The 56,275-nt window shown below is 70.6% G+C and carries 54 protein-coding genes and 1 pseudogene (2 of these 55 only partly in view); 29 read left to right on the top strand and 26 right to left on the bottom strand.

The genetic code is table 11. The features are described 5' to 3' along the window. Both AC07AG_RS27135 and AC07AG_RS27130 read right to left on the bottom strand, forming a co-directional pair. Positions 1 to 1,447: the 5' portion of a SulP family inorganic anion transporter gene (locus AC07AG_RS27135; RefSeq protein WP_478758447.1), read on the bottom strand. 254 nt of this gene lie to the left of the window's left edge; 1,447 of the gene's 1,701 nt are visible here — the first part of the coding sequence; it begins with the start codon at positions 1,445 to 1,447; the stop codon falls past the left edge of the window. Between the two features lie 61 nt (positions 1,448 to 1,508). Continuing rightward, on the bottom strand, positions 1,509 to 1,928 hold the full coding sequence (locus AC07AG_RS27130) for a DUF7144 family membrane protein (protein WP_478758445.1): 420 nt from the start codon (positions 1,926 to 1,928) through the stop codon (positions 1,509 to 1,511). 159 nt (positions 1,929 to 2,087) lie between these two features. Between AC07AG_RS27130 and AC07AG_RS27125 the strand changes: the two genes are divergently transcribed. Continuing rightward, positions 2,088 to 3,500, top strand: coding sequence for an MFS transporter (locus tag AC07AG_RS27125; protein WP_478758443.1), 1,413 nt, complete (start codon positions 2,088 to 2,090; stop codon positions 3,498 to 3,500). Between the two features lie 30 nt (positions 3,501 to 3,530). Here AC07AG_RS27125 and AC07AG_RS27120 read toward each other — a convergent pair whose 3' ends face one another. From AC07AG_RS27120 to AC07AG_RS27105, 4 genes are all read right to left on the bottom strand, one after another. After that, positions 3,531 to 3,980 (bottom strand): RDD family protein, encoded by a 450-nt coding sequence (locus AC07AG_RS27120; RefSeq protein ID WP_478758441.1) that lies wholly within the window; start codon positions 3,978 to 3,980, stop codon positions 3,531 to 3,533. Next, positions 3,977 to 4,513, bottom strand: a complete 537-nt coding sequence (locus AC07AG_RS27115) for a hypothetical protein (protein WP_478758440.1) — start codon at positions 4,511 to 4,513, stop codon at positions 3,977 to 3,979. Before AC07AG_RS27115 ends, AC07AG_RS27120 begins: the two co-directional genes overlap by 4 nt. Positions 4,514 to 4,587: 74 nt before the next feature. Further along, positions 4,588 to 5,439: a universal stress protein gene (locus AC07AG_RS27110; RefSeq protein ID WP_478758438.1), complete on the bottom strand. Its 852-nt coding sequence runs from the start codon at positions 5,437 to 5,439 to the stop codon at positions 4,588 to 4,590. A gap of 412 nt (positions 5,440 to 5,851) precedes the next feature. Next, complete coding sequence (locus tag AC07AG_RS27105; RefSeq protein ID WP_478758436.1) at positions 5,852 to 6,715, bottom strand: universal stress protein; 864 nt, start codon at positions 6,713 to 6,715, stop codon at positions 5,852 to 5,854. 669 nt (positions 6,716 to 7,384) lie between these two features. Here AC07AG_RS27105 and AC07AG_RS27100 point away from each other — a divergent pair. From AC07AG_RS27100 to AC07AG_RS27065, 8 genes are all read left to right on the top strand, one after another. Next, a complete protein-coding gene (locus AC07AG_RS27100) occupies positions 7,385 to 8,815 on the top strand; it encodes an extracellular catalytic domain type 1 short-chain-length polyhydroxyalkanoate depolymerase (protein ID WP_478758434.1) in 1,431 nt (476 codons plus the stop codon). A gap of 90 nt (positions 8,816 to 8,905) precedes the next feature. Continuing rightward, entirely contained in the window at positions 8,906 to 10,351 is a 1,446-nt protein-coding gene (locus AC07AG_RS27095; protein WP_478758432.1) for a 3-hydroxybutyrate oligomer hydrolase family protein, read from the top strand. 182 nt (positions 10,352 to 10,533) lie between these two features. Further along, positions 10,534 to 12,156, top strand: a complete 1,623-nt coding sequence (locus tag AC07AG_RS27090) for an ATP-binding protein (RefSeq protein WP_478758431.1) — start codon at positions 10,534 to 10,536, stop codon at positions 12,154 to 12,156. Further along, positions 12,153 to 12,599, top strand: coding sequence for a roadblock/LC7 domain-containing protein (locus AC07AG_RS27085; protein ID WP_249592272.1), 447 nt, complete (start codon positions 12,153 to 12,155; stop codon positions 12,597 to 12,599). Before AC07AG_RS27090 ends, AC07AG_RS27085 begins: the two co-directional genes overlap by 4 nt. Further along, positions 12,596 to 12,958, top strand: coding sequence for a DUF742 domain-containing protein (locus tag AC07AG_RS27080; RefSeq protein WP_478758430.1), 363 nt, complete (start codon positions 12,596 to 12,598; stop codon positions 12,956 to 12,958). Before AC07AG_RS27085 ends, AC07AG_RS27080 begins: the two co-directional genes overlap by 4 nt. Beyond that, positions 12,936 to 13,592, top strand: coding sequence for a GTP-binding protein (locus AC07AG_RS27075; RefSeq protein ID WP_478758428.1), 657 nt, complete (start codon positions 12,936 to 12,938; stop codon positions 13,590 to 13,592). Before AC07AG_RS27080 ends, AC07AG_RS27075 begins: the two co-directional genes overlap by 23 nt. After that, entirely contained in the window at positions 13,589 to 14,893 is a 1,305-nt protein-coding gene (locus tag AC07AG_RS27070) for a cytochrome P450 (RefSeq protein ID WP_478758427.1), read from the top strand. The genes AC07AG_RS27075 and AC07AG_RS27070 overlap by 4 nt, the downstream gene beginning before the upstream one ends. Positions 14,894 to 14,973: 80 nt before the next feature. After that, complete coding sequence (locus AC07AG_RS27065) at positions 14,974 to 16,236, top strand: cytochrome P450 family protein (protein WP_478758426.1); 1,263 nt, start codon at positions 14,974 to 14,976, stop codon at positions 16,234 to 16,236. 4 nt (positions 16,237 to 16,240) lie between these two features. On the opposite strand, the gene AC07AG_RS27060 is transcribed toward AC07AG_RS27065, so the two are convergent. The 3 genes from AC07AG_RS27060 to AC07AG_RS27050 are packed head-to-tail and all read right to left on the bottom strand — an operon-like array spanning position 16,241 to position 18,205. Then, positions 16,241 to 17,104, bottom strand: a complete 864-nt coding sequence (locus AC07AG_RS27060) for a LysR family transcriptional regulator (protein ID WP_478758425.1) — start codon at positions 17,102 to 17,104, stop codon at positions 16,241 to 16,243. Between the two features lie 37 nt (positions 17,105 to 17,141). Beyond that, positions 17,142 to 17,540: an SHOCT domain-containing protein gene (locus AC07AG_RS27055; RefSeq protein WP_478758423.1), complete on the bottom strand. Its 399-nt coding sequence runs from the start codon at positions 17,538 to 17,540 to the stop codon at positions 17,142 to 17,144. A 53-nt stretch (positions 17,541 to 17,593) separates the two neighbouring features. Next, entirely contained in the window at positions 17,594 to 18,205 is a 612-nt protein-coding gene (locus tag AC07AG_RS27050) for a 2'-5' RNA ligase family protein (protein WP_478758421.1), read from the bottom strand. 80 nt (positions 18,206 to 18,285) lie between these two features. On the opposite strand from AC07AG_RS27050, the gene AC07AG_RS27045 reads away from it, so the two are divergent. Next, on the top strand, positions 18,286 to 18,690 hold the full coding sequence (locus tag AC07AG_RS27045) for a RidA family protein (RefSeq protein ID WP_478758420.1): 405 nt from the start codon (positions 18,286 to 18,288) through the stop codon (positions 18,688 to 18,690). Between the two features lie 17 nt (positions 18,691 to 18,707). Then, a complete protein-coding gene (locus AC07AG_RS27040) occupies positions 18,708 to 19,271 on the top strand; it encodes a cysteine hydrolase family protein (protein ID WP_478758779.1) in 564 nt (187 codons plus the stop codon). 10 nt (positions 19,272 to 19,281) lie between these two features. Here AC07AG_RS27040 and AC07AG_RS27035 read toward each other — a convergent pair whose 3' ends face one another. Beyond that, positions 19,282 to 19,602, bottom strand: a complete 321-nt coding sequence (locus tag AC07AG_RS27035) for a cupin domain-containing protein (RefSeq protein ID WP_478758419.1) — start codon at positions 19,600 to 19,602, stop codon at positions 19,282 to 19,284. 233 nt (positions 19,603 to 19,835) lie between these two features. Between AC07AG_RS27035 and AC07AG_RS27030 the strand changes: the two genes are divergently transcribed. The 7 genes from AC07AG_RS27030 (at position 19,836) to AC07AG_RS27000 (ending at position 26,983) form a co-directional block, all read left to right on the top strand. Then, a complete protein-coding gene (locus AC07AG_RS27030) occupies positions 19,836 to 20,795 on the top strand; it encodes an endonuclease/exonuclease/phosphatase family protein (protein WP_478758777.1) in 960 nt (319 codons plus the stop codon). 128 nt (positions 20,796 to 20,923) lie between these two features. Continuing rightward, entirely contained in the window at positions 20,924 to 21,592 is a 669-nt protein-coding gene (locus AC07AG_RS27025) for a response regulator transcription factor (RefSeq protein ID WP_478758417.1), read from the top strand. After that, a complete protein-coding gene (locus tag AC07AG_RS27020; RefSeq protein WP_478758416.1) occupies positions 21,585 to 22,697 on the top strand; it encodes a sensor histidine kinase in 1,113 nt (370 codons plus the stop codon). The genes AC07AG_RS27025 and AC07AG_RS27020 overlap by 8 nt, the downstream gene beginning before the upstream one ends. 77 nt (positions 22,698 to 22,774) lie before the next feature. Beyond that, complete coding sequence (locus tag AC07AG_RS27015; protein WP_478758415.1) at positions 22,775 to 23,788, top strand: D-isomer specific 2-hydroxyacid dehydrogenase family protein; 1,014 nt, start codon at positions 22,775 to 22,777, stop codon at positions 23,786 to 23,788. Then, positions 23,781 to 24,848 carry a D-alanine--(R)-lactate ligase gene (vanA, locus tag AC07AG_RS27010; protein ID WP_478758414.1) on the top strand — a complete coding sequence of 356 codons (1,068 nt, stop codon included), beginning with the start codon at positions 23,781 to 23,783 and terminating at the stop codon, positions 24,846 to 24,848. Before AC07AG_RS27015 ends, vanA begins: the two co-directional genes overlap by 8 nt. Continuing rightward, on the top strand, positions 24,841 to 25,464 hold the full coding sequence (gene vanX / locus AC07AG_RS27005) for a D-Ala-D-Ala dipeptidase VanX (RefSeq protein WP_478758412.1): 624 nt from the start codon (positions 24,841 to 24,843) through the stop codon (positions 25,462 to 25,464). The genes vanA and vanX overlap by 8 nt, the downstream gene beginning before the upstream one ends. A gap of 151 nt (positions 25,465 to 25,615) precedes the next feature. Beyond that, the gene (locus AC07AG_RS27000; protein WP_478758410.1) at positions 25,616 to 26,983 is read left to right on the top strand and encodes a UDP-N-acetylmuramoyl-tripeptide--D-alanyl-D-alanine ligase; all 1,368 of its coding nucleotides are present in this window, start codon (positions 25,616 to 25,618) and stop codon (positions 26,981 to 26,983) included. A gap of 15 nt (positions 26,984 to 26,998) precedes the next feature. Here the strand turns inward: AC07AG_RS27000 and AC07AG_RS26995 are convergent, their stop codons facing one another. The 5 genes from AC07AG_RS26995 to AC07AG_RS26975 all read right to left on the bottom strand — a co-directional run bounded on the left by AC07AG_RS26995 (position 26,999) and on the right by AC07AG_RS26975 (position 34,043). Then, positions 26,999 to 28,153, bottom strand: a complete 1,155-nt coding sequence (locus AC07AG_RS26995; protein ID WP_478758408.1) for a lipid II:glycine glycyltransferase FemX — start codon at positions 28,151 to 28,153, stop codon at positions 26,999 to 27,001. An 83-nt stretch (positions 28,154 to 28,236) separates the two neighbouring features. Further along, positions 28,237 to 29,589, bottom strand: a complete 1,353-nt coding sequence (locus tag AC07AG_RS26990) for an ABC transporter substrate-binding protein (protein WP_478758406.1) — start codon at positions 29,587 to 29,589, stop codon at positions 28,237 to 28,239. Positions 29,590 to 29,838: 249 nt separating this feature from the next. Further along, a complete protein-coding gene (gene amaB, locus AC07AG_RS26985; protein WP_478758404.1) occupies positions 29,839 to 31,371 on the bottom strand; it encodes an L-piperidine-6-carboxylate dehydrogenase in 1,533 nt (510 codons plus the stop codon). Positions 31,372 to 31,410: 39 nt separating this feature from the next. Then, the gene (gene hglS / locus AC07AG_RS26980) at positions 31,411 to 32,814 is read right to left on the bottom strand and encodes a 2-oxoadipate dioxygenase/decarboxylase (RefSeq protein WP_478758403.1); all 1,404 of its coding nucleotides are present in this window, start codon (positions 32,812 to 32,814) and stop codon (positions 31,411 to 31,413) included. Between the two features lie 101 nt (positions 32,815 to 32,915). Continuing rightward, entirely contained in the window at positions 32,916 to 34,043 is a 1,128-nt protein-coding gene (locus AC07AG_RS26975; protein ID WP_478758775.1) for an NAD(P)/FAD-dependent oxidoreductase, read from the bottom strand. 334 nt (positions 34,044 to 34,377) lie between these two features. Between AC07AG_RS26975 and AC07AG_RS26970 the strand changes: the two genes are divergently transcribed. After that, the gene (locus AC07AG_RS26970) at positions 34,378 to 35,292 is read left to right on the top strand and encodes a LysR family transcriptional regulator (RefSeq protein ID WP_478758401.1); all 915 of its coding nucleotides are present in this window, start codon (positions 34,378 to 34,380) and stop codon (positions 35,290 to 35,292) included. A 143-nt stretch (positions 35,293 to 35,435) separates the two neighbouring features. Here the strand turns inward: AC07AG_RS26970 and AC07AG_RS26965 are convergent, their stop codons facing one another. Then, positions 35,436 to 36,620, bottom strand: coding sequence for an alanine--tRNA ligase-related protein (locus tag AC07AG_RS26965; protein ID WP_478758399.1), 1,185 nt, complete (start codon positions 36,618 to 36,620; stop codon positions 35,436 to 35,438). A 420-nt stretch (positions 36,621 to 37,040) separates the two neighbouring features. On the opposite strand from AC07AG_RS26965, the gene AC07AG_RS26960 reads away from it, so the two are divergent. Next, positions 37,041 to 38,003, top strand: a complete 963-nt coding sequence (locus AC07AG_RS26960; RefSeq protein WP_478758397.1) for an SDR family NAD(P)-dependent oxidoreductase — start codon at positions 37,041 to 37,043, stop codon at positions 38,001 to 38,003. A 503-nt stretch (positions 38,004 to 38,506) separates the two neighbouring features. Further along, a complete protein-coding gene (locus AC07AG_RS26955) occupies positions 38,507 to 38,719 on the top strand; it encodes a hypothetical protein (RefSeq protein WP_478758395.1) in 213 nt (70 codons plus the stop codon). A gap of 88 nt (positions 38,720 to 38,807) precedes the next feature. Here the strand turns inward: AC07AG_RS26955 and AC07AG_RS26950 are convergent, their stop codons facing one another. Together AC07AG_RS26950 and AC07AG_RS26945 are read right to left on the bottom strand one after the other, a co-directional pair. Beyond that, positions 38,808 to 39,623 carry a methyltransferase domain-containing protein gene (locus AC07AG_RS26950; protein WP_478758393.1) on the bottom strand — a complete coding sequence of 272 codons (816 nt, stop codon included), beginning with the start codon at positions 39,621 to 39,623 and terminating at the stop codon, positions 38,808 to 38,810. Positions 39,624 to 39,716: 93 nt separating this feature from the next. Then, positions 39,717 to 40,238 (bottom strand): hypothetical protein, encoded by a 522-nt coding sequence (locus AC07AG_RS26945; protein ID WP_478758392.1) that lies wholly within the window; start codon positions 40,236 to 40,238, stop codon positions 39,717 to 39,719. Positions 40,239 to 40,400: 162 nt separating this feature from the next. On the opposite strand from AC07AG_RS26945, the gene AC07AG_RS26940 reads away from it, so the two are divergent. Both AC07AG_RS26940 and AC07AG_RS26935 read left to right on the top strand, forming a co-directional pair. Continuing rightward, entirely contained in the window at positions 40,401 to 41,324 is a 924-nt protein-coding gene (locus AC07AG_RS26940) for a metalloregulator ArsR/SmtB family transcription factor (RefSeq protein ID WP_478758390.1), read from the top strand. Positions 41,325 to 41,332: 8 nt separating this feature from the next. Next, a pseudogene (locus AC07AG_RS26935) lies at positions 41,333 to 41,941 on the top strand (dihydrofolate reductase family protein). Positions 41,942 to 42,026: 85 nt separating this feature from the next. Here AC07AG_RS26935 and AC07AG_RS26930 read toward each other — a convergent pair. Together AC07AG_RS26930 and sigJ are read right to left on the bottom strand one after the other, a co-directional pair. Next, on the bottom strand, positions 42,027 to 42,938 hold the full coding sequence (locus tag AC07AG_RS26930) for a calcium-binding protein (protein ID WP_478758388.1): 912 nt from the start codon (positions 42,936 to 42,938) through the stop codon (positions 42,027 to 42,029). Positions 42,939 to 43,251: 313 nt separating this feature from the next. Beyond that, a complete protein-coding gene (sigJ, locus tag AC07AG_RS26925; RefSeq protein ID WP_478758386.1) occupies positions 43,252 to 44,169 on the bottom strand; it encodes an RNA polymerase sigma factor SigJ in 918 nt (305 codons plus the stop codon). A gap of 100 nt (positions 44,170 to 44,269) precedes the next feature. On the opposite strand from sigJ, the gene AC07AG_RS26920 reads away from it, so the two are divergent. Continuing rightward, positions 44,270 to 44,665, top strand: a complete 396-nt coding sequence (locus tag AC07AG_RS26920) for a hypothetical protein (RefSeq protein WP_478758384.1) — start codon at positions 44,270 to 44,272, stop codon at positions 44,663 to 44,665. Here AC07AG_RS26920 and AC07AG_RS26915 read toward each other — a convergent pair. From AC07AG_RS26915 to AC07AG_RS26895, 5 genes are all read right to left on the bottom strand, one after another. Further along, a complete protein-coding gene (locus tag AC07AG_RS26915) occupies positions 44,659 to 45,723 on the bottom strand; it encodes a lytic polysaccharide monooxygenase auxiliary activity family 9 protein (RefSeq protein WP_478758382.1) in 1,065 nt (354 codons plus the stop codon). The genes AC07AG_RS26920 and AC07AG_RS26915 overlap by 7 nt on opposite strands. Before the next feature lie 127 nt (positions 45,724 to 45,850). Next, positions 45,851 to 46,705 carry a helix-turn-helix transcriptional regulator gene (locus AC07AG_RS26910; RefSeq protein ID WP_478758380.1) on the bottom strand — a complete coding sequence of 285 codons (855 nt, stop codon included), beginning with the start codon at positions 46,703 to 46,705 and terminating at the stop codon, positions 45,851 to 45,853. 73 nt (positions 46,706 to 46,778) lie between these two features. Continuing rightward, positions 46,779 to 47,171, bottom strand: coding sequence for a VOC family protein (locus AC07AG_RS26905; protein WP_478758378.1), 393 nt, complete (start codon positions 47,169 to 47,171; stop codon positions 46,779 to 46,781). Next, positions 47,168 to 47,470, bottom strand: coding sequence for an ArsR/SmtB family transcription factor (locus AC07AG_RS26900; protein WP_478758376.1), 303 nt, complete (start codon positions 47,468 to 47,470; stop codon positions 47,168 to 47,170). The genes AC07AG_RS26905 and AC07AG_RS26900 overlap by 4 nt, the downstream gene beginning before the upstream one ends. A gap of 66 nt (positions 47,471 to 47,536) precedes the next feature. Further along, positions 47,537 to 48,604, bottom strand: a complete 1,068-nt coding sequence (locus AC07AG_RS26895) for an NAD(P)-dependent alcohol dehydrogenase (RefSeq protein WP_478758374.1) — start codon at positions 48,602 to 48,604, stop codon at positions 47,537 to 47,539. A gap of 102 nt (positions 48,605 to 48,706) precedes the next feature. Between AC07AG_RS26895 and AC07AG_RS26890 the strand changes: the two genes are divergently transcribed. Together AC07AG_RS26890 and AC07AG_RS26885 are read left to right on the top strand one after the other, a co-directional pair. After that, the gene (locus tag AC07AG_RS26890; RefSeq protein WP_478758373.1) at positions 48,707 to 49,294 is read left to right on the top strand and encodes a TetR/AcrR family transcriptional regulator; all 588 of its coding nucleotides are present in this window, start codon (positions 48,707 to 48,709) and stop codon (positions 49,292 to 49,294) included. A 104-nt stretch (positions 49,295 to 49,398) separates the two neighbouring features. Continuing rightward, the gene (locus AC07AG_RS26885) at positions 49,399 to 50,538 is read left to right on the top strand and encodes an FAD-dependent oxidoreductase (RefSeq protein WP_478758371.1); all 1,140 of its coding nucleotides are present in this window, start codon (positions 49,399 to 49,401) and stop codon (positions 50,536 to 50,538) included. Positions 50,539 to 50,545: 7 nt separating this feature from the next. Here the strand turns inward: AC07AG_RS26885 and AC07AG_RS26880 are convergent, their stop codons facing one another. Then, positions 50,546 to 52,669: an alpha-galactosidase gene (locus AC07AG_RS26880; protein ID WP_478758369.1), complete on the bottom strand. Its 2,124-nt coding sequence runs from the start codon at positions 52,667 to 52,669 to the stop codon at positions 50,546 to 50,548. A gap of 179 nt (positions 52,670 to 52,848) precedes the next feature. On the opposite strand from AC07AG_RS26880, the gene AC07AG_RS26875 reads away from it, so the two are divergent. The 3 genes in view from AC07AG_RS26875 to AC07AG_RS26865 are tightly spaced (at most 41 nt apart) and all read left to right on the top strand, a layout consistent with a single transcriptional unit that may run on beyond the window. Next, positions 52,849 to 54,027, top strand: a complete 1,179-nt coding sequence (locus tag AC07AG_RS26875; protein ID WP_478758367.1) for an ROK family protein — start codon at positions 52,849 to 52,851, stop codon at positions 54,025 to 54,027. Between the two features lie 8 nt (positions 54,028 to 54,035). After that, positions 54,036 to 55,358, top strand: coding sequence for an ABC transporter substrate-binding protein (locus AC07AG_RS26870; RefSeq protein ID WP_478758366.1), 1,323 nt, complete (start codon positions 54,036 to 54,038; stop codon positions 55,356 to 55,358). Positions 55,359 to 55,399: 41 nt separating this feature from the next. Then, positions 55,400 to 56,275: the 5' portion of a carbohydrate ABC transporter permease gene (locus AC07AG_RS26865; RefSeq protein WP_478758365.1), read on the top strand. Its footprint extends 69 nt past the window's final position; 876 of the gene's 945 nt are visible here — the first part of the coding sequence; it begins with the start codon at positions 55,400 to 55,402; its stop codon lies off the right edge, out of view.

The raw sequence follows: 56,275 nt of genomic DNA, 5'->3' as shown, positions 1-56,275 counted from the left end.
ACCGCGTCGCCGGTTCGGCGTGCGTGTACCGCAGGACCTCCTCGCGGAACGCCTTGGCGTTGGCGAAGAACAGCGGTGCGTCGAAGCGGAAGATCACAAGGCCGGGCAGGAGCTGGGCGCCCTCGTACGACCGCACGTCGTGGTAGCCCTCCAGGCCCGGCACACGCCCGAGCACGGTGCTGTAGGGCCACCAGGCGCGCCGGAAGACGTTCAGGATGGACAGGCCCACCGCGACCGCGATGCCCGGCAGCACACCCAGCAGCGCCACCCCGAGAAAGGCCGCGACGGACAGCCAGAACTCCGCCTTGCGCTGCCGCCAAAGGCGCCTGGTGCCCGCGAGGTCGGCCAGCGAGAGGGAGGCCGTGATGACCACGGCGGCGAGCGCGGGCTGCGGCAGATCGCTGAAGAGCCCCGGCAGCAGGACGAGCATGAGGACGATGAGCGCCGCGCCGACGACCCCGGTGAGCTGCGTCTTGGCCCCGGCCCGCTCGGCCACTGCCGTGCGTGATCCGCTGGTGCTCACGGGGAAGCCCTGGAAGAGACCGGCGGCCATGTTCGCGGTGCCGATCGCGATCATCTCGTCGTTGCCGCGGACCTGCTGCCCGGTGCGGGCCGCGAAGGCCGATGCGTTGGAGATGGTGTCGGCGAGGGACACCAGGGCGATGCCGAGCGCGCCGACGAACAGCGGTCCCAGGTCGTCCCAGCCGATGTGCGGGACCGTGAACGGCGGCAGCCCCTCGGGGAGCCGGCCGACGGTCTTCACCCCGTGCTCGTCCAGATCGAGGAGAACGGACGCGGTGATGGCCATGACCACCATGATGAGGACGGCCGGGATCTTCGGCAGCAGGCGCTGCAGGAGCAGGATCAGGAGGATGCAGCCGCCGCCCACCGCGACGGCCGCCGCCACCGTCCGCCCGTCCGCAACTCCCCGGACGAAGGCGTCCAGTTCACCGATCAGCCCGTCGGCATCGGTCGAGAAGCCGAACAGCTTCGGCAACTGCCCGATGAGGATGGTCAGGGCCAGGCCGTTCATGTAGCCGATCATGGTGGGCTTGGAGATGAGATCGGCGACGAAACCGAGCCGTGCCACCCCCGCCAGGAGCGTGATCGCGCCGACCATCAGGGCAAGCATCGAGGCGAGCGCGATCGCGCGCCCGCTGTCCCCGTCGGCGGCGAGCAGCGGCAGGACCGTCGCGGCGATCATCGGGCCGAGCGAGGAATCCGGACCGAGCACCAGGACGCGGGAGGGCCCGGCCACGGCGTACGCGAGCAGACAGAGCACGGAGGTGTACAGACCCGTGATCGGCGGCAGACCTGCCAGTTCGGCGTAGGCCATGCCCTGCGGCACCAGGAGTGTGCTCAGTACGACGCCTGCGACCACGTCCTTGAGCAGCCACTCCCGGCGGTAGTTCCGCAGCGTCCTTACCCCGGGCGGCGTCCCGTGCACCGGCGTCTCACCTCTGCCCGGCGCCCGTGGGCGCTCGTCCGTCCCTCATGGGCCACCTCTGCTAGTAGACGGTTTCCTTCTTCACCACGCACAGGGCCCAGATGATGAATCCGTTCATCGCGATCAGGGTGATGGACCAGACGGGGTGGTAGGGGAGGGACAGGAAGTTGGCGATGATCATCAGGCTGGCGATGATCACGCCCAGGATCCTGGCCCACTTCGCGGCGACGAGCAGGCCGAAGCTGATGATGACGGCCACCGTGCCGATGAGGATGTGGATCCAGCCCCACGCCGTCAGGTCGAACTCGAAAGCGTACCCGGGCGTGGCGAGGAAGATGTCGTCCTCGAGAACGGCCATGAGACCACGGCAGAAGTCCATGGATCCGGAGAGGAACAACAGAACCCCCGCGAAGATGGTCAGCCCGCCGGCCGCAATCTGCGCGGTGCCGGGGCGATGGTGCTGTGTGGTCGAGGTGGCCATGCCTGGACCTCCGAATTCGAGGAGGGTGCCGGTTGCACCGCTGTGCCCCGAGTGTTGCCCCCGGCAGGTACCCCCGGTCGTCACCCTCCGGGGGTGACGCCGCAAGGCGGGCCTCCCACGAGGCTGGCCGTCGTCCGGCCAGCGAAAGGAGGCGAGGCGATGACCGTGCCGTCCACACCAGACGGAGCAGGCGCCCGGCAGGAGAAGCGCCCCTGGCCGCGTCAGGTGCTTCTGCCGCTCGCCCTCGCCCAGTTCATCTGCAGCTTCGCGGGATCGAACATGAACGTCATGATCCAGGACATCAGCGAGGACCTGGACACCACGGTGCAGGGCGTGCAGACCGCGATCACGGTCTTCCTCCTCGTCATGGCGGCCCTGATGATCCCGGGCGGCATCCTGACCGACAAGTACGGCCGCAAGCGCTGCCTCGTCATCGGCCTCGCCGTGTACGGGGTCGGCGCGCTGCTCAGCGCGGTGGCGCCCGGCCTGGGCATCCTCATCCTGGGCAACTCCATCTTGGAGGGCGTCGGCACGGCCCTGCTCATCCCGCCCGTCTACATCCTCACCACCCTCCTGTTCACGAACGTGGCCGACCGCGCCCGTGCCTTCGGGGCGATCATGGCGATGGGCGGCATCGGTGCCGCCGCGGGGCCGCTGATCGGCGGCCTCATCACCTCGGCGATCAGCTGGCGGGCCGCCTTCGTCTTCCAGGCCCTGGTGGTCGCGGTGATCATCGTGCTGACCCGCCGCATCGACGATCCGCTCCCGCCGAACCCCGACCGCGACTTCGACACCGGTGGCGCGGTGCTCTCCGCGACCGGTCTGGTCCTGGTCGTCATGGGAATCCTCGCCGCCGACGACAATGTCTGGCTGATGAGCGGTCTGCTGCTGGTCGGCGCCCTGCTGTTGGCGGGCTTCTTCCGCTGGGTGCGGGCGAAGGAGCGCGCCGGGGCCCAACCGCTGCTGCGGACCGAGCTGTTCCGCAACCGCACGTCCAACCTCGGTCTGATCACCCAGCACACCCAGTGGCTGATGCTCATGGGCGTGTCCTTCGTGGTGGCCGCCTACCTCCAGGTCGTCCGGGGGTACAACGCGATCGACACCGGCGTGATCTTCAGCGCATCCACCCTCGGCCTCCTGGTGTCCTCGCTGGGCGCCGCGCGCTTCGCCAAGAAGCACGAGCAACGCACCCTCGTGATGGCCGGGTTCGCCGTGACGGTCTGCGGCATCGGTGTGCTGCTCGCCATGGCGCACGGTGAACCGAAGGCCTGGACGTCCGTCCCCGGTCTGCTGCTCATCGGCATCGGGATGGGGGTGATGCTGACGCCCTCGGTCAACGTGGTGCAGTCCAGCTTCCGCGAGGACCAACAGGGCGAGATATCCGGCCTGTCGCGCAGTGTGTCGAACCTCGGATCCTCGGTGGGCACCGCGATCGCGGGCACCATCCTGGTCGCGGACCCGGCCGTGGGGCCGTACGCCGTGGCGCTCGTGGTGCTCGCCGTCATCGGGCTCGGAGGGTTCGCCGCCGCCGCCAAGCTGCCCCGGGCCCCGGCTCCCACCCGGCAGGGGTGAAGCCGCGCGGACCACACCGGCGGGACGGCATCAACGCCCGTCGTAGCGGACGGTACTGGCGACCATCAGGTCCTGGAGCGACGCGCGGCGTCTGCTGAACGGGATCAAGCACAGCCCCAGCGGGAACGTCACGCACAGCGCGGCACGCACCAGGGCGCGCGGCAGCCCGAGAAGCCGGCCGACGCGGGTGGTGACGCGCAGTCCCATCAGCATGTCTCCCGCCGTGCGCCCGATCGCGGCCCAGGAACAGCCGAGATACAGGACGGCGAGAGTCCACCCCGCGGCGCCGGAGAGCCAGCCGGGGAGTTCGGGGAACCGGAACGGGGGCCCTGCGACGAGGAGTTGCACGCACCCGGCGCCCGCCTGGACCGCGAAGCCCAGCGTGGCAACGACCAGCGCGTCGAGCACCGCGGCGACGCCGCGCGACACGATCCCGGCCGGTTCGGCCCGGGGCTCGGACCCGAGCCCCGGAACGGTCACCGCGCACGCCCTGGCGGCGGACCGTCCCCATTGCCCTGCGGCGGCCCCGCACGCCCGAGGAGCCGGTCGCCGAACCGGTTGAAGCCCCGGTCGCCGCGCTTCCCGAGCAGCCGGATCGCGTCGGCGGTCTCCGCCGCCATCCCGCCCCCGGTGTCCCGGACGATCCGCCCGAGATCGATCTCGGCCAGCACGCCGCGGGTGAGTCCCACCAGATCGATACGGACGATCACCGCGTCGACGTCGACCCGGTCGGCGACGCGATTGACGTCGACGCGGTCGGCGATACCGTTCACGTCGACCCGGTCGGCGATACCCTCCACGTCCACCCGCTCGGCGATCCGCTCCACGTCCACCCGCTCGGCGATCCGGTTCACGTCGACGCGCGACACGAGGTCGTCCAGGTCGATGCGGTCGAGCACCGCGCCGGCCACCGCACGGATCACCGTGGTCGCCGCCTCGTCCATGATTCCCAGCACACTCCGCGCCCGCCGGGCGACGAAGTCCAGCGGGCCACCCGCGTTGTCTTCAGCCATCCGGTGATCGCAGCGCCGACCGGGATCCCTGACATCCTCCGCCGCGGGTGAGTCGGCCCCGCGGGGCTGATCCTTCAGTAGTGCGGGACGACGACGACCGGGCACCTGGCATGGTGGATCGCCGCGTGCGCGGTCCGTCCCAGGTGCGGCCCTGCGGGGATGCGGCGGCCGACGACCAGCAGACCGGCGGTCGAGGCCGCCTTGACCAAGTGGTGGCCCGGCAGACCGTGCAGGAGCCGCTCGGTGAGCTGTGTGCGGGGGAACTTGTGCCGCCAGGGGGTGAGTACGGCCGCCAGAAGGCGCGACTTCTCCTCCACGGGGTCGACGGCGTCCGCGGAGGGGATCAGGGGCGCGGTCCAGATGTGCACGGCGTGGAGCGGCGCTCGGCGCGACGCCGCCGCGTCGAAGGCGTACTCAAGGAGTTCGTCGTCGGGGCGGTCGAGGTCGAGGCCGAGCACGACCGGGCGGCGCGGACCGTCCGCACCCCGGTGTTCGTCGTCGGGGTGGTCTCCCGCCCGGACCAGAGCGACGGGGCAGGCGGCACGCGCGGCGACGGCCAGCGCGACAGAGCCGACCAGGACCCCGGTGAGCGCGCCGAAGCCGCGTGAGCCGAGGACGAGCAGAGCCGATGATCTGGCCGCCGCCGACAGCGCCTGCACCGGTGCTCCTGTGACCTGCTCGTCCAGGATCCCCAGGCCGGGGTGTGCGCGGGAGAGCTGCAGGACGGCGCGGTCGAGCGCGCCGTCCTCGCGGTGGAACGGGACGTCGATCTCCGGCGGCCGGCCGCCTTCCGCCGGTGGGTCGCAGGCGTGGACGAGGTGGAGGGGCAGGCCACGGCGCAGGGCTTCGCGGGCTGCCCAGCCGGCGGCGTCCAGGCTCTCGGGTGAGCCGTCGATGCCGGCGGTGATGGTCTGCTGCGTAGTCATGGTGCGCACCTCCGGGGTGCGATGGGGGCGTCGGCCGGTCCGGACCCGGGCGGCGGCGTCGGGGAGGCCGGTGCCGTGGGCGCGGATCCGGGCGAGGTGACGGGGGCGGGTGTCGGCCATGGTCCGGCGGACGGGAGGCGCGGACGGCGGGACGGCCGAACGGCGTGGTGGTGTCCGCCGCCGGTGGTGGGCAAGTGCCTCGTCCCCGGCAAGCGGGCATGGCTTGATGTGCTCGGTCCGCGGCGGTTCGGACAGCACGCGGACAGCACAGGAACGCTCATCCGGTGGATCCGGTGGATCCGGTGGACGGTCGGACGGTTCGCCGCGCGCCGGCAGGCGTCGAGGGCTGTCGTTCCGACGAGTGGCACGGCTGCCTCCTGCATGCGGGTGTTGAGGCCGTGCGCCTGGGCGGTCAGGCGTGCGGGACGACGGCCACCGGGCAGGCCGCGTGGTGGAGCAGGGCGTGGTTGACCGGGCCGAGCTGCATGCCGACGTGCCCCCTGCGGCGACGGGCGCCGATCACCAGGAGATCGGCGCCCCGGGAGGCGGCGAGGAGGGCGGTGCGCGCGTGGCCCTCGACGGTCTTGCGGCGGACCGTGATCTCGGGGTGGGCGGCCCTCGCGTCCCGTACCGCCTCCTCGACCAGCTCTGTGGCCCGGCGCTGGTGGTCGTCAGGGGCCGTGGAAGGGGAGTCGGGGATCTCCCGGGCGGGGCGGCGCCAGGCGTGCACGACGGCCACGGTGGCATTGCGCGCCGCTGCCTCGCGGAAGGCGAACTCCACCGCGCCGTCAGCCTCTTGAGGGGCATCGACGCCGACGACGACGGTGCGGAACCCGCCCCGCAGACTCTTCTCGCCGCCGCGTACGACGAACACGGGCGACGTGGCGTGCGCGGCCACCGACAGGCTGATCGAACCGAGCAGCAGCTCGGCGAGCTCGCCGCGTCCCCGGCTGCCGACCACCAGGGCACAGGCCTCCGGGCTGATCAGGGCGAGCGCGACGGCCGGGTCCTCGGGCAGCACCTCGCTCGTCACCTTCACGACGCTGGTGCGGTGCAGAGCGCGCTCGACCGCCGAAGCCGCGATGTGGTCCGAAAGGGCCTGCACCGACGTCCGGTTGATGTCGAAGGACGGTTCGTGCCCCTCGTACCACTCCCACCTCGACGCATGCACGACATGCAGCGGCACCCCGCGCGTCGCGGCCTCGTCCACGGCCCAGTCCAAGGCTCGCAGGCTCGGATCCGAGCCGTCGACTCCGACGATCAGGGGCTTGTCCACGCTGCCACCGCCTTCCGGCACGCCCCGGCAGGGGCCCTGCTTCGGACGGTTCCACCGTGCGGGCCGACCGGGGAGGGGCGAACCGGCCTCGGTAGGGGGACGGGTGACCGCTGCCCGCCGCCTTCCCGTACACAGCGCGTCGGCTTCTGGTCGCGGCGCGTGGCCGCCGTGGCCGACAGACACCTGCCCGATGTCGGTGTCCCCATGGAATCCCCGTGCGTCTCCCGGCAAAGGCCGTTCCTCGGACCCGTGTCCACGTCACGGCCGTCGTGCCGTTGGCGGCGGAGGTACTGGCCGGATCCGTCTGCCGCGACCACGTCCCGTGGCGGCGGCACCTGGCCTTTCGGGCACGCGCTGATAGCACGCACCGAGGCTGAGCGGCAACAGGTCGGACACCAGCGGCAGTTGACGGCGTTGTGGCGGCCGTCGCCATTCTTCCCCGGTTCCGGTGGCTCCTACGGTTGCCGGCACCCCGGCGTACCGGCCCACGGCAGGAGTGGACGGTCTCCGGGGTCGCGTGATCCGCCCCGGAGACCGCGTCGCCCTCCGTCGGGAGCCGCCATGCCGTCGTACGAGAGACGTTTGAACCCGCAGTTGCATCCGCAGCCGTCCGCAGGGCCTCCTGTCCGAGCGGCACGGCGGGGGCGGTTGCGCCGGGCCCTGGGGCGGGTGACGGCCGTCGTGGGCCTGGTCGTGGCCGCAGCGGTGTGCGCGCCGTCGCCCGCCGCGCAGGCGGCTCCGGCGGCCGTCGTCCTGGAGAAGGTCGGCAACTTCGGCGCCAATCCGGGCAGTCTGAACATGTACGTGTACCGGCCGGCGAACCTGGCGGCCAAGCCCGCGGTGGTGGTGGCCATGCATGGCTGCAGCCAGAGCGCCCAGCTGTACGCCGACAATGCCGGCCTGGTGAAATTCGCCGACCAGTACGGCTTCCTGCTCGTCTTCCCCGAGCAGACGTCCGCCAACAACAGCAGCAAGTGCTTCAATTGGTTCCAGCCGGGAGACACCCGGCGCGGGCAGGGCGAGGCGGCATCGATCCGTCAGATGGTGGCGCACGCCGGCTCCGCGTACGACGCCGACCCGGAGCGGGCGTACGTCACCGGTCTGTCGGCCGGCGGCGCCATGACATCGGTGATGCTCGCCACCTACCCGGACGTGTTCAGGGCGGGCGCCGTGGTCGCGGGCCTCCCGTACGCCTGTGCCAACGACGTGCTCTCCGCCTACAACTGTATGAGCCCCGGCGTCGACCGCACCCCCTCGGCCTGGGCCCAGGGCGTCCGTGACGCCCACCCCGGCTACGGCGGCCCCTGGCCGCGGGTGGCGATCTGGCAGGGCGACAACGACCCCACCGTCGCCAAGCGGAACGCCGACGAACTGCGTGACCAATGGACCGCGGTCCACGGCCTTGACCAGAGCCCGGACCGTACCTCCGCCATCGGCCCCGACTCGACCCGCAGGGAGCAGTACCTCGGGACGGACGGCAGCGTCGCCGTGGAGGTCGACCGGGTCCCCTCCATCGGCCACGGCACCCCGGTCGACCCGGGGACAGGCGCGCAGGAGTGCGGTGCGACGGGGACGGCGAACTTCATCGACTCCATCTGCTCCAGCTACTGGATCACCGGTTTCTTCGGCCTTGACGGCGCCGACCCGGACCCCGGCGGTCCGCCCGCCCCGGGCGGCCTGGCCGCTACCGGCGCGACCGACACGTCCGTCACCCTGAACTGGAACAGCGTGACCGACGCCGCGTCGTACGCCGTGTACCGGGACGGCATCCGTGTCGCCACGCCGACCCGGCCGCCGTTCACGGACACCGGCCTCAGCCCCGGCTCCGGCCACACGTACACCGTGGCCGCCCGCGACACGGCCGGCACGGAAGGCGCGCGGTCGGCCGGGCTCACCGCCTCCACCACGGGCTCCACCGCCAAGTGCTGGACGGCGAACAACTACCAGCAGGTCAAGTCGGGACGAGCCACCACCACCGGCGGCTACGTCCACGCCAAGGGCTCGAACCAGAACATGGGCCTCTACAACACCGCGGTCACCCACACCCTCAAGGAGTCTCCGACCGGCCATTACGTCATCGCCGACGGCACCTGCTCCTGACGGTCCCCTGCAGCCGCCGCAGTCGGCCGTACGCATTCATGTCCACCGGAGGTACCCGTGCCCGCCACAGATCCGCCCATGGACCCGTCCATGGATCCGCCCAGACCTCTGCCCGCAAAGGCGCGTCCTGCCCGGCCGCTGCGAAGCGCTCTCGCCCTGACGGCGCTGCTCGTCACCTTCGCCACGGTCCCGGCCGCCGCCGAACAGTCCGGCGGAACCCACGGCGGCGGCGCGCAGCACTGCGCGTCCTCGGCGCGGCTTAAGGTGCCGGGCGCCGAGCGCCAGGAGAAGTCCTGTCTGGCCGAGTTGACCACCGCGGGGACGGTGTCCTCCGGCCACACCGACCCGGCCGACTGGGCAGGGCTGACGCCCGCGGGTCTGACGACGCCGCGCGGGGTGCCCGGCCTGCAGATCGACGGCTACTTCCCCGACACGTCGGCCACCAACACCAACCACGGCTGGAAGCACGACGCGCAGTTCGTCATCCGCCTGCCCGACCGGTGGAACGGCGGTCTGGTGGTCGCGGGCACACCCGGGGTCCGTGAGCAGTACGCCAACGACCGGGCGATCGGCGACTGGGTGCTCTCCCAGGGCTACGCGTTCGCCTCGACCGACAAGGGCAACACCGGTGCGGCCTTCCACCGTGACGGGGCCGAGCCGGGCGACGCGATCGCCGAATGGAACGACCGCGTCACGCAACTCACCCGCGCCGCACGGCAAGTGGTCGCGCAGCGGTACCACAGGCCGCCCGCGCGCACGCTGGCCACCGGCATGTCCAACGGCGGGTATCTGGTGCGCTGGCAGCTGGAGAACCATCCCGAGCTCTACGACGGGGGAGTGGACTGGGAAGGCACGCTGTGGAGGACCAGGGGCCCGAACCTGCTCGACTTCCTGCCGCCCGCGCTGCGCGCCTATCCGGTCTACGCGGCGGGTGGTGAAGGCGCGGGCAGAGCCCATCAGGAGATGGTCGCCGCCGGCTTCCCCGCCGGTTCGGAATTCCTGTGGCCCTATCACCACCAGGTCTACTGGGACCTGACCCAGCGGATCTACCGCGAGGAGCTCGACCCGGGCTACGACGGTGCGACGGAGGCCGGAACTCCCTTCTGCGCACCGGGGACACCGGCGTGCGACGCCGACTACGCGTACGGGACCCGGCCTCGGGAGGTCCGCGACGCCGTGCGGAAGATCGCCCTGACCGGACGCATCGGCAAACCCTTGATCACCGTGCACGGCACCCTCGACGTCCAGCTGCCCATCAGCAGGGACTCGGACGTCTACGCGACGATGGTGCGCGGTGCAGGCCGCGGCGATCTGTTCCGCTACTACCGCGTGGAGGGCGGCACGCACGTCGATTCGCTCGTCGACACGTTTCCGGACAAGCTGCGGCCGATGGTGCCCTGCCACCGCTCGGCCCTCACGGCGATGGAGGCCTGGACCGGCCGGGGTCAACAGCCGCCGCCCAGCCGGACCGTGCCGCGTCCGGATGCCGCCGATCCGGCGTCTCTGCTGGCTCGATGCCCCCTGGGCAGGCAGTGATTTCGGCCAAGCCCCGGCAGGAGAAGGCGTGCCGGAAGGCAGGCTTCCTCAACGACGAGCCAAAAATGCCGTGTTGACCTAAGATCGCCTCGCTCCCCATTCGTAAGGGAGTTCGGTGCTTGCGGGGAGGGTTCGTTCGTCGTGGTGAAGGTGTGCAGGATCGCCGGGTCAAGTGCGCCGTGGTGAGCCGTCTCAAGCGCGGGTCCGTGGGCCGCGAGGCCGCGGTGTGGCTGGTGGCCGTGGTCCTCGCGATCCTGGGTGCGGTGCTCGCCGCCCTTGACGCGGCGGCCGAGTGGCGGCAGGTCCTGGCCGGAGGCTGCGCCGCGGTCGCGGTGCTCCTGATCGCCTGGGTACTGGTCCTCGTCCGGCAGTTGTCCGCCGAGCGGGCCGAGCGCGCCCGGCAGGAGCGTCTCGCCGCGGTCCGGGAGACCGAGGTGACGCACCTCGCGGGCGTGCGGCTCCCGGCGATCGCGGAGCGGGTGCGCGCCGGACAGCGACTGGAGGGTGTGCCGGGGCCGTTGGCCGCGCCCGCGGAGAGCGGTGAGGAGTTCGCGCGGGCGCTGGCGGTCGTGGCCGTGGCGCTGGGTTCGGACGAGGCGGTACGCCGCGAACGCGGCCTGCGGGACTCGGTGCAGGCCGCCTTCGAGTCCGTCGCACGCACCATGCACGCGATGGCCACGGTGCAGCAGCAGGTCCTCGACCGGGTCGAGCGCTCCATCGACGACCCGCACCTCATGGGCGAGGTGATGAAGGCCGACCACGCCGCCGCGCAGATGACCCGCAAGGCGCAGACGCTCCTGGTGATGTGCGGGATCTGGCCCGCCCGCCGCGAGACACGGCCGGTCTCGCTGTACGACTGCGTACGCGGCGCACAGTCGCGGATCGTGGAGTACAGCCGGATCGAGGTGCACGGCGGGCAGACGCTCTACGCGGTGCCGCCCGCGGTGGAGGGCCTGATGCACGCCATCGCCGAACTCCTGGAGAACGCCACGGTGTTCTCGCCCTCGCGCTCCCACGTGGTCGTCACCATCCGCGAGGTGGGCGCCGGGGCGGTCCTGGAGATCGACGACGCCGGGCTCGGCATGCCGCCGGACGTGCTGCACCGGGCGATGGGGCAGCTCCGCGACGACCAGGACCTGGCCCGCCTGGGCGCGGTGCCCCGCCTCGGCCTGGCCTGCGTGGGCCGCTGGAGCCGGGAGCTCGGCTTCAACGTGGAGCTGAGCGGTGCCTCGGCCTACGGTGGCACGCGCGCGGTGACGTTCGTGCCGTTCCGGCTGCTGACCGAACCGCCCTCGCACCTCACGGGGTCCCATCGCGTGAGCGCCCAGATGGCGGCGCCGCCGAGGCAGGCCGCCGAGCCCGAGTCCGTGGGCGTTCCCACCCAGCGGCCGACGGCACCCGGCGGGTCTCCGGAGCACGTCGGCGCGCAGGTGCACGAACAGCATGATCCGGCCGAGCACGTGGAGTTGTCCGTCCGGGCCGCGGCACCGGGCACACCTCCCGCGAGCGAGACAGTGGCCGGCCTGCCCCGGCGGCGGAACCGGCGCCAGGCGGGTCCTGCCGCGGTCCGTCGGCCGGTTCCGTCGCCGAACCAGGCGCCCCCGGCCGCACCCGCTGCCCCCTGGACCCCGGAGGCGGCGCGCGCGTCGATCGCCAGCGTGGTGTCCGGCTCGCTGCGCGGCCGCGCGGCCCTCGACGCGGACCGGCCCCCGGCGCCGGACGCGAACCCGTCGGCTCAGCCCCCGCCGACCGTGACACCGTCACAATCCCCCACCCCCGACGAGCAAGACGGAGGCCGGCAGTGACCGGAATCATCACCCCCCTTCCCGACCTGGGCTGGATGCTGCGCCCGCTGATCGAGATCCCCGGGGTCCGGCACAGCGTGGTGGTCTCCGAGGACGGGCTGCGGCTCGGACACGCCTCCGCGGAGAACCTCTCCGGCCCGGTGGCCGACCTCAGCGTCGCCGAGGCCGAGTCCCTCTCCGCGGCCTGTGCGGCAATGACCATGACGGGCCGTTCCACGACCTCGCTGCTCTTCGGGTCCGGCGCCGGCGTACGGCAGTTGATGCTGGAGTCCGACCACGGGTTCGTGCTGTTCACCCACGCCGGTGTGGGCGCGCACCTGGGAGTCGCCACCGACCTGGAAGCGGATGTCGGCCTTGTGGCCCAGCAGATGCAGCTGCTCGTGGTGAAGATCGGCGCGCATCTGAGCAGCAAGCCGCGGGATCCGGCCGCCGCGGCGTCATGAACGGCCCGCGGCCGGAGGAGCCGAAGGCCTCGGCGATCCGCCCGTACGTGATCACTCGCGGACGGGCGGCAGCCGACACCGAGGCCCTGGCCTGGGAGTCCCTGGTGATGGCGACGGACGCGCGGTTCCCCGCGTCGCTCCAGCCCGAGCACCAGACCATCCTGGCGCACTGCCAGGGGCTCCTCTCGGTGGCCGAGGTGGCCGCCCACATCGGCCAGCCCCCTTCGGTCGTACAGGTGCTGCTCTGCGATCTCCTCGAATGGGGGCTCATCGTGACCCGCCCGCCCGTGCCCCCGGCCGAACACACCGATGTGACCATGCTCAGAAAGGTCCTCCATGGTCTCGAAAGCCGCCTCTGACGCGCCGTCCCAGGCCTCGCAACCATCCGGCGCCGAGGCCGCTCCAGGGCCTGGGGGCGGGTCCGGGAAGTACCTCACATCCAGCGTCGCGGGCGCCGCCAAGATCCTGGTCGTCGGACCGCTCGGGGTCGGCAAGACCACCCTGATCGGCACCGTCTCGGAGATCAAACCCCTGTCCACCGAGGCCGTCATGACCCAGGCGGGCGCCCGGGTCGACACCGTCGTCGCCGACGGGAAGACGACCACGACCGTGGCCCTCGACTTCGGCCGCATGACCATCGACGGTGAGCTGGTGCTCTACCTCTTCGGCACCCCCGGCCAGCAGCGGTTCCTGCCCGCGTGGCGGGACCTCGCCAAGGGCTCGCTCGGTGCCCTGGCCCTGGTCGACACGCGTGACCTGGAGGCGTCCTTCGACGCCCTGGGCAACCTGGAGGATCTCGGACTGCCCTTCGCGGTGGCCGTCAACGTCTTTCCCGGCAGCCCCCAGTACGGCGCGGACGACCTCCGAGCGGCCCTCGACCTGCTCCCCGACACCCCCGTGGTGGCCTGCGACGCACGTGACCCCGCGTCCTCGGTCCGGGCCCTGATCGCCCTCGTCAGCCATCTCATCGACGTCGCCACGGAGACCTCATGACCTCGCCCCACGCCGCGGCCGGTCCGCCGCCCGCACGCTGCCCGGTCACCGGAACCCAGGCGCCGACGACCGCGCTCTACGGACCCGACCTCGACGGCGACGCGCTGCCCGCCCTGTATGAGCAACTGCGCGGCGACCACGGGCCGGTGGCTCCGGTCACCATCGCCCCGGGTGTCGACGCCTGGCTCGTCATCGGCCACCGTGAAGTGCTCCAACTGACCCGCGACGAGCAGGACTTCTCACACGATCCGCGCCGCTGGAGCCTGCTCCGGGAGGGCCGGGTGCCCGCCGACTCGCCGATCCTGCCCATGGTCGGCTGGCGGCCCGCCCTGCTGTTCGCCGACGGACAGCAGCACCGCAGGATGCGCGCCGCCGTCTCCGCGGCGCTGGCGGGGATCAACGGCCACGAACTGCGCCGCACCGTGCGGGCCACGGCCGAGCAGGTGATCGTGGCGTTCGCGGAGCGCAGCGAGGCCGACCTGGTGGCCGACTACGCGCGCCAGCTTCCGATGCGCGTCATCACCGAGCTGCTCGGCCTGGACGACCGGACCGGCCGGCTCCTCGTGGAGGCCGTCGCCGGAACGGTCGCCGCCACCAGCGCATCCGCCGACGCCAGCAAGCGCATGGGCGCGATCCTGCTCCAGCTGATCGAGGAGAAGCGGCGTCGGCGCGGCAACGACATCACATCGGCGCTGCTGCACCATCCGGCCCGGCTCACCGACGAAGAGGTCCTGCACAACCTCGTGGTCATGTTCGTCGCGGGCAACCAGACCACCGTGAACTGGATCGCCACCACCCTGCGCATCCTGCTGTGCGACCCGGAGTTCCGCTCCTCGCTCACCGGCGGCCACCTCAGCGTGGACGACGCGCTCGACGTGGTGCTGTGGCGCTTCCCGCCCACACAGAACTTCCCCGCCCGCTACGCCACCCGCGACATGACCTTCGGCGGGCAGTCCATCCGCACCGGCGACATGCTCATCCTCGGGCTAGCAGGCGCCAACGCCGACCCGCAGATCCTCCCGGACGACGGCACACCGGTCGTGGGCAACCGCTCCCACCTGGCCTTCGGCGCGGGCCCGCACATCTGCCCCGCCCAGGACCCGGCCCGGCTCATCACCCGCACCGCCGTGGACACGATCCGCCACCGGCTGCCCGACCTCGAACTGGCCATCCCGCAGGGCGAACTGGAGTGGATCAAGTCGCCCTGGAGCAGGGGACTCGCCGCGCTCCCGGTCCGCTTCACCGCCCCCGTCCTGCCCCAGCATCCCGCGCCCTTGCCGGACCATCAGCCCGTGCGCTGAGCTGACCGGACGCACACCGACGGCCCACCCGGCGCGTCCTTCGCCGCAGCCGACCCGCCCCCTCGACCAGGAGAGCCCCGTTGAACACGTCACCGGTGAACACCGCAGCCGACCAGCCGCACCGCTTCGACCCGGCCGGCGGCTGCCCGCACGCGGACAATGCCCGGCTTCTGGCGCGCGGCGCCGTCACCCACGCCGTCCTGCCCGGCGACGTACAGGGCATGGCGGTCCTCGGCCACGACGCGCTCAAGGAGTTCCTCGCGCACCCCGATGTCGCCAAGAACGCCCAGCACTTCGCCGCCCTGCAGGCCGGCGAGATACCCGACGGCTGGCCGTTGAAGACGTTCGCGACGGTGCAGGGCATGACCACCGCCGACGGCGTCGACCACCGCAGGCTGCGCTCCCTGATGGGCAAGGCGTTCACCCCGCGCCGGGTTGCGGAACTCCAGCCGCGGATCACGGCCCTGACGACCGATCTGCTCGACGGCCTCGACCAGGCGGCCGCCGCCGGTGACGGCGTCGCCGACCTGCGCAAACACTTCGCGCTTCCGCTGCCGATGGGCGTCATCTGCGAACTCCTGGGCGTGGACGCCGAGTACCACGACCGGCTGCACCACCTGTCCAACCAGATCGTCGCCACCGACATCGGCCCCCAAGAGGCGATGGCGGCCAACAAGGAGATGGTGGAAGTACTCGGCGCCGTCGCCGCCGCCCGCGCCGAGAACCCGGGGGACGACCTCACCACCGCCCTGATCGCGGCCCGGGAGGAGAACGGCGACCGGCTCAGCCCGCACGAGCTGCTCGGCACCCTGATGCTCACGATCATCGCCGGGCACGAGACCACCCTCAACCTGATCACCAACGCCGTACGCGCCCTGTGCACCCACCGCGACCAGCTCGCCCTGGCCGAGGCAGGAAAGGTGGCGTGGGCCGACGTGGTGGAGGAGACCCTGCGCTGGGACAGCCCCGTCAGCTACTTCCCCTTCCGCTACCCGACCCGCGACCTCACGCTGGACGGCACCGTCATCCCCCAGGGCACCCCCGTCCTTGCCGGATACTCCGCGGCAGGCCGCGACAAGCAGGCCCACGGCCCCGACGCCGACCGCTTCGACATCACCCGTGACAACACCACCACCCGGCACCTCTCCCTGGGCCACGGCGCGCACTTCTGCATGGGCGCCCCGCTGGCCCGCATGGAGGCGACCATCGCCCTGGAGCAGCTGTTCGGCCGCTTCCCCGACCTCGACCTCGCGACCCCGGAACCCGAACTGCCCCGCCACGCCTCCTTCGTGGGGAACAGCGTGCAGAAACTTCCCGTGCGCCTGCGCGCCCCGCGGCCCTGAGCCGTCAGCGGGCGGTGGCCGCGATGACCTGGTGAGCGAGGGCCACCAGGTCCGGGATGGCCGGGTGCCCGAGCCCGGCGCGCCAGGCCAGCGTGACGGGGACGGGCGGCGCGTCCGGGAGCGGCCGGAAGACCAGCGAGGGGTGCGTGTGCTGGCTCGGGGTGGCCGTCGTGGAGACCCCGACGGCGCGGCCCGCGGCGATGGCGATGAGCCACTCGTCGGTGTTGGTCACCTCGATGGTCGCGACCGGGCGGGCCGCCGTCGGCCACAGATCCATCGTCGTCGTGCCGGAGACGGTGTTGAGGGCGATCGGATGGGCGGCGAGATCCGCCAGAGTGACCCGGGGGAGCGACGCCAGAGGGCTGTCGGCCGGCATGACCACCACCCGCTCCTCCGAAAGGAGCAGCTCCGTGCAGAGCCCGGCCGCGGCGACCGGACCGCGTAGCAGCGCCACGTCGACCTTGCCCTGGGTGAGGCCCGCCGTGCGGTCGTCGATGCGGAACAGCTCGAGCGGCGTACCGGGGTGCGTCTCGTCCCAGCGGCGCAGCAGTGGGACGGTGTGGTCGCCCAGGGCGGCCCAGGTGTGGCCCAGGCGCAGCGGCCACCTCCGCAGCCCCCGCGGATCCAGGGCCGTCTCGACGGCGGCGAGCGCGGCAGCCGCCTTGTCGCGGAACGTACGCCCCTGGACGGTCAGCTCCAGGTGATGGGTGGAGCGGTCCACGAGACGGGCGCCCAGATGGTCCTCCAGCTGGCGCAGGGTGCGGGACAGCGCGGGCTGGCTCAGATGGAGGCGGGCGGCGGCGCGCGTGACGTTGCCCTCCTCGGCGATGGCGAGGAAGGCGCGCAGATGCCGCAGCTCGATGGTCATGCTTCCGGAGCATAACCGCGGCGGGCGGCAGCGGCCCTCAGGCCAGGATCTTCTCCTTGGCCTTCTCGTACTCCTCGGCGGTGAGGTCACCGCTCTTCTTCAGCTCGGCGAGCTTCGCCAGTTCGTCGACGTGGCCGCCGCCGCCCGGCCCGGAGCCCGCCGCCTTCTGTACGTAGCTGCGGAACGCCTGTTCCTGTTCCTTGGCCTGAGCCACGTCCCGTTCGCTCATGCTGCGGCCACGGGCGATGAGGTACACGAGGACCCCGAGGAACGGCAGGACGAGCACGAAGATGAGCCAGCCCGCCTTCCACCATCCGCTGAGCGTGTGGTCACGGAACAGGTCCGTGATCACCTTGAACAGCAGGAAGAACCACATGATCCACAGGAAGAGATACAGCATCGTCAGGAAGAGATTCAGCAGCGGGTAGTCGTCCACGGCGGATGCCCCTTTCACCGGGTCCGCGAGGTCGCGGAACCAAGTCCGGTGAGTCAGGCATATCGCTGAAAGGGGCCTACTGCATCTCGGGCGGCAGGACATTTTCCCGGCCGGCGGCCGAGTGCGTACGCGGCGTGGTCCCGCCAGCGCGTGCCGTCCCAGACGATGAGGTGGACCGCCCGGACGCGACAGTTCAGCGGCAGAAGGGGCTCCAGTTCGGCCTGCAACGCGTCGTAGGCGGCGTCCTGGGTCGCGGGGCCCTCACTGTTCGCGACCGTCAGATGCGGGGCGAGCGGGGGCTCGAATATCCCCCGGTAGGGCACCGCCTCGGGCCAGCGCCCGGTGAGGTCCTTGGTCAGAGCCGTGACCGGGGCGTGCGGCCACGGGGCGAGGTAGAGGACGCCGGGATAGCGGGCGAACTCGGCGAACGTCAGGGTGAAGGCGTCGTGCCCGGCGAAGAGCCCGGACAGTTCACGGTGGGCCGCGGCATCGATACGGCTCTCGTGCACGAAGGGGTAGAGCACCGTCACATGGGCAGGGAACCCGGCCCGGACCAGCGGGTCGGCTTCGGGGACCTTGATCGTGAGGGCGGTCTCACCCGGTACGTCCGGCCACCCGCCGTCCACCGCGGGCTCCCGCCCGTCACACTCGTCATCGGCGTTCATCACGCGCCATGATCGCACCGCCGTGGGATTGCCTGCGTACCGGCGGAATGGCTACGCCATCACGCGATGTTCGACCAGACATGACGACCGATCAGCGCACGATCACCAACCCCGCCGCCCTCCACGATCCGACCCCCTTCGGCTACAGCCATGCCGCATCGGCACCCGGCGAACTCGTCTTCATCGGCGGCCAGTACGCCTCCGACGCCAACGGCGCCCCGGTGCCCGGGGACTTCGCCGCCCAGGTGGATCTCGCCTTCGACCGACTGCGGTCGGCCCTGGAGGGGGTCGGCCTCGGGTACGAGCACGTGGTCCGGCTCGGCACCTTCGTCGTCGACCACGACCTGGACAAGCTGGAGATCCTGGGCAAGGCCCTGCAGGCCCGGTTCGGCGAGCGGTTCCCCGCCCAGACACTGAGCGGCGTGGCTTCTCTCGCGCTGCCGGGGATGCTGTTCGAGGTGGATGCCGTGGCGGTGCGGTCATGAACGAAGGGACGACGGGCGTGGCGAACAGTGCCCTCCTCGTGATGGACGTCCAGCGCGAGATCGTGGACCTCGCCGACGACGGCTCGGGATACCTGCCGCGCCTGCGCCGGGCGATCGACGGTGCCCGCGCGGCGGACATCCCCGTGATCTACGTGGTCATCGCGTTACGACCGGGCCGGCCTGACGTCAGCACCCGCAACAAGGCACTCACCGCCGTCGTGCGGGCAGGCCTGCACATCGAGGGTGAGCCCGGCAGCGAGATCCACCCCGACATCGCGCCCCGGCCGGGCGAAACCGTGGTCACCAAGCGGCGCGGGAGCGCGTTCTCGGGCAGCGACCTGGACCTGGTGCTCAGGGCGCGCGACATCAACAACCTCGTGCTCACCGGCATCGCCACCAGCGGCGTGGTGCTGCACACCGCGTGCCACGCCAACGACCGGGACCTCGGGCTGACCGTTCTGGCGGACGCCTGCGTCGACCTGGACCCCGAAGTGCACACACTCCTGACCGAGAAGCTGTTCCCGCAGTGGGCGGAGGTCGTCGCCGTCGAGGAGTGGCTCAAGGCCGTCGCACCGCGATAGGGCCGCCGGCTCAGACCTCGGTGACGGCGGTCAGGACGACGGCCGAGTCGTCCAGGGCGGTCAGGCCGTGGCGCTCGTGCGGGACGGGCGCGAACTCGCCCTCGCCCAGTTCGAGCGTGTCGTCCGCCGTGGTGAGACCGATCCGCCCGCGCAGGACGAACAGCGTCGCTGCCGTGGGCGTGTCGTGCTCTCCGAGCTCGGTTCCGGTGGTGAGCACGATGAGGCTCTGCCGCAGCGGACCGTCGTGCAGGAGCAGCTCGGCGCTGCGTCCGTGCGCGGCGGTGCGGGCCTTCTCCAGGTGCTCTGCGACAAGGGCGTAGAGATCCGCCACGGTGTGTCCCTTCGACAGAAACGGAAGGTGCGCGCGTGCGTCCGGGCACACGCACCCCCAGTGTTCCCGCCGCCCGCGCACGCCGCATCCGGCCGCCGGAACCTGATCACCCGGTGGTGGCGTCCTACCCGGCACGTCGCGCTACGGGTGGGCGAGCGGGGACACGGGGGAACCGGGTGGCGAAAGAGGACGACGGCGCGGCGCGAAGGGTGCGGCGGGGACGAGTCGAGTGGCTGCGGTGGGGCGCGGAGGCGACAGGGCGGTCCCCCTGGGCACGCGGCCGGATCCTCGCGTCGCTCGCCGTCCTCACCGCCGCCCTGCTGGCGTTCCACTCCGCCGTGCCCAACACCGCCGTCCGCCTCGGCAGCCTCGTCGAGACGTTTCTGCCGTGGCTGGGCCTGGCCGTTCCCGTTCTGCTCGTCCTGGCCCTGCTGCGCCGCTCGGCCGTCGCCCTGGTGGCACTGCTGTTGCCCGCCGCGGTCTGGGGCGCCCTCTTCGGCGGTCGGGTGGCGACGGCCGAAGGAGGCGGCGCCCACGACATCACGGCGGTCCAGCACAACGTCAGCGACGTGAACGCCGATCCAGCGGGCACCGCCCGAGCCCTGATCGGGCCCGAACCGGATCTCATCGCCCTGGAGGAGCTGACGCCCTCCGCGCTGCCGGTGTACGAGAGGGAACTGATGCCGCGGTATCCCTACCGGGCGGTGCGGGGCTCGGTCGGAGTCTGGTCGAAGCATCCGCTGACGGACGTCCGGGCGGTGGACATCAGGCCGGAGGGGGTCGGGAAGGACTGGAACCGCGGGGTGCGGGCGACGGCCCGTACGCCATGGGGCGAAGTCGCGGTGTACGTGGCCCACTTGCCCTCCGTCCGCGTGCAGTGGCACGGCTTCAGTTCCGGCCGACGGGACGAGAGCGCCGGGCTGCTGGGCGCGGCGCTGGCCGCCGAGAAGCTGGACAGAGTGATCGCGCTCGGCGATCTCAACGGCACGGTGGACGACCGCGGCCTTGCCCCCATCACCACACGGCTGGACACATCGGGGCGGGACTTCGCCTTCAGCTGGCCCGCCGCCTTCCCCGTGTCCCGGATCGACCACGTCATGACCCGCGTGGCAACGGTCACCCACGTACGGACGCTGCCCGCCACCGGCAGCGACCACCTGCCCCTCGCTGCCGAGATCACCTTCGCCCCCTGACCGGGACGGATCGCGGACGAGGAACGGCGTGACGTCGGTGCAGTGATGAACGGCGGCGCGGTGTTGTCGGCGCGTATGCGGTTTTTTTGATACGCGGACGATAGGTGCCCGCTCGTAACATCGAGAGCATGCGTGTATTGATCGTCGAGGACGAGCCCTACATGGCGGAAGCCATCCGGGATGGCCTGCGCCTGGAAGCGATCGCGGCCGACCTCGCGGGCGACGGCGACATCGCCCTGGAGATGCTGAGCATCAACACGTACGACATCGCTGTCCTCGACCGCGACATCCCAGGACCTTCCGGTGACGAGATCGCCAAGCGCATCGTCGCCTCCGGCAGCGGCATGCCGATCCTCATGCTCACCGCGGCCGACCGCCTCGACGACAAGGCGTCCGGCTTCGAACTCGGCGCCGACGACTACCTCACGAAACCGTTCGAACTGCGGGAACTCGTCCTCAGGCTCCGGGCGCTCGACCGCAGGCGTGCCCACAGCCGGCCTCCTGTCCAAGAGATCGCGGGGCTGCGACTGGATCCGTTCCGACGCGAGGTCTACCGGGACGGCCGCTATGTCGCGCTGACGCGCAAGCAGTTCGCCGTACTCGAAGTCCTCATCGCCGCACAGGGTGGTGTCGTCAGCGCCGAGGAACTTCTTGAGCGCGCATGGGACGAGAACGCCGACCCGTTCACCAACGCCGTCCGCATCACCGTCTCGGCGCTGCGCAAGCGGCTCGGCGAACCCTGGATCATCGCCACCGTGCCCGGCGTCGGCTATCGCATCGGAGGCGACAGTGGATAGATCCCCCGGCCTCAGCGTCCGCCTCAAACTCACCCTCAGCTACGCCGGATTCCTCATGCTCGCCGGTGCCTTGCTGATCGTCACCGTGGGCTGGTGGCTCCTGCGAGAGGGGTGGTTGCAAACCAACGAAGAGGGGGCATGGAAATCAACTCCGGGCACCACTTTGGTGCGCGGTTTCGCTCCCATCGCGGCCGCGGTCCTGGTGTTCCTCCTGGTGTTCGGCCTCCTCGGCGGATGGGTCCTCGCCGGCCGTATGCTCGCCCCCCTGACCCGTATCGCGGACGCCACTCGCACCGCCGCGACAGGGTCGCTTTCGCACCGCATCCGGCTGCCCGGCCGCCAGGACGAATTCCGCGAACTCGCCGACGCCTTCGACGCGATGCTCGAACGGCTTGAAGCACACGTCGCCGAGCAGCGGAGATTCGCGGCCAACGCCTCGCACGAACTGCGCACCCCACTGGCCATCTCGAAGTCACTTCTCGACGTGGCCCGCACCGATCCGTCACACGACACCGGTGAACTCCTTGCCCGCCTCCAAGCCGTCAATACCCGAGCGATCGACCTCACTGAAGCATTGCTCCTGCTCAGCCGAGCCGGCCAGCGGTCCTTCACCCGAGAACAGGTCGACCTGTCCCTCATGGCGGAAGAAGCCACCGAAACGCTGCTCTCCCTCGCGGAAAAGAACGGTGTCACCATCGAGACCCGCGGTGACATCACACCCACGAGCGGATCGCCTGCGCTCCTGCTGCAACTGACCATGAACCTCGTGCACAACGCGATCGTCCACAATCTGGCCGACCAGGGCATGGTGTGGGTTACCACCAGCGCCCACCCCGGCTCCGTGATGCTCACAGTCGAGAACACCGGCGAGAAACTGACTCCACGTCTGGTCTCGACGCTCACCGAACCATTCCAGAGGGCCACCGAGCGCATCCACGCCGACCAGGCGGGCGTCGGCCTCGGCTTGGCAATCGTCACCACCATCACGCGCGTGCACGACGGCACCCTCACCCTCACCCCGCGCGACACCGGTGGCCTGCGCATCACGGTGCAACTGCCCGCGCGTACGCACCCGCAGTCGCCTGCGCCGGGTCGACACCGGTAAAGCGGGCCGACAACTTATCGGCAGCGTATCGAAAACCGCATACGCGTCGGCAACACCGTGTTTCCTTGAATGGAGGCATGACCTACAGAGAACCAGTGGGAATCACCGCTTTCGGATGCGGGCGGGACGAAGCCGCACGGTTCCGGGATCTCGCGCCCCGATTCGGAGTGACGCCGACGATCACGGAATCCGCGGTGTCGGAGGAGACCGCCCATCTGGCATCCGGAAACCGGTGCGTCAGCGTCGGACACAAGACCAGGATCACCCCGGCGACACTCCGTGCGCTGAGCCGATTCGGCGTCTCCTACATCTCCACGAGAAGCATCGGGTACGACCACATCGACGTGGATCATGCGGGCCGCGTCGGCATCTCCGTCGGGAACGTCTGCTATTCCCCCGACAGCGTCGCCGACTACACGGTGATGATGCTGCTGATGGCGGTGCGCCACGCCAAGTCCACCGTCCGCCGCGCGGATGTGCACGACTACCGTCTGCACGACGTACGAGGGAGAGAGCTGCGCGACCTGACCGTCGGCGTGGTCGGAACGGGGCGCATCGGCACGGCCGTCATGGAAAGGCTCCGCGCCTTCGGGTGCCGGATATTGGCGTACGGAAATCGTGCCGGTGAATCCGGTGAATCCGGTGAATCCGGTGACCCCGGCGGCCCCGGTGACGAGGTGTCGCTCGATGAATTGCTGAGGTCGAGCGACGTCGTCACGCTCCACGCGCCGCTCAACGCCGACACGCACCACCTTCTCGACCGTGAGCGCATCCGGCGGATGAAACCCGGCGCGTTCGTGGTCAACACCGGGCGCGGTGCCCTCATCGACTCGATCGCGCTGGTCGCGGCACTGGAGGACGGACGCCTGGGTGGTGTCGCCCTCGACGTCGTCGAGGGCGAGGAAGGCGTGTTCTACGTCGACCGACGGAGCGCGCCCATCGACAGCAAGCCACTGCTGCGGCTGCAGGAGATGCCGAACGCGTTCATCAGTCCGCACACCGCGTATTACACGGACCGTGCCCTGAGCGACACGGTCGAGAACTCGATCACCAACTGCCTGGAATTCGAAAGCAGGAATCAGCATGCCTAAAGCCAAGCTGCAGGTCGGAATCCTCTTCGGTGGCTGCTCGGAGGAACACCTCATCTCCATCAAGTCCGCGCAGGAGATCGCGCGGAACCTCGACCCGGACACGTACGAGCCGTACTTCATCGGGATCACGCGCGGCGGCGCCTGGAAACTCTGCGAGGGCCCCGCCGCGGACTGGGAGAGCGGCGCGTACCGGACCGCCGTGCTGTCCCCGGACCGTGGCGTGCACGGACTGCTCGTCCTCGATCAGGGGAAGTACGAGACGATCGGCCTGGATGTCGTGGTGCCGGTCCTGCACGGAAAGCTCGGGGAGGACGGCGCGATACAGGGCCTGCTCGAGCTGTCCGGCATCCCGTACGTGGGCTGCGACGTCCAGAGTTCCGCGCTGGGCATGGACAAGTCCCTCGCCTATGTCGTCGCCGCCGGCGCCGGAATCGCCACGCCGAATTTCTGGACGGTCGCGGCGGGCGAGGACATCGACGCCGAACGGCTCACCTATCCCGTCTTCGTGAAGCCGGCCCGCTCGGGATCGTCCTTCGGGGTCAGCAAGGTGGCGCATGCGGAAGAACTGCGGGGCGCGCTGGACATCGCCCGGCGGTACGACACGAAAGTCCTGGTCGAGGAGGCGGTCGTCGGCAGCGAGGTCGGCTGCGCGATCCTGGGCGGCGGAACGGACCTGACCGCGGGAGAAGTCGACCGCATCGCCCTGTCCCACGGATTCTTCCGGATCCACCAGGAGGACGAACCCGAGACCGGCTCCGACAATTCGACGCCGATCGTCCCTGCCGACATTCCGGCTGAATCCCGGGCGCGCGTCCAGGAAACGGCGAAGGCCGTCTACCGCGCCCTGGGCTGCAGCGGACTCGGCCGCGTGGACCTGTTCCTCAAGGACGACGGGCAGGTCGTACTCAACGAGGTCAACACCTTCCCCGGCATGACCTCGTACAGCCGCTATCCGCGGATGATGGCCGCCGCCGGGGTTCCGCTGTCCGCGGTGATCGACCGCCTGGTGACCGGGACACTGGACCGGTCCCTGACCCCGACGGAGCCGGCCCATGCGTAACGACTTCGTCTTCATGGACGAGTTCATGCCCGGGGTCCGCTGGGACGCCAAGTACGCCACCTGGGACAATTTCACCGGAAAGCCGGTCGCCGGATATCTGGCCAATCGCATCGTCGGCACCAGGGCCCTGTGCGCGGCATTGCAGACCGCACGAGAAGAGGCGACCGCGCACGGATTCGGCCTGCTCCTCTGGGACGGCTACCGCCCGCAACGCGCCGTGGACTCATTCCTGCGCTGGTCGGAGCAGCCGGAGGACGGCCGCACCAAGCACCGCCACTATCCCAATATCGACCGGCCCGAGATGTTCGAGAACGGATACGTGGCCGCCAAGTCGGGCCACAGCCGCGGCAGTACCGTCGATCTGACGCTGTACCACCTGGAAAGCGGTGAGCTCGCAGCCATGGGGAGCGACCACGATCTGATGGACTCGGTCTCGCACCACGGAGCGGAAGGAATCTCGCGGGCCGAGGCGGACAACCGCGGGAGTCTTCGCTCCATCATGGAGGCCAGCGGATTCGTCTCCTACGTCTGCGAATGGTGGCATTACACGCTCAAGGACGAGCCCTACCCCGACACCTATTTCGACTTTCCCATCACCCAGGTGAGTCTGGGATGAATACGGCGAGGCTCCGGCGGTCCGCCCGGAGCCTCGTCCCGTCCCCGGACGCCGAGCGGCGAGGGCGGGCCTCACCAGAGCCCACCACGTATCGCCGGCGTATCGAGAACCGCATACGCGGCGGCAACACCCCGCCGCCTTGACTGAGACCATGACTCAGAGCCAGCCATCCCTCGCCCCGCTCTCGCTCCCCCTCTCCCTCGCCGAGATCGCCGCGCTCGTCGGCGGCCGGGTCACAGGTGACGCGACCGTCACAGTGAGCGCACCGGCCGTACTCGACAGCCGGCACGGCGAACCGGGTGGTCTCTTCGTCGCCATGGCCGGTGAGCGCGTCGACGGTCACGACTACGCCGGCCGCACCCGTGCGACCGCCGTGCTCGGCTCGCGGCCGACACCGCTGCCCACCGTCGTCGTCGACGACGTACCGGCCGCACTGCAGACGGTCGCCGCCCACGCCGTGGCCCGGCTGCGCGAGCGGCTGACCGTCGTCGCGGTGACGGGATCGCAGGGCAAGACCAGCACCAAGGACCTGCTGTCCGCGGTCCTTTCGGGCGCGGGGCCGACCGTCGCCACACACGGTTCGTACAACAACGAGCTCGGCGTGCCCCTGACCATGCTGCGCGCCGACGCGCACACCCGCTTCCTCGCCCTCGAAATGGGCGCCCGCCACGTCGGCGACATAGCCCACCTCACCGGCCTGGTCGCACCCGATATCGGGGTCGTGCTCAACGTCGGCCAGGCCCACATCGGGGAGTTCGGCTCGCGCGCGGCCATCGCACGGACCAAGGGCGAACTCGTGCGCGGCCTCGCACCCGGCGGCACCGCCATCCTCAACGCCGACGACCCTCGCGTCGCCGCGATGCGCGCGCTGACCGACGGGCCGGTCCTGACCTTCGGCCGCGCCGAACACGCCGATGTGCGTGTCCAGGACCTGGTCCTCGACCGCCTGGGCCGGGCGACCTTCACGCTGCGCACCTCGGGCGCATCGGCCCGTGTCGCGCTGCCGTTCGTGGGCGCCCACCAGGCAGTCAACGCGGCGGCCGCCACCGCGGCGGGACTCGCGGCCGGCATCCCCCTGGTCACATCGGCGGTGGCCCTCAGTACCGCCTCACTGTCCAGGTGGCGCATGGAGCCGCGCACCCTGGCCTGCGGCGCGACCCTGCTCAACGACTCCTACAACGCCAACCCCGACTCCACCCGAGCCGCCCTGGACACGCTCGCAGCCATCGCGGGCCGCCGCCGTATCGCCGTACTCGGCGCGATGCTCGAACTCGGCGCAGGCAGCGAGGCCGAACACCGAGCGGTCGGTGAATACGCCGCCGCGCGCGCCGATCTGGTGGCCGTCGTCGGCGGAACCGCCCGTCCCGTCGCCGACGCCGCGGGGGAGCGGGCGCTCGCGTTCACCGACGGCCAGGCGGCCGTCGCCTGGCTGCGCGAGATCCTGACCGGCGGCGACATCGTCCTCGTCAAAGCGTCGCGCGGCGCCCGCCTCGACGAGGTGGCCGCCGCACTCGGGTGACCGCGTGGCGCGGGCTCAGCGCCCGCGCCGCCGCATGTACAGGTCGAAGGCGCGGTGGACCAGCGGTCGCAGCGGCAGATCCCACTCCCCGACGTACCGCACCGCCCGCCCCCCGGTGCCGACCTTGAACCGGATCAGGCCCACCTGCGGATCAGCGGCGTCGAGCGTCGGCGGGATACCCCGCAGGTCGTACACGTCGCAGCCCGCCGCCAGGGCATCACGGATCATCGCCCACTGGCACGCGTGGGAACCCCGCACCTCACGCTTGGCCGTCGACGAGGCGCCGTACACGTACCAGGCGTGCGCGCCGACCCGCACCAGGATCGTGGCGGCCACCAACTCGCCCTCGTGGCACGCGAGATAGAGCGAGATGCGCCCGGGGTCCTCGCCACTCAACTCCGCGAACATGGTCTCGAAGTACGCCGCCGGCCGCGGTCTGAATCCGTCGCGCTCGGCGGTGTGCACGTAGAGCTCGTGGAACGCCGCGAGGTCCGACGCGGCACCGACCGTGACCTCGACCCCCGCCTTCGCGGCCTTCTTGATGTTGCGTCGCCACTGCTGGTTCATGGCCTTCAGGACGTCGTCCTCGGACCGTCCCGCCAGCGGCACCTCGTACGTGAACTGCGGTTGCCCGGCACCGAACCCGTCCTCCGGGCTCTGCGGAAGCCAGCCGGCCGCCCGGAGCCGTCGGCTGACCTCGGCACCGACCGGATCGGCGTGCCCGTCGGGCAGTCCGGTGAGCCGCCGCACCCCCGGATCGGCCACGCCGTCCTTGACCTGCGCCGCATCCCAGGTGTGCGTCCGCACCGGCGGGCACAGCCGGATCGCGAACGCGCCGCGGGCCTTGAGATGGGCGGCCAGTGGGTCGAGCCACGCACCGATGTCCCCGGACCAGTCGATGTCAGGACCCCACGGCAGATACGCGAGCGTGAACCGCGAAAGACCCGGCACCGGCCGGTGAAGGACGAGCCCCGCCCCCACGAGCCGCCCGCCGTGGAACCATCCGAGCGACTCACTGCGCCACTCCGTCTTCACCCGCCCCCACGCCGGGGTCTGCACAAAGTTCACCGACCGCTGTGCCCGCACGAAGGCCAGGTGCTCGGCGTCGCTGATCGGCGCGACGGTCGGCGACACGGGGAGGGACATGGGTGCCGGTTCGCGGTATGACATGGCGCCAGTCAATTCGGCCCTGTGTTGCCGGCGCGTATCCGCTTTTCGATACGCCGACGATATGCGCCGCCGAGGCGCTCATGTCAGGAGTTCTGCCGCTTCCAGTCGGCCTGTGCGGTGTTGAGCTGGTCGGCGAGGTCGTCGAGGAAGTCCTTCGCGCTGGTCTTGCCGAGCATGACCTTCTGGAAGGCGGGTTCGTTCTCGGCCTTGGAGATCGTGTTCCAGTCCGGGAGGTAGTACGGCAGCTGGACGATCGTGGTGGCCGGGGAGTTGAGCGCGTCGGCGGCCAGGCGCGTCGGCTCGGACTTCTCGACCCAGGCGTCCTTGACCGCCTTGTTGTTGGCGGGGATCAGACCGGCGGACTCGTTGAACTTGGAGCTGGCCCGGTGCGACGAGGCGAACTCGACGAACTTCCAGGCCGCCTTCTTCTTGGTGCTGGTCTTGAAGATCGAGAGCCCGTCGATCGGGTTGGACACCTGGACGCGCTTGCCGCCCGCCGTCTTCGGGTTCGGCAGGCCGCGGAACTTGCCGGGGCCGAGGGCCTTCACGTGGTCCTGGTAGGAGCCGAGGTTGTGACTGAGCATGCCGATCCGGCCGCCGTCCCACTGGGCGACCATCTGCGTGAAGTTGTTGTTGAGGTCGGCGGCCGGGGTCGTCTTCTTGTAGAGGGCCGTGTACCTCTCCAGGGCGGCGACGTTCTTCGGGGCGTTGACGGTGGTCTTCGTCTCGTCGGCGTTCCAGAAGGACTTGATGCCGCTCTGCCCGTACATCGCGTCCAGGGCCTGGGCGATGGAGCCCACACCGCCGCGGATGGTGTAGCCGAACTGGTTCTCTCCCTCGGCGGTCAGACGGTCCGCCGCCGCGTAGAACTTGCTCCATGTGGTCGGCGCGTCCAGACCGGCGGCCTTGAAGAGGTCGGTGCGGTAGTACAGCACGCCATTGTTCGCGGAAGTCGGGACCATGAGCAGCTGCGACGTCCCGCCCGCCGACGTCGTCGACGCGAGCATGCTCTTGCTGAGCTCGCCGTCCAGGGGGCTTGCGGCCAGCCGGTCCTGCAGCGGTTCCAGCGCGCCCTGGGCCGCGATCGCGGCGAGCATGGCGGCGCCGACGCCGCCGACGTCCGGCAGGCCGCCGCCCTGGATGGAGTTGTCGTACTTGGACTGGGCGTTCTCGGCGGGGACGCCGACGTAATCGACCTTGATGTCGGGGTACTTCTTCTCGAAGTCCTTGATGATCTCCATCCAGATGCCGCGGCGCACGGCGGTGTTGTTGTCCCAGAAGGTGATGGTCCCCTTGCCGGAGCCCTCGCTGCCCTCCTCGCCCGCGATGCCGGAGCCGTCGTCCCCGCAGGCGGTGGCGGTGATGCCGAGGAGGAGTGACAGGGCGATGGCTGCTGGGGCGGATCGACGTGGGCCCTTACGGATGCGGGAACTCAAGACGGGCTCTCCTCCTCTGGCGCTGAACTGTGTCCGGGTACGCCAACTCAGGGCATGCGTACACCGCGTATGGCATACCGCGTCTCGTATATGACATACGAAGCGCGGCGACTCGAAGCTAGGAGCAGGTAGTTGGTTCGTCAACGCATCTGACAAAACTCGCCGCGGGGTGCCCGAAGATGCCCCGAAGCTCCCGCACGCCTCTTGGCCGCCCCGTCTCAAGAGGCGCCGCACTCATGTCCCGGCTGTCTAGAGGAAGTTGACGTTCTGGGCCAGGGCGAGGCGGCCGGAGTAGTTGATCGTGTTGGTGGCAGGCCGCATGTACGCGCGCCAGGCGTCGGAGCCGGACTCGCGCCCGCCGCCCGTCTCCTTCTCGCCGCCGAACGCGCCTCCGATCTCCGCGCCGGACGTGCCGATGTTGACGTTGGCGATGCCGCAGTCGGAACCCTCGGCGGACAGGAAGACCTCGGCCTCCCGCTGGTCGCGGGTGAAGATGCTGGAGGAGAGCCCCTGTGGGACGCCGTTGTGCAGCGCGATGGCCTCCTCCAGGGTGTCGTACGTCAGGACGTACAGGATGGGCGCGAAGGTCTCCTGACGTACGACGTCGGTCTGTTCGTCGACGCGGACGATGACCGGTTCGGCGTACGCGGCCCGCGGCGCCGTGTCCGCCAGGCGCCGGTTGCCGCCGGCGAGGATCTTGCCGCCCTGTGCCTGTACGCGGGCGAGCGCGTCCTGCATGGCGTCGAGGGCGGCGGTCGAGATGAGCGGCCCGACGAGGGTGTCCTCGTCGAACGGGTCCCCGATGGGAAGCCTGGTGTACGCCGCCGTCAGGCGCGCGACGAGCGTGTCGGCGATGTCGCGGTGGACGATCAGACGGCGCAGCGTGGTGCAGCGCTGGCCGGCCGTGCCCGCGGCGGCGAAGACGATGCCCTGCACCGCGAGGTCGAGATCGGCCGACGGCGCCACGACCGCGGCGTTGTTGCCGCCGAGTTCGAGCAGGCTGCGCCCGAACCGGGCCGCCACGCGCGGCCCGACCTCGCGGCCCATGCGGGTGGAGCCCGTGGCGCTGACGAGCGCGACGCGCGGGTCGTCGACCAGCCGTTCGCCCACCGAGCGGTCGCCGAGCAGAAGACGGTGCACGTCACCCGGGGCGCCCACCTCCTCCGCGGCCCGGCCCAGCAGCCGGTCGCAGGCCAGGGAGATCAGCGGGGTCAGTTCGGACGGCTTCCAGACCACGGTGTCGCCGCAGGCCAGCGCCACTGCGGTGTTCCACGACCACACCGCGGCAGGGAAGTTGAACGCGGAGATCACCCCGACCACGCCGAGCGGGTGCCAGGTCTCGGCGAGACGGTGGCCGGGGCGCTCGGAGGCGATGGTGCGGCCGTAGAGCTGGCGCGAGAGGCCGACCGCGAAGTCACAGATGTCGATCATCTCCTGGACCTCGCCCAGCGCCTCCGAGCGGATCTTGCCCGCCTCGATGGTGATCAAGTCGGCCAGGTCGCTCTTGTGCTCGCGGAGCAACTCGCCGAGACGGCGCACGAGTTCACCCCGGTGGGGCGCCGGAGTGGTGCGCCAGGCGAGAAATGCCCCGCGGGCGGCGGCGACGGCGTCCTCGGTGTCGGCGGCGGTCGCCGCGGTCAGGCCGAACAGGCCCTCGCCGGTGATGGGCGTACGCGCCTGGAAGTCGCTGCCCTCCGGGACCGTCACGCCGATGCGCCGCAGGCTCGTGCGGGCACGGGTGCGCAGGTCGTCGGTGCCGGGCAGGGTGGTGGTGCCGGTCATGATGCTCCCTGGGTGAGGTGGGGCGAAGCGTGCCGGGGTTCAGTGGCGCGTGCTGTCCAGGTCCAGGTCCAGGCCCAGTTCGCGGCCGGCCTCGGTGATCGAGAGGCGCTGCTGCTGCTCGTACAGGGCGTACGGGTCGAGGACCTCGCGGTCGATGGCGCCGGAGAGCCAGTCGCTGTCGTACGAGGCGCCCTCCCGCTCGGTGTTCCGGGAGCCCTCGCCGCTGAGGTTGGACTGGAAGATCCCGGCGGCGGAGCGCGGCAGGAAGTCCTCGTATACGACGGGTTCGGCCCGCACCCAGCCCCGGCGCTCCAACTCGACGATGGTCGCGGGTGGTTGGGTGCCGTCCCGTGGGCGGTCGGGTGCGGCGTGGTAGGTGAAGTAGGCGAGCTCCTGCGCGGCGAGCTCTCGCTCGGTGGCGGGGACGTGCGCGGCCCACAGTGTGCGGGCCAGTTCGGTGCGGTCGGCTGCGGGGTGCCGGGTGGCCTCGTCGTCGGCGAGGGTCAGCAGGCGGTCGTAGAGCGCGCGGCCGGCGGGGGTGAGGGCGATGCCGCGGGCCTCGACCTCACCGAACCGCACCCGGAGCGCGCCGTGGGTGACGCTGCCGTCGGCCAGGCGCAGGGCGCGTGGTTCGGCCAGGGCGCGGAACGACGTCTGGCGCAGCAGCAGGTCGGGGCCCTTCCAGTTTGGCGGGCCCTGGATGGTGTCGATCATCTCGATGCCGCGTTCGGTCATCCGCCGGTACAGCTCGTCGATGTCCAGGACGCGCGGGGTGAGGTGGTTGATGTGGGTGGAGCGGACGCCGCCGATGTCCGCGGCGACCGCGGAGACCCTCTCCAGCTCCTCGTACCAGGCCCGGTCGATCGGCTCCGCCGACAACTCGAAGGCCCGGACGGCGAGATGGAGGAAACGCTCGGCTTGCTCCTCGGGCAGTTCACGCTCGCTCCCGGCCCGGTCGGCCAGGGCGAGGAGCTCCGGCGGGAACAGTTCGCGCCCGGCCAGGAACGTCTCCAGGCGGGAGCGCAGCTCGGCGTCGAAGAAGCGCGGGTCCGCGGGCGTGAGCAGCGAGGTGAAGACCCGGAAGGGGTTGCGCGCCAACTCCTGCGCGTCGACCGGGCGGAACGCCGTCGACACGACGGGCACCGCGCTCGCTGCCGCCTCCCGCAGGTCGTAGAAGCCGACCGGGTGCATGCCGAGCGCGCCGAAGATCCGGGCGACGTGGCGCAGTTCGGCGGGGGTGCCCACACGGATGGCGCCGTGCCGTTCCGCGGTGACCCGGCTGATGGAGCCGAGCCGTTCGGCGTCGGCGCCCTGCGCGCGCAGGGTGTCCTCGTTGACCTCGCGTGAGACGTCGACGAGCGTGTTGTAGGCGGGGACCTCCCGCCCGTACATCTCCGAGAGCCGTGCGGCGAAGGCGGCCCGCAGCTGCCACTGGCTGATCATCGAAGGTCTGCCTTTCGAGTGTTCGGACATGGAGTCGGGACGAGGGATCGGGAGGTGGGATGGGAGCCGGGATGGGAGCCGGGCTTCGGCGCGGGAGAGGGTCATACGACGTGGGCCTCGGGGCGGCTCGCGGCCCCGGTCCGGAAACGGTCGGCGCTCAGCGGCGCGATGTCGACGCACGGCTCGCGCTCCAGGTACAGGTCGCGCACGACCTCGCCGACGGCCGGGGCCTGGAGGAAACCGTGCCCCGAGAACCCGGTGGCGTAAAGGAAGTTGGGCAGCTCGCCGCAGCGGCCGATCAGCGCGTTGTGGTCCGGCGTGACTTCGTACAGGCCCGCCCACCCGTCGAGGGTCGGCATCGTGGCGAGGGCGGGGGCGCGGCGGCGTACGACGTCCCGGAACAGGTCGAGCCACTCCGGGGTCCATGTGGTGTCGAAGCCTTCGGCCTCGCGGGAGTCGGCGAGGCCGAACAGCAGCCCGTCGTCGCTGTTGTGGAAGTACGCGGACGAGGTGAAGTCGATGGTGAAGGGGATCCGCGGGGCCGACGGCGAAAGCCGTTCGGTGAAGGCCAGTTGGCGGCGCACCGGCCGGACGGGGAGGTCGACGCCGACCATGGCGCCGATCCGGCCGGACCAGGCGCCCGCCGTGCAGATCACGGTGGAGCAGGCGACGGTGCCGCGGTCGGTGTGCACGGCGCTGACACGGTCGCCGGTCGTGTCCATGCCGGTGACGCGGGTGCGCGTGGCGAAGCGGACGCCCGCACGGGCCGCGGCGTCGGCGTACCCGTGCACGACAAGCCGGGGGCGAGCGTGCCCGTCGGTGGGGGAGTGCACGGCGGCGACGAGGCCTTCGGTGCTCAGATACGGGCAGAGGCGCCGGGCCTCGTCGGCGTCGACCATGCGGCTCGGCACGCCCAGGCTGTTCTGGAGCCGCACGCTCTCGGCGAACTCCGCGGCCTGCCGCTCGCTGGTGAGCAGGAAGAGATAGCCCACGGTGTCCAGGCGGATGTCTGCGCCGGGCCGGTGCGGGAAGTCCTGGTAGGCACGCAGACTCCGGTGGCCGAGCTCGATGTTGAGCGGGTCGGAGAAGTGGGCGCGGACCCCGCCGATCGGCTTCCCGGAACTGCCGCAGGCGAGCTCGCCGCGTTCGACGACGACGATGTCACGCACTCCCGCCTCGGCGAGGTGGAAGGCGATGGATGTGCCCATCACGCCCCCGCCGACGATCACGACATCGGCGGTCGGCGGCGGGGTGCGGAAGACGGGGGCGGTGGACGGACGGGAAGAGGAGGACGGATGCGGAGAGGTCGACGGATGCGGAGAGGCGGATGAGGACGGACGCGGAGAGGAGGACAAGAGGCCGATCCCTTCCAGAGGCCGGCGCCCGTACCGACGGGTCTGAAGAGGCGTCAGTTCACGGGTGCGGCATGGGCCGTCAGTAACGTGCTCAGAGAGTTGAGGGACGCTGATCAGCTGGCTGCCCGTCATCGTGACGCACGCCGACCGTTGACGTCCATGAACGGTTTCTGCTCCTGATCTTTGAGGATCTCTATACGGTCGTTCCATGGATTGGACGAGCTCCCAGCTGCGGTCCCTGGTCGAGCTGACCCGGCGCGGCACCATCACCGCCGTCGCGCAGGCCCTGGGATACACCCCGGGCGGCGTATCCCAGCAGATCGCCGCACTGGAAAGGGCCGCGGGCACACCGCTGCTGCGCCGTGCGGGCCGCCGGGTGGAGCTCACCGACGCCGGGATCACGCTGGCCCGGCACGCCGAGCGGATCCTGGCCACGGAGGCCGAGGCCGTCGAGGAGCTGGAGCGCGGCAGCGGCGTGGTCTCCGGCACGCTGCTGGTCGGCCTGTTCACCACGGCCGCCGCCGAGATCCTGCCGCCCGCCCTGCGCCGGATGCACGCGGCCCACCCCGAACTGGCCGTGCACAGCCGTGACATGGACGTGGACGAGGTGTACGACGCCGTCGCCTCGGGAGGCGTGGACCTCGCGCTCGGCCTGGACTACCCGGACGTGCCCATCCCGCGCGACGCCGCTCTGCGGGTGACCCGGCTCTGCCGCGAGCGCTTCGCCCTGGCCGTACCGACCGGCTGGATGGAGGGCCGCGACCGCGCCGCCCTGGCCGAGACCCGGGACCTGGCGTGGATCCTGCCGTCACCCGGCAGCTACTACGGCCGCGCCGTGCGCACCGCGTGCCGCCGCGCGGGCCTCGAACCGGACGTGCGCCACGAGGTCACCGACACCGCGGCGACCCTGGCCCTGGTGGAGGCGGGCATCGGCGTGAGCACGGTGACCGAGCTGATGCTCGGCCTTCGCGCCTCACGCTTCGACGTGGTGCGGCTGCGCGAGCGGATCGAGCGGCATGTCGTCGTGGTGTGCCGCGCCTCGGCCGAACGCAGGCCGGCGGTGGCGGCCCTGGTCGCAGTGTTGCGGACGGTGGCCGACCAGCGCCGTGACACACACGCGTAGGTCCTTGTGGGGGAGGCGCCTTCGGGGAGCTCGCCCCCGGGCGCACAAGAGGGCGGCGACCGCGCCCCGACAGGCTTCCCGGCATGAGCGGCCAGACCTCTCACCTCTGACCTCTCACCCCCTGACCTCTCACCCTTGACCTCTCACCTCTGACGCAAGGCCAGAATCAGGTCGCGTGGCAGACCGTGGGTGTCGTGGAGGTAGTGGAAATCCTCCTCGTCCAGCGAACCCTGGAACCGGGGCCGGGCCAGGACCTGGTGCCCCCGCTCCAGGAGCTTCCTGAACCGCTGTTCCTCCTCGATCAGTACCCGGCGTACATCGCCCGGATCCACGTCCTGGCTGAAGTGATCCAGGGTGTGCTGCATCAACTCACCCGGCAGGTCGGCAAGTTCGCGCGAGGAGTTGTCGTCCCGCCACAGCACGGTGAGGACCCGCCGCACGAGTCGGCGCAGCACGTAACCGCGGCCGGTGTTGGCCGGGCGTACCCCGTCGCCGATCACCACCATGGCCGAGCGCAGATGGTCGCAGACGAGCCGCAGCGACGGCTCGTCCATGTGCCACAGGCCCGGCATGAGCCGAAGCCAGGGGTCGAAGAGGTCGCTCTCGAAGACCGACGTCCGCCCCTGAAGCAGCGAGGCAAGCCGCTCCAGGCCGAGCCCGGTGTCGATGTTGCGCTGGGGGAGCGGTACGAGTGACCCGTCGGAGAGGCGACGGTGGCGCATCATGACGTGGTTCCACACCTCCACCCAGCGGTCGTCACCGGTCGGCGTCGATTCCGGCGGGGTGTCGCCGGTCCACAGAAAGATCTCAGAGTCGGGGCCGCACGGGCCGGTGGAGCCGTTGGACCACCAGTTGTCCTCGACGGTGAGCTCCACCGGCACCCCGCGGTCCTGCCACAGCTCCAGGGAGGCGGTGTCGGGCCCGACCTGGTCGTCGCCGCCGAAAACGGTGGCGTGCAGCAGATGCGGATCGACGCCGAACCCGTCGGTGAGCAGCCCGTAACCCCAGTCGAGGCTCCGCGGGCCTTCGTAGTCGCCGAGGGACCAGGTGCCGAGCATCTCGAAGACGGTCAGATGGGTGGAGTCGCCGACCTCCTCCAGGTCCGTGGTGCGCAGACAGCGCTGCACATTGACCAGACGCCTGCCCAGCGGATGAGGCTGCCCCTCCAGGTACGGGGTGAGCGGATGCATGCCCGAGGTGGTGAAGAGCACCGGGTCACCGGGCGGCGGAAGCAGCGTCGAACCGGTGATCCGGCGGTGTCCTCGCTCCTCGTAGTACTCGACGAACGTGCGGACGACGTCTTCGGTGGTGATCGTTCCGGAATTCATGGGTGGCTCCTTCGCATACGCAGCGGGGAGGCACCGGACGACGGGTCCGCACACCGGAACCGAGGCGGCAGAGCCACGGAAACCACCGGCGGACCGTGTCCGGTCGCCGGTGGAAAGGGGGAAGTCCGTCAGGCGGCGGCAACCGGCGAGCTGGTCGCTCGCGCGGTCGCGGTGGTGTGTGGGCCGTTGACGTTCATGCGGCCGACGATAACGCGGGCAGATCTTGGTTGCACGTGATTTTCCGCCAGGGGGACTCGCACACCCCCTGCCGACCTCGGCCGCAGGAGTGATCAACTGAGGGCCTGCGACGCGACGCGGGGGGCAACAGGGTTCGCGGGGAACGCTGCCGACGGCTGCCGATGCTGTTCGCCGTCAACGGCCCTTGACCTAGAGCGCGGTCCAGCACCTAGCGTCTCCGCCATGACGACACCTCAGCACAAGATCGGATCGGGCTTCGGTGCCCGGAGCACCGCGAACGACGTCCTGAGCGGGATCGACCTGTCCGGCAGCACCGCGATCGTCACCGGTGGCTACTCGGGTCTCGGCCTGGAGACTACCCGCGCTCTGGCCGGTGCCGGAGCCCGTGTCGTGGTCCCCTCCCGGCGACGGGCGGCCGCGCAGGAGGCGGTCGAGGGCATCGACGGTGTCGAGACCGACGACCTCGACCTTTCCGACCTGGAGAGCGTCCGCGGTTTCGCCGACCGGTTCCTCGCCTCGGGCCGCACGGTCGACATCATGATCAACAACGCCGGGGTCATGGCCTGCCCCGAGACGCGGGTCGGCCCAGGTTGGGAGGCACAGTTCGCCACCAACCACCTCGGTCACTACGCGCTGATCAACCATCTCTGGCCGGCGATCGCCCCCGGTGGCGCGCGGGTGATCGCGGTGTCCTCCGGCGCCCACGGCATCACCGGAGTGCGCTGGGACGACGTGCAGTTCGAGCGCGGCTACGACAGATGGCAGGCGTACGGGCAGGCCAAGACGGCGAACGTGCTGTTCGCCGTGCAGCTCGACGCGCTCGGCCGCGATGCCGGAGTCAGAGCGTTCGCGCTGCATCCGGGCAGCATCCTCACCCCGCTGCAGCGCCACCTCGCGAAGGCGGAGATGGTCGAAGCGGGCTGGATCGACGAGAGCGGCAACCCGACCGATCCCACCTTCAAGACGCCCGAGCAGGGCGCGGCGACACAGGTATGGGCCGCGACCTCTCCCCGGCTGGCGGGCATGGGCGGCGTGTACTGCGAGGACTGCGACATCGCCGAGCCGGCCGGCGAAGGCTCGGAAGGCGGCGTGCACGCACACGCGACCGACCCCGAGCAGGCCGCGCGCCTGTGGGAGCTGTCGGCCGAACTCACGGGCATCGACGCCTTCGCGGCGGCGACCTAGCCCCGACCTAGCCCCGACCTAGTCCCGGAGGACGTCGCGGGGCACCGCGTCAGGTCTGTGTCCGGCTAGTCCCCGGGCCGCGTCAGATCCTGTTCCCGGGGGCCGCAAATTCGCAGGCGGCGACCCCAGCAACCGCCCTATCGTGTACCGCTGCCGTCTGTACCGGGACGGCCCGACGGGAGAGGCGGCGGAGTGCCGGACGCGTACGAGGCCATGGCGGACGCCGAGTTGAGCAAGGCGTTCGACGTGTGGTCCGGCTATCTGGACGCCCGCACGGGGGAGGACCCTCAGGTCCGCGCCCGACTGCGGTCCCTGTTGGAATCGGCCCGCGACTCCGCGGCTGAAGGCGATTCCACCACCGCACGGGCCATGGTGGCGGACATGTATGACGACGCCCGGGACGCGGCCCTCCGCTGGGCTCCCTGTCCGCCTCGCCCCTGCGAGGCGGACAGGCAGGCACGCGACTACGCCAAGGACGTACTGCGCCAGGTGCTTCCCCGGGCTTGCGGGACCGTCTCGATCACGTCGCGCTCTCCCTGTACGTCACGTGCCGCCGACTCCAGGCCGCCCCGGGCCTGGACGCGGCCACACGCCAGGACATCCACTACGTCAGTGCCCGCGCCGAGATGGCCATCGACCTCGCCCACCCGACCGCGGCTCGGCGCGAACTCGAACGCCTGGAGGCCATCGCGCGACGGTGTGGCGTGGAGTCCTGAGAGGTCCCCGTCTGCCAGGCGGTTCCTGCCCCCCCACGCGGCCGACGGGCCGGGAACCGCGTGCCCGCCGCGTTCCCGCTGCCCGCCTTTACGGTCGGCGTCCCCACGCGGAGATCATCGGGGAGGTGGTGAGGTCGAGGCGGCCGGACGTGACGCTCGCGAGGTGCCGGTCGATCTCCTCGTCGGTCGCGAGCCCTGCGGCCACCAGCCTGTCGCGCACCTGCCGTACCGTCGCCGCTTCCAGGACATCGCAGGCCGGTGACGTGATCGGGAAGTAGGCGTCCGCGGTGACATCGGTCAGTCCCGCCTCCCGCAGCAGCCGGGGGACCTTGCGTCCGTAGGCCAGGTCTGCGCCGCGAGCCGCGAGCAGCGAGCGGAACCCGGCCCGCAATCTGTTGGCCAGTGCCTGCTCGGGGCCGTACTCGTCCAGGCAGATCAGCGGCTGCGACGCCGGGTCGGCGTCCTCCACCAGCAGCCACCCGCCGGGCCGCAGCGCGCCGACCATAGCGCGCAGCGCCCGCTCCCTGTCGGCCACGTGCACCAGCACCAGCCGGGCGTGGACGAAGTCGAAGCCGCCCACCGGCGGTTCGTCCCGGCCTACGTCGTGGCGCAGCACCTCGATGACCCCTCCCGCCGCCCGGGAGGCCCAGGAAGTGTCGATGTCGGTCGCCAGTACCCGGCCGGTGGGGCCGACCCGGTCGGCCAGCCACGTCACCACCGAGAGGCCGCCCGCGCCGACCTCCCAGCACCGCCACCCCGAGGTGATCCCCAGGGCTTCGATGTGCCGGAACGTGGTCGGGTCGAAGAGCTCGCCGAGCGCGTCGAAACGGGTGCCCGCCTCGGACTGCGCGTTGTCGAGGAGATAGCCGCCGTCGTCGTGGGCGTCCGGTGCAGAGCGCGTCATGAAGCGATTGTCCCCCTCTTGAGTCCCCCTCCTGTGCACTCCCGGGGGACTCATACCCCCCGGTCGCCCTAGCCCTGCAAGGCCCCGTCCGCCCTAGCCCTGCAAGGCGGAACGCATGTGGCGAAAGCGGTCAAGGGAACGGCGACGCATCCAGAGGACCCAGCAACAGAACCCGATCAGGCCGCCCGCGAGGACCAGCGGATAGACCAACGATCCGGTGACCGCCCCGAGGACGAGCATGCCGACGGCTATCAGAGCCATGGAGCCGAGCCAGTAGGGCAGCCACCGGCGCCCCCGTTCCATCTGCCCCAACTGCTCGGCGACGAGCCGCCGCATGGTCGCCCTCTCCTCGGGCTCCCTCGGCACCTCACGATGACGGATCTTGCGGTTGAGCTCGACGATCCCGCGCGCGTCGGTGCCGGCGGCGCGACCGGCCTTACGGCGCTGCACGGCCACGAACGTGATGACGACGGCGGAGTAGAGCGCCCCCTGAACCACCCACACGACCGGATGCTCGTCCCGGCGGAACAGCGCGGTGACGCCCACGCCCAGCAGGAAGATCAGGACCGCCTGCGCGGTAAGACTTCGATCGAACCAGAGCTTGAAGGCGCGCACGGCACGTTCCTCCTCGGAATCGACGGATACCGCTGTCGAGCTACCGAGTACCCCGCCAAGACGGGCCCATGGGCTGCCCGCACGTCGCTGCGGACCCCACAGGCGTGAGTCGTCCGCTCATATTCTTTGATACGAATATTCTTCTTGACGAATACTTGCTCCATGGACGCACTCCTCTCCGCACTGGCGGACCCGGCCCGCTGGCGGCTCGTGAGCCTGCTGGCCGAGCGGCCCCGTCCGGTCGGGGTCCTCGCCCAACTCGCCGACGCACGCCAGCCGCAGACGACCAAGCACCTGCAGATCCTCGAACGCGCCGGTGTCGTCACCTCCCGGCGCACCGGCCAGCGCCGCATCTACGCGCTCCGCTCCGCTGCCCTGCGGGACCTGGCGGCCACGCTCGGCGGGATCGCCGACATCGCGGACCAGGAGGGTGGCCCGCGCGAGACCTTCGAGCGGTACGGGGCGAGCCTGGACGCGGAGCGGTCCGCCGCGGGGGAGCCGGGATGGGCCGACGGCCGCTCGTTCAGGTTCCTCAGGTCGCTGGCGGGGCGCCCCGATTCGGTCTGGCGCCACCTGACCGAGGCCACCCTGCTGGCCCGATGGTGGACGCCCGACGACCTTCGCGTCTCCGAGCTGGTCTTCGAGGCGCGAGAGGGCGGACGGATCGCCCACGAGTACCGGGACGCCGAGGACGCCGATGGTTCCGCCCAGGTCGCCGGGCGCGCGGAGGGAGTCGTCGACGACGTACGCCCCGCAGAGCGCCTCGCCTACCGGCTCTCCCCACTGCTTCCCGACGGCGGCCTCGCGTTCACCGCGCACGTCGACCTCGGCCTGACGCCCACCGACACCGGCACGGACCTCGACGTCCACTGGCGGATCACCGACAGCACGGTCGACTCCGCGGACTTCATCGCGGGGATCGAGATCGGCTTCGGCCAGAGCCTCGACAAGCTCGCCGCGATCCTGACCACGGACACGCACGACACCGGCACCACCGAAGAGGCCGCAAGCACCGAAAGCACCGATCACGCAAGCCACAGCGCCAGCGACAGAGACAGCGACGCCGACACGAGGAGCACGAAGTGAAAGAGCAGATGCAGAGGCCGAAGCAGACCGCGGGCCGCCGAATCGTCACCAACATGAGCCTCTCCCTCGACGGTCACTACGCCGCGCCGGACAACCCGCTGGACATGCGCTGGGTGATGCCCTACGCCCTCACCGACGTGGCCCGCGACCACCTGACCAGCCTCTGGGAGTCCGCGACGACGGCGCTGCTCGGACGGGTCAACGCCGAGGGATTCCTCGGGTTCTGGCCCACCGTCATCGGAACGGAGGGCGCCGACCCGCGGGACGAGGCCTTCGCGAAGTGGCTCGTCGACACCGACAAGGTGGTCCTCTCCTCCACCATCGGCGAGGCGCCGTGGTAGCGGACGACGATCGCCGACAAGCCGACCGCCGAGGTGGCCACGGACCTCAAGGCGACCGAAGGCGGCGACATCCTCGTGCTCTCCAGCGCGAGCGTCATCAAGGCACTCCTGGCGGCCGACAAGGTGGACCGGATGGCGCTCACGATCTTCCCTGTCTTCCTCGGCGGCGGTCCGCGCCTCTTCGGCGACGGCCTGCCCACGGGGAAGTGGTCGCTCGTCAGCCAGAGCGCGGGCGAGCACGGGACGTTGGCCCTCGTCTACGACCGGGTCCGCTGAGCCGTCCCCTCGCGCGAGTCGCCAAGCGTGCGCCAGGGGGGATACCGCGCGGATGGGCGCGCGGTATCCCCCGGCTGTGTGAAGGTCAGTCCTGGCGAACGATGTTGGTGCCGGGACCGCCGGAGAGGGTGTCCCGGCCCGCGCCGCCGTACAGCTCGTCGTTCCCGCTGTTTCCGTAGATCGTGTCGTTGCCGCTGTTGCCGTACAGGATGTCGTTGCCCTTGCCGCCGTACAGGAAGTCGTCGCCGGCCCCACCGCGGATCGTGTCGTTGCCGTCGTCGCCGGACAGGCTCTGCCTCTCGGCGCCGCCCTGGATCACGTCGTCGCCCGCGCCGCCGTCGACCGCGCTCTCCTCGCCGTCCGAGTAGATCGTGTCGTCGTCGTTGCCGCCCTGCGCGATGCTGCCGGCCGCGGCGTGGAGCGTGTCGTTGCCGTCACCGCCGCTCACCACACCGGCCTCGCCCACCGAGAGGTCGTCGTTGCCCGCCCCTCCGATGACGGAGTTGCCGTCGACGCCGCCGGTGTGGTTCCAGGTGTCCTTGCCGTCGCCCAGGTCGGCCCGCGCGAAGTAGTACGTCTGGTCGCCGGCATTGTCGTAGGAAACGGTGTCGTCACCGTCGCCGAGCGCCAACTTCAAAGTGGCGTACGGGTCCTGGCTCTCCAGGGTGGCGACCGTGCAGGAGACCTTGGTGCGGTCCGTGCTGTCGGGGTAGGAGCAGCCGTCTCCCGCACTGACCGGCACGGCATCGTCGATCACATAGGTGATCTCTTCGGTTCCTGCGGACTTCGACGCGGTGACGGTCACCTTGTTGATCTGGCCGGAGGCCGCCGTGTAAAGGATCCCGTGGTCGCTCTCGCTGAACGCGGCGGTCGCTTCCGGCGCCACGGCAGCGGCGGTGCCCGCCAGGAAGAACGGAGCGGCCAGCCCCGTACCGAGAGCGAGCGTCACCGCCGACGCGGTACGGATAACCCGGCGGCTGATGAGATGAGAGGGCATTACAAAACCTCCATGAGGCATACGTGGTCCTTGCAATTACGTGTGACTGCCGGGGTTTGGGGTTGGTTGTAATGCGATGCGCGGGCGATGCGCACGTCGATTCCTGACGCTTGCGGCACAAGTACCCGCTGGCCAGGGGTGTTTGACGGCTCATCCGCGGCCCGATCTTTCCTCGTAAGACGCGGTTGGGCTGAAATTCATGAGGGAGGGACGACGGCGAATCCCGGCCGGAGTCGGCAGAAGGCGTAGTTTTTTCCCGGGGAATTGCCGTCGCCGGATTTCCTTCGCGGCGGGGGAATCGGCGGTCGGGGAGCTAGCCCTCCCGCGCCCACGGGCGCAGCTTCTCGGGGTTGCGGACCGCCCAGATCCGCGTGACGCGCGCGTCGGAGACGTCGAACGCGGCTACGGTCATGACGATGCCGCCACGTTGGGCCACCAGGCCCGGCACACCGTTGACCGAGCACTCCAGGAGTTCGAGCCCCGGAGCCCTGTCGGCGATGGCGACCATGTACTGGGCGATGCGTGCGCCGCCCTCGACCGGGTGCAGGACGGTGCCGACCATGCCGCCGCCGTCGGCGGTCATCACGGCGGCAGGGTCGAGGAGACCGACGAGAGCAGCGATGTCCTTGGTCTCCCAAGCCTGTTTGACGTGCCTCACCACGTCCGCCTGGCCGGTCGCCGTCACCGGGGCGTGCGCGCCGCCCACCCGCCGCCGGGCCGAGGCCGCCAGCTGCTTGCAGGCCGCGGGCGTCCGGCCGAGGACGGCGGCGATCTCGGCGAAGGGATACCGGAAGACGTCGTGCAGGACGAACGCCACCCGCTCGGCCGGCGTCATCGACTCCAGGACGACGAGGAAGGCCATGGCCACCGACTCGTCCAGGACGATCTGGTCGGCAGGGTCCGCGAGGCCGGGGAGACCGGCGCCACCCGCATGGTCCCACTCGGTGCGATCGGGCAGCGGCTCGGGCAGCCACGCGCCGACGTAGCGTTCACGGCGGGCCCGCGCCGAGCCGAGCAGATCCAGGCAGATGCGGCCGGTCACCGTCGTCAGCCAGGCGCCGGGGGACAGGATCTCCTCCCGACGGCTCTGTGCCAGCCCGTACCAGCGTGTGTAGGCGTCCTGTACGGCGTCCTCGGCCTCGGTCACCGAGCCGAGCAACCGGTAGGCGACATTGATCAGTTGGCGTCGCTCGCCGACTATCTCATCGGCTCTGGTCCCGACAGTCCCCATGCTTCCGGCCGCCCCTCGCCTTACCTTTCGCGGGCCCGCGTCGTCGGGCTCGTGAGACCTTATCGATCCACTGCCCACGGGCGGAAAAGGGGACTGCGACATGGCCACCCAGGTGACGGCGAAGGTGAACGCGCACGCACGGCGCGGCGTTTCGTTCCTGCAGATCGCGATCGCCCTGCAGACCCTGACCATTTTCCTCCAGGCGGTCTCCTCCGGGCTCCTGCTGACCTCGTCCTATGGAGAGACGCTGCACAGCGCCGGAGCCCGCGTGATGTACGGGGCGTCGATGCTGTACGTGCTTACCGCTGTGCTGGCGTGGAAGCCGGGCGGCGGCTCGCCGCGGCCTGTCTGGCACGCGTCCGGCTTCCTCGCACTCGCCTCGGTTCAGGTGGTGCTCGGCATCGCGCACGTCCCGTCGGTTCACCTCCCCCTGGGGGTCTTGATGTTCGGCCTGAGCGTGCTGGATCTGGCCCGGCGGCAGGGGCGCACCTACTGATCGGTGTCCGGCCTGCGGTAGCGCAGGTGCAGGACGGTACCGCCGGCGAGGATCACGGCACCGGCGCCTGCGAGGGCACCGACCAGGTCGGCGCCAGGGGAGCCCAGGGGTGAGTCGGAGGCGGTGTTCGCGATGTCCGGGGTGGTGTCGGGCGCGGGGCGGGCGCCGGCCGACGAGCCGCCGTCGTGGCTCTCGTGGCCCTCGTGCACCGCTTCCGCCTCGGTGTTCTGCTTGCCCGAGCTGCCCGAGCTGCCCGAGCCGAGCGCGGTGACGGCGGTGCCTGACCGTTCGCCGCCGGTCAATCCGGTGACCTCGCCGTTGCCTCCGTCGAAGACGACGTCCGAGCAGGAGAAGAAGTTCTCCTGGCTGTCGGAGCGGATCCACTGGACGAACAGAATGTGCTGACCGGTCCGTTCGGGCAGTTGCAGGTCCCAGTAGTAGTGCCCCGCCTCGCTGCCGGGGCCGCCCTCCTGCGGCGGGTTCTGAACGGTCTGTACGTTCTCCAGGTCCGACCACCCCAGCGGCTGCTTCGGGTCGAAGCCCTCCTTGGTGACGTACACCTTGAACCGGCCCGGGTGGTGGGCCCAGTTGCTGTAGTTCACCTCGATGGTGTCGCCGGCCGTGAGATGGGTGACGGGCCAGTCGGTGCGGGCGGCGTTGTACGGGGAGAATTCGTAGGGGCTGCGGTCGCCCGCGCTGCACAGCGTGCCGTCCTCGACGTAACCCTCGCCGCGACCGCCCGCGTTGGAGTCGAGGACGGCGAACCAGTTGTACAGCGGAGTGGTGCCGGCCTCCTGGACTGCCGCCTTGCAGGCGGGGTTGGTCGGCATCTGGGTGGAGGAGTTGGCGAGCAGGTCCTTGTAGCAGAGGTAGGTGCGCGATCCGGGCATCATGGCGACGCCGTGTGCGGCGGCCGTGCCCGGGACGGCAAGCACGGCCGCGGCGGCGATGCCTGTGGCGCCGGTGAGGGATGCCAGGCGCCTGGCACGCACCGAGTTCCATAAGCGGGATCGGACTGGTCGGACTCTGACGAGCGCGGGGGAGCGGGGGATGGTCATGGGAACGTCTCCTTCGGGGAGTTTCCGATGAGCGGCTCGCCTCCTGGTTGCCGCCGGGCGCGTGATGGTTGCCGCGATCCGCGATCCGCGATCCGCGATCCGCGATCCGCGCACGGAAGCGGCAGATTCACATCTCGTCGGTGCGCGCCTGCGCAGGGTGGGGGTGTGTCGCGCATGTCGAGCCGAGGAGACGCAGTGCTTCTTCGGTGCTGGTTCCGGGTTCGGCGTGGTAGATGACGAGCTGCTGGCCGGGCGCTTCCCGTATGTCGAAGGCCTGGTAGGTGAGGGTGAGGGGGCCGACCTTCGGGTGGAGGAGGCGTTTGGCGTCCTTGGTCTTGCCGCGCACGGTGTGAGCGTTCCAGAGGCGGGCGAAGTCCGCGCTGTGCTCGGTGAGTTCGGCCACGAGTTCACGCAGGCGCGGGTGGTCCGGGTCGAAGCCGGCCGCCTCGCGCAGGTTGGCGACGATGGACTCTGCTGCCCGGTCCCAGTCCTGGTAGAACGTGCGGCCCGCCGGGTCCAGGTAGACCATGCGGGCCAGATTGTGTGCCGGGTCGAAGGGGGCGTAGAGGGCATCGGCCAGGGCGTTGGTGGCCAGGAGGTCCAGGGCGGGGCTGAGGACGGATGCCGGGGTGTTCCGGTAGCCGTCCATCAACTGGCGAAGCGCCGGACTGATCCGCTCGGTGCCGAGGGCGGACGACCGGCCGCTCGGAGAGGCCCCGGCCAACCGGTACAGGTGCGCTCGGGCATCGGCGTCCAACTGCAGCGCGTGGCTGAGGGCCTTGAGCACCTGGGGCGAGGGGTTGCGATCGCGCCCTTGTTCCAGACGGGTGTAGTAGTCGGAGTTCACCCCGGCCAGGACCGCGACCTCCTCGCGGCGCAGTCCGGCCACTCGGCGGATGCCGTGGCTCGCGATGCCCGCGTCCTGAGGCCGCAGCGCGGCACGGCGTGCGCGCAGGAAGTCTCCCAGGTGGTTGCCGTCCATGTCCTTCAGGCTAGGCGGCGGCTGGGTGCGCAGCCTGGGTGCGCTGTACCCAGTCTCACCGCGACCGGCCCGCCTACTGCGGCTCGGTCGCGATCTGGATCAGGTTGCCGCAGGTGTCGTCGAAGACGGCGGTGGTGATCGGGCCCATGTCCAAGGGCTCCTGGGTGAAGTGGACGCCGAGGTCGCGCAGGCGCTCGTACTCCGCCTGTACGTCGTCGACGGCGAACTGGGCGAGAGGGATGCCGTCCTTGACGATCATGTCGCGGTAGGGCTTGACGGCAGGGTGGCCCGCGGGCTCCAGGAGGAGCTCGGTGCCGCCGGGCTCGTCGCGCGAGACGACGGTCAGCCACCGGTCCTTCTCGCCCACCGGGACGTCGTGCTTCTTCACGAAGCCGAGGATCTCGGTGTAGAAGGCCGCGGCCTTGGCCTGGTCGTCGACGAAGATGCTGGTCAGATGGATCTTCATGAGGTGCTCTCCTCCGGTCGGGGCGTGTCGGGCACGGGCCATCGCTCGACGATGTGCCGCAGTGGGGCCGTGTTCAGGTCGTGGAACTTGTAGCGGCCCTCCCGCCTGGTCTCGACGAGCCCGGCGGCCTCCAGCACGGCAAGGTGCTGGGAGACCCCCTGACGGGAGATGCCGAGCTGATGCCTCATGCTCAGCCGCGAACAGATCTCGAACAGGGTCTGTCCGGATTTCTCCGTGAGTTCGTCGAGGATGATGCGGCGGGTGGGGTCGGCCAAGGCTTTGAAGAGTTCGTCGGCCACGACCACACGATAGGCAATTGCTCACTTGCCTATCAAGCCGGGCCGCCGCAGCGGAGGACCTGGGGGTCAGGAGGCAGGGGTTGCTTCTTGGTCCAGGTCGGACAAGTCGAGCACGAAGCGGTAGCGGACGTCGTTGCGCCCGAGGCGGTCGAGGGCCTCGTTCACGCGGGCCGACGGGAGCAGTTCGATGTCGGCGGTGATGCCGTGCTCGGCGCAGAAGGCCAGCATGGCGGCGGTCGCCGGCCTCCCGCCGCTCCCCGCGGAGCTCAGCCGCTTGCGTCCGATGAGCAGGTCGGTGGTCTCCAGTGTGATGGGCCCGAGGTGCCCCAGATGGCTGAGCGTCCCGTCCATCGCGACCAGGCGCAGGTAGGGGCCGAGGTCGTGCGGGACGGCGATGGTGTCGATGACGACGTCGAACCGGTCGCGGGCGGCGGCCATGTGCTCCGGATCGGTGGAGACGATCACCTCGTGCGCGCCGAGGCGGCGTGCGTCGTCGGCCTTGTCCGGCGAGCGGCTGATGACCGAGGTCTCGGCGCCGAGCGCCACGGCGATCTTGACGGCGAGATGACCCAGACCGCCGAGGCCCGCCACGGCGACGCGGGTGCCCGGTCCCGCGGCGAGGGCGTGCAGCGGTTCCCAGACGGTGATCCCGGCGCAGAGCAGGGGAGCGGCGGCAGCCGGGTCGAGGCCGGGGGGAAGGGGGTACGCGAACCGCGACCGGACGACGTACTCACGGGAGTACCCGCCCTGGGTGGTCGATCCGTCGTGGCGGTCGACTCCGCCGTAGGTGAGGGTCGGGAACGCGTGGCAGAAGTTCTCCTGGCCTGCCCGGCACATGGCGCACGTGCCGCACGAGTCGACGATGTTGCCCACCGCCACCGCGTCACCGAAGCCGAAGCCCGTGACGCCGGAGACCTCGGACCCCGTCTCGGTCACCACGCCCGTGAACTCGTGCCCCGGCACCAGGGGTTGGTCGTCGTCGCGGGACCGGAGGGCGTGCAGGTCCGTGTGGCAGACCCCGCAGTAGTCCACCCGGACCGCGAGATCGTCGGGGCGCAGGTCGCGCCGCTTCAGTGGTGTCCGCCGCAGCGTCGTCGCCGGTCCTTCGGCCTGCCAGCTCACAGTGGTCCTCATGGCCCCTCCTCGGATATTCAGACAGACTGTTCGGTCTATTTGGAGCGTAGGCGCCCGTGGGCCGCCAGGCAAACCAACTGTTCTGTTTGGTAGCCTGCGGGCATGGCCGACCAGCCCTTGACCACCCGCGGAGCCGCGACCTACCAGCGCATCCTCGACGTGGCGACCCAGGAATTCGCCGAGCACGGGATCGCCGGAGCGCGCATCGAGCGGATCGTGGCCGCCGCGCGCACCAACAAGGCTCAGCTCTATTCCTACTTCGGGAACAAAGACGGGCTCTTCGACGCCATCTTCTTCGGTTCGCTGGAGCGGATCGTGAACGTCGTGCCGATCGACGCCACGGACCTCGCGGACTGGGCGGTGCGCCTGTACGACGAGTACCTCCTGCGCCCCGATCTCATCCGGCTCGCCACCTGGGCCCGCCTGGAGCGACGCCCGGAAGGTCACCTGGTCGAGGACCCCGACCGCCTCGATGACCGCAAGCTGCGCGCCATCGCCGAGGCGCAGGCCGCCGGGCTGGTGTGCGAAGGGGATCCGTTCGACGTGATGGCCATGGTCATCGCCATGTCGATGGCGTGGTCACCGGTCAGCAATGTCTACGCCGCGACCGCCCAGGAGCCGCCGGAACTGCACGAGCAGCGCCGCGCCCTGCTCCACGAGAGCGTCCGCCGCGCCATGGCGAGCGGCTAGTCGGGGACTGTCGGACAGCTGTCGGTGGCCTGTCGGCGTGTCCTGACACCTTGCCAGGAACGGCCGCCGGAGATCACGGGCGGCCCCGGCCTGGAGGAGTCGCCATGCGCACCCCCGTCACGATCATCGGCGCCGGACTCGGCGGCCTCACGCTGGCCCGCGTCCTCCACATCCACGGAATCCCGGCCACGGTGTACGAGGCGGAGTCATCGCCGACGGCACGCACGCAGGGCGGGATGCTCGACATCCACGACTACAACGGGCAACTCGCCCTCGAAGCAGCCGACTTGATGGACGAGTTCCGCGGCATCATCCTGGAGGGCCGCCAGGCCATGCGGGTCCTTGACCCGGACGGGACCCTCCTGCACGAGATGACCGACGACGGCACGGGGGGCCGCCCCGAGGTGCAGCGCGGCGAGCTGCGACAGATCCTGCTCGATGCGCTCCCCGCCGGCACCGTCCGGTGGGATCACAAGGTCAGCGGCACCCGTGCACGCGGCGATGGCCGTCATGAGGTGACGTTCGCCGACGGCGGCACCGTCGTCGCGGGCCTGCTGGTCGGCGCGGACGGCGCGTGGTCACGGGTCCGGCCGCTGCTCTCCGCCGCCATACCCGAGTACGTCGGCAAGTCGGTCGTCGACACCTACCTGTTCGACGCCTGCGCCCGGCACCCCGCCACCGCGAAGGCGGTCGGCGGCGGGTCGATGATCGTGCCCGCGCCGGACCGGGAGATCTTCGCTCACCGGGAGAAGGGCGACACCCTGCACGCGTACGTGGGACTGTCCAGGCCGCAGGACTGGTTCGACGGCATCGACTTCGGCGATCCCGCCGTGGCCACCGCGCGCATCGCCCTGGAATTCGACGGCTGGGCGCCGGAGTTCACCGCGCTGATCACCGACAGCGACACCCCGCCGGTCCTGCGCCCTCTCTTCGCCCTGCCGACCGGCCACCGGTGGGACCGGGTCCCGGGAGTGACCCTGCTCGGGGACGCCGCCCACCTCACTGCCCCGAACGGCGAAGGCGCCAACCTGGCCATGCTCGACGGCGCCGAGCTCGGCAAGTTTCTCGCCGCGCACCCCGACGACGTCGAGGCCGCGCTCACCGAGTACGAACAGGCCATGTTCCCCCGCAGCGCCGAGCCCGCCATGTTCGAAGGCGTCGAGATGCAGGGAGGCGACTCCGAGGAGCCCTCCGCCCAGGCCATGCTCAAGATGCTCGCCGAGCTGGGACAACAGGCGACCTGAGTCACCGTCAAGGGACCCGGACCAAATGCACCGCCACGCTGGCCCAGTCACCGCGCGGCAGTTCGGGCAGGATTCCGTAGTCGCTCAGCACCGTCGCGGAATGGACCGCACCCGTGCGGGCGTCACGGTAGCGAGCGGACGGATCGAGGCCGGCGAGGCGCAGCGGTGGGTGCGCGGCGCCGTGGCGCGGGGCCCTCTGCCAGGCAAGGAGCAGGGCCTCGCTGCCGTCCTTCGCCGTGTACTGCACCGCGGCCGGGCCGTCGTCGACCGGGCCGCGCGGGCGGTGCTGTGTCCCGTGCTGCACGAGGTGGCGCACGCGCTTGTACTCGGCCACCAGCTCCGCGCCTTCGGCCAGTTCCTCGTCGGTCCAGCGGGTCAGGTCGCCGCCGAGGCCGAGCACCCCGGCCATCGCGACATGGAAGCGGAAGCGCAGCGGCACCGACCGGCCGGTGAGCGGGTTGGGCACGTCGGTCACCCACGCGGCCATCGTCCGGGCCGGGTAGATCTGGCCGTAGCCGTGCTGGATGAGGACGCGGTCCGCCGCGTCGGTGTTGTCCGACGCCCACGCCTGGTCCGTGCGGGACAGCATGGCCAGGTCGACCCGCCCGCCACCGCCGCTGCACGCCTCGATGCGCAGGCCGGGATGGTCGGCGCGGAGCCGGTCGATGACGTCGTAGAGGCGGTGCACGTACGCCGTCCGGACGCGCTCCGTGCCGTCCGCCCGGTCCGGCCAGCCCGCCTCGCTGAGCGCGCGGTTCATGTCCCACTTGAGGAAGTCGATGCCGTGGTCGCCCACCAGGCGGGTCAGCCAGCCGTACGCCCAGTCCGCGACGTCACGGCGGGCGAAGTTCAGCACCAGCTGGCTGCGGAGCTCGGTGCGGGTGCGGTGCGGGAAGTGCAGGACCCAGTCCGGGTGCTGGCGGTAGAGATCGCTGTCCGGGTTGACCATCTCGGGCTCCACCCACAGACCGAAGCGCATCCCGAGCCGGTGCACCTCGCGCACCAGGGGAGCGAGCCCCTCGGGGAAGCGGTCCGGTGACGGTGTCCAGTCGCCGAGCCCGGCGCCTTCGTCGCGGCGTGCGCCGTACCATCCGTCGTCCATGACGTAGAGCTCCGCTCCGAGCGCCGCCGCCCGTGCCGCCAGGCGCAGTTGGCCTGCCTCGTCGACGTCGAATCCGGTGGCCTCCCACGAGTTGTAGAGGACCGGTCGTGTCTCCTCGGGGTGGGGGAGCACGTGGGCCAGGACGTACGCGTGCCAGGCGCGGCTCGTCGCGCCGAAACCACCGTCCGTGTAGAGGCCGACGTGCTGGGGAGTGGTGAACTCCTCGCCAGGGGCGAGGGGTTGGGCCATGCCGTCGTGGCCTGCGCCGCCGGTGAAGCCCGTCCGGCCGTCAGGGGTGCGCTGCACGGTGACGCGCCAGCCGCCGCTCCAGGCCAGGGCCGCGCTCCACACCTGGCCGTGCTCCTCGGTCGCGTCGCCCGCATCGAGCATCACCCAGGGGTTGGCGTGATGGCTGGTGATGCCCCTGCGGCTGGTGAGCACGGTCTCGCCGAACGGCACGCGTTCCCTGTGCAGTTGGGTCTCGGCGGACCACTGGCCCGTGACATGACTGAGCCGGTAGTCGTCCCTCGCAGGAAGCGTCCAGGCGGCGGAGTCGGCGCGCAGCAGCGTCACGGCTTCCTCGCCGGTGTTGCGCAGCACGGACCAGCGCTCGATGGCGTCGCTGTCGTCGTGGACGCGGTAGTGGAGGGTGATCCCCAGGGGGTAGTGGCGGTCGCGGAACTCCAGGGCAAGTTCCGTCGATCCCGGCGCGGGCTCGTGGACGCGATGGCCTGTCGCCTGCCATTCGAAGGCGCGGGTGCCGTCGGCGAAGCGCACCTGCAGCGAGGGGGTTCCGAACCGTGCCCCGCCGTCGACGGGCAGTTCCTCGCCGACCGGAGGCCGCCCCTCGAAACTGCTGGGGTGCGGGGCCGGGGGAGCGGCGAACTCCTCTGCATCCTCCAGGGTCAGCCGTGGTCCCCACGCGAGATGACAGGGCGCTCCGGTGTCATCGATCCGGAGCGCGTACGACGTGCGGGGAGTGCAGAGCAGCCAGACCCCGGTCGCAGGGGCGAAGGAGATCACAGGCATGGATCCTCACGTTCAGATAGCGCCTCGAGAACATGCGGCAGCCAACACTCCCTTGGATCAGCTGTCAATACCCGATGGCTGTCGCATATTTGAATGTCTCGGCTCCTCTGCAGAGGCTTCTTGAAAGGTGCTTGCTTCTTTCATTGACAGAGGAAAAGAACACCCCCTACGTTTCGGCCATGCGCTCGACGACCCCTCGTATCGACGTGGTTCCGGCACCCACACCGGCCGCCTCCCTGGTCTTCACCACTGTCCTGACCCACGGCCCGCTCACGCGGATCGAGATCTCCCGGCGGACCGCGCTGTCATCGGCGGCGGTCACCAAAGCGGTACGGCCGTTGATGGCGGCCGGCTACCTCGTCGAGGACGCGGACGAGGAGGCACGGCCCTCCCTCGGGCGGCCCGCCACTCTCGTGCGGGTCGACGGCGGGCGAGCCCTGTTCATCGGGGTCAAGGTGACCGGCGACGAGATCATCGCGGTCCTGACCGACCTGTGCTGCCGCATCCGCGTCGCCCGCCACCTCCCGGTCACCGACCGCGACCCCGGCGCCGTGCTCGCCTCGATCTCCGGACTCGTCCAGGAACTCCTCACGGAGGCCGAGGGTTTCGGCGTCGAGGTGCGCGGGCTCGGACTCGCCGTCTCCGGTGACGTGGACCGCGCCGCCGGTGTCGTGCGCTACTCGCCCTTCCTGGACTGGCGGGACGTGCCACTCGCCGAACTGGCCTCCACGGTCACCGGGTTGCCCGTCACCGTCGACAACGACGTCCGCGCGCTGACGGTCGCCGAGCAGTGGTTCGGCGCCGGGGCGGGCATCTCCGACTTCGCCCTGGTGACCGTCGGTGCGGGCATCGGCTGCGGTCTCGTCGTGCACGGCAAGGTGGTCTCCGGCGCGCACGGCGTGGCCGGTGAGATCGGCCATCTGCCGATCGACCCGCTGGGCCCGCCGTGCCACTGCGGCAACACCGGCTGTGTGGAGGCGATCGCCGGGGACGCCGCCATCATCCGCCGCGTGCGCGAGGCGACCGGCATCCCGGTCGCCGACTCCGCAGGCGCCCTGGAGCTTGCGCACCAGGGCGACCCCGGTGCGCGCGAGGCCTACACACGAGCCGGGGAGGCGATCGGCCGCGCCATCGGGGCCGTCGTCAACGTCCTCGGACCGCAGCGAGTGATCATCTCCGGCGAAGGTCTCGCGGCGTACGACCTGTTCGCCGAGCAGATCCGCGACGCGTTCACCGCGTCCGCCTTCGGCACCGCCGCGCAGTGCGACGTGATGACACGTCCCCTGCCCTTCGAGGAGTGGGCGCGCGGGGCCGCGGCCACGGCGATCCAGTCCTTCATCGGCATAGACACGTACTAGGAGTTGCGATGACGCAGCAGAGCCGCAGACCCTTCCCCGCCCGAGAGGCACGCGAGCCGAGCCGCCGCACCGTGGTCCGCGGATCCCTCGGGGTCGGCGCCGCCGCGCTGGCCGCCCCGCTCCTTTCCGCCTGCGGCGGCGGACCGGCCGCCGATCCGAAGACGGTGACCTTCGGGTCGAACGGGGCCGATGCCACCCCCGAGAAGGCCTACGCCGCCGTCACCGGCGCGTTCACCGAGGACAGCGGCCTCAAGGTGAAGACGAACACCGTCGACCACGACACGTTCCAGAAGAGCATCTCCACCTACCTCCAGGGCACACCGGACGACGTCTTCACCTGGTTCGCGGGCTACCGCATGCAGTACTTCGCCAAGAAGAAGCTGGCCCATCCCATCGACGACGTATGGGAGAAAATAGGCTCCGGATTCAGCGATGCCGCCAAGCAACTGTCGAAGGGCGAGGACGGGAAGTACTACTTCGTCCCGCTGTACAACTACCCGTGGGCCGTCTTCTACCGCAAGAGCGTGTTCAAGCAGCGGGGCTATGAAGTCCCCCGGACCTGGAGCGAGTTCACCGCGCTCGCCAAGAAGATGAAGAAGGACGGGCTCTCACCGATCGCGTCCGGCTACGGCGGCGGCGACAGCTGGTCCATCCTCGGGGCCTTCGACTATCTGAACCTCCGCGCCAACGGCTACGACTTCCACATGGACCTGATGCGGGGCGAGGTCGCCTGGACCGACCGCCGCACCACCAAGACGCTCGACCTGTGGCGTGAGCTGAGCGGCTTCTACCAGCAGGGCGCGGGCGGCCGCTCCTGGCAGGACGCCGCCCAGTCGCTGCTCGACAAGAAGTCGGGCATGGCGGTCATCGGGCTCTTCCTCGGCCAGCAGATCACCGACGAGAAGCTCCGCGCGGACATCGACTTCTTCCCCTTCCCGGAAGTCGACCCGGCCCACGGCCAGGAGACCGTCGAGGCCCCCACCGACGGCTTCATGCTCAGCCGCGAGCCGAAGAACCTCAAGGGCGCCACCAAACTGCTCGAATACCTCGGCGGAGCCGAGGCCGAGAATCTCTACATGGGCGTCGACCCGAGCAACGTCGCCGTCAACTCCCGTGCGGACACCGGCAAGTACAACGCACTGCAGAAGAAGTCCGCCGACCTCATCGCGTCGGCCAAGCACATCACCCAGTTCGGCGACCGCGACAGCGACCCGGGCTTCATCTCCACCGTCGTACTGCCGGGATTCACCGAATGGCTCGGTCACCCGGACGACGGCGCGGCCCTCCTGAAGAAGATCGAGTCCCAGCGTTCGCGCTTCTTCACGGCCTGACACCTCCTGACACGGCCTGATCAGGACCGGGAAGGTTCACCATGTCCTCCGTGCGCACGGCGCGTCCAGCGCCCCCGTCCAAGCGTGCCCGGCCCCGGCGGCTCGGCCCCGGTGACCGCGTCTTCCTCACCGTCATCGTCGGCATTCCGCTGCTCGCCCTGCTGGTCTTCGTCTGGCTTCCCGCGCTCGCCTCCGTGGGCCTGTCCTTCACGAACTGGGACGGCATCGCGCTGTCCGACATCCGCTGGACCGGTCTCGACAACTACCGGGAGATCTTCACCAATTACCCGCCGTTCTGGCCTGCCGTCCAGCACAACGTCGTCTGGCTGCTGTTCACGGCGCTGCTGCCCACCCCGTTCGGCATCTTCCTCGCCTACCAGCTCGACCGGAAGATCCGCTTCACGCGGGTCTACCAGACCGCGATCTTCCTGCCGATGGTGCTCTCGCTGGCGGTCGTCGGCTTCATCTGGGAGATCATCTACAACCCCGACAACGGCCTGCTCAACGGCATCCTGAGCGGTGCGGGCTCCGGTCGGCCCATCGACTGGCTCGGCGACCCCGACCTCAACCTCTGGGCCGTGCTGGTCGCTTCGGCCTGGCGGCACACCGGCTACATCATGATCCTCTACCTGGCGGGCCTGAAGGGCTTCGACCCCGCGCTGAAGGAAGCCGCCGCCCTCGACGGCGCCAACGGCCGCCAGACGTTCCTGCGCGTGGTCTTTCCCGCACTCAAGCCGGTCAACATCATCATCCTCGTCGTGACCGTCATGGAGTCGCTGCGGGCGTTCGACATCGTGTACGTCCTGGGCGGCGGCACCGGCAGCAAACCGGGCATGGAGCTCCTCTCGCTCCTGATCACCGACAACATCATCGGCGAGTCCAGCCACATCGGGTACGGTTCCGCGCTCGCGGTCGTC

It is taken from the genome of Streptomyces sp. NPDC044044, from assembly GCF_056434405.1.
This window is presented reverse-complemented; position numbering and strand designations above follow the sequence as displayed.

Coding starts and splice junctions, on each gene's coding strand:
- AC07AG_RS26950 (WP_478758393.1), bottom strand. CDS start 39,623: ATGACGCGCTCTGCACCGGACGCCCACGACGACGGCGGCTATCTCCTC.
- AC07AG_RS26890 (WP_478758373.1), top strand. CDS start 48,707: ATGGCCGACCAGCCCTTGACCACCCGCGGAGCCGCGACCTACCAGCGC.
- AC07AG_RS26885 (WP_478758371.1), top strand. CDS start 49,399: ATGCGCACCCCCGTCACGATCATCGGCGCCGGACTCGGCGGCCTCACG.
- AC07AG_RS27080 (WP_478758430.1), top strand. CDS start 12,596: ATGAACGGCCCGCGGCCGGAGGAGCCGAAGGCCTCGGCGATCCGCCCG.
- AC07AG_RS26910 (WP_478758380.1), bottom strand. CDS start 46,705: ATGGACGGCAACCACCTGGGAGACTTCCTGCGCGCACGCCGTGCCGCG.
- AC07AG_RS26930 (WP_478758388.1), bottom strand. CDS start 42,938: ATGCCCTCTCATCTCATCAGCCGCCGGGTTATCCGTACCGCGTCGGCG.
- AC07AG_RS27025 (WP_478758417.1), top strand. CDS start 20,924: ATGCGTGTATTGATCGTCGAGGACGAGCCCTACATGGCGGAAGCCATC.
- AC07AG_RS26960 (WP_478758397.1), top strand. CDS start 37,041: ATGACGACACCTCAGCACAAGATCGGATCGGGCTTCGGTGCCCGGAGC.
- AC07AG_RS27070 (WP_478758427.1), top strand. CDS start 13,589: ATGACCTCGCCCCACGCCGCGGCCGGTCCGCCGCCCGCACGCTGCCCG.
- AC07AG_RS26995 (WP_478758408.1), bottom strand. CDS start 28,153: ATGTCATACCGCGAACCGGCACCCATGTCCCTCCCCGTGTCGCCGACC.
- AC07AG_RS26880 (WP_478758369.1), bottom strand. CDS start 52,669: ATGCCTGTGATCTCCTTCGCCCCTGCGACCGGGGTCTGGCTGCTCTGC.
- hglS (WP_478758403.1), bottom strand. CDS start 32,814: ATGATCAGCCAGTGGCAGCTGCGGGCCGCCTTCGCCGCACGGCTCTCG.
- AC07AG_RS27115 (WP_478758440.1), bottom strand. CDS start 4,513: ATGGCTGAAGACAACGCGGGTGGCCCGCTGGACTTCGTCGCCCGGCGG.
- vanA (WP_478758414.1), top strand. CDS start 23,781: ATGCCTAAAGCCAAGCTGCAGGTCGGAATCCTCTTCGGTGGCTGCTCG.
- AC07AG_RS27095 (WP_478758432.1), top strand. CDS start 8,906: ATGGATCCGCCCAGACCTCTGCCCGCAAAGGCGCGTCCTGCCCGGCCG.
- AC07AG_RS27045 (WP_478758420.1), top strand. CDS start 18,286: ATGACGACCGATCAGCGCACGATCACCAACCCCGCCGCCCTCCACGAT.
- AC07AG_RS27000 (WP_478758410.1), top strand. CDS start 25,616: ATGACTCAGAGCCAGCCATCCCTCGCCCCGCTCTCGCTCCCCCTCTCC.
- AC07AG_RS26915 (WP_478758382.1), bottom strand. CDS start 45,723: ATGACCATCCCCCGCTCCCCCGCGCTCGTCAGAGTCCGACCAGTCCGA.
- AC07AG_RS27060 (WP_478758425.1), bottom strand. CDS start 17,104: ATGACCATCGAGCTGCGGCATCTGCGCGCCTTCCTCGCCATCGCCGAG.
- AC07AG_RS26970 (WP_478758401.1), top strand. CDS start 34,378: ATGGATTGGACGAGCTCCCAGCTGCGGTCCCTGGTCGAGCTGACCCGG.
- AC07AG_RS27125 (WP_478758443.1), top strand. CDS start 2,088: ATGACCGTGCCGTCCACACCAGACGGAGCAGGCGCCCGGCAGGAGAAG.
- AC07AG_RS26870 (WP_478758366.1), top strand. CDS start 54,036: ATGACGCAGCAGAGCCGCAGACCCTTCCCCGCCCGAGAGGCACGCGAG.
- AC07AG_RS26940 (WP_478758390.1), top strand. CDS start 40,401: ATGGACGCACTCCTCTCCGCACTGGCGGACCCGGCCCGCTGGCGGCTC.
- vanX (WP_478758412.1), top strand. CDS start 24,841: ATGCGTAACGACTTCGTCTTCATGGACGAGTTCATGCCCGGGGTCCGC.
- AC07AG_RS26895 (WP_478758374.1), bottom strand. CDS start 48,604: ATGAGGACCACTGTGAGCTGGCAGGCCGAAGGACCGGCGACGACGCTG.
- AC07AG_RS27015 (WP_478758415.1), top strand. CDS start 22,775: ATGACCTACAGAGAACCAGTGGGAATCACCGCTTTCGGATGCGGGCGG.
- AC07AG_RS27110 (WP_478758438.1), bottom strand. CDS start 5,439: ATGACTACGCAGCAGACCATCACCGCCGGCATCGACGGCTCACCCGAG.
- amaB (WP_478758404.1), bottom strand. CDS start 31,371: ATGACCGGCACCACCACCCTGCCCGGCACCGACGACCTGCGCACCCGT.
- AC07AG_RS27075 (WP_478758428.1), top strand. CDS start 12,936: ATGGTCTCGAAAGCCGCCTCTGACGCGCCGTCCCAGGCCTCGCAACCA.
- AC07AG_RS27130 (WP_478758445.1), bottom strand. CDS start 1,928: ATGGCCACCTCGACCACACAGCACCATCGCCCCGGCACCGCGCAGATT.
- AC07AG_RS26920 (WP_478758384.1), top strand. CDS start 44,270: ATGGCCACCCAGGTGACGGCGAAGGTGAACGCGCACGCACGGCGCGGC.
- AC07AG_RS26905 (WP_478758378.1), bottom strand. CDS start 47,171: ATGAAGATCCATCTGACCAGCATCTTCGTCGACGACCAGGCCAAGGCC.
- AC07AG_RS27050 (WP_478758421.1), bottom strand. CDS start 18,205: ATGAACGCCGATGACGAGTGTGACGGGCGGGAGCCCGCGGTGGACGGC.
- AC07AG_RS26875 (WP_478758367.1), top strand. CDS start 52,849: ATGCGCTCGACGACCCCTCGTATCGACGTGGTTCCGGCACCCACACCG.
- sigJ (WP_478758386.1), bottom strand. CDS start 44,169: ATGGGGACTGTCGGGACCAGAGCCGATGAGATAGTCGGCGAGCGACGC.
- AC07AG_RS26965 (WP_478758399.1), bottom strand. CDS start 36,620: ATGAATTCCGGAACGATCACCACCGAAGACGTCGTCCGCACGTTCGTC.